The organism is Bacillus sp. EB106-06-01-XG163, assembly GCF_058791615.1.
In genome coordinates, this window is sequence record NZ_JBYTDS010000002.1 from 280,384 (window position 1) to 335,254 (window position 54,871).

Annotated in this window: 65 protein-coding genes and 1 other RNA gene (2 of these 66 running past the window's edge); 42 read left to right on the top strand and 24 right to left on the bottom strand. The window is 45.0% G+C overall.

The genetic code is table 11. From position 1 onward, the window contains the following. Positions 1-622, top strand: partial view of a germination protein YodN gene (gene yodN, locus AC3WTF_RS03480; protein ID WP_003153690.1) — the 3' portion only. It extends 59 nt beyond the left edge of the window; only the last 622 of its 681 coding nucleotides appear in the window; its start codon lies beyond the left edge, outside the window; its stop codon occupies positions 620-622. Here yodN and AC3WTF_RS03485 read toward each other — a convergent pair. Continuing rightward, entirely contained in the window at positions 619-762 is a 144-nt protein-coding gene (locus AC3WTF_RS03485) for a hypothetical protein (RefSeq protein ID WP_032866258.1), read from the bottom strand. The two genes, yodN and AC3WTF_RS03485, sit on opposite strands and share 4 nt — an antisense overlap. Before the next feature lie 117 nt (positions 763-879). Here AC3WTF_RS03485 and AC3WTF_RS03490 point away from each other — a divergent pair, with 117 nt between their 5' ends. The 3 genes from AC3WTF_RS03490 to yodL all read left to right on the top strand — a co-directional run bounded on the left by AC3WTF_RS03490 (position 880) and on the right by yodL (position 2,118). Then, on the top strand, positions 880-1,053 hold the full coding sequence (locus AC3WTF_RS03490) for a YozD family protein (protein WP_003153696.1): 174 nt from the start codon (positions 880-882) through the stop codon (positions 1,051-1,053). 73 nt (positions 1,054-1,126) lie between these two features. Next, complete coding sequence (locus tag AC3WTF_RS03495; RefSeq protein ID WP_032866257.1) at positions 1,127-1,738, top strand: phosphatase PAP2 family protein; 612 nt, start codon at positions 1,127-1,129, stop codon at positions 1,736-1,738. A 59-nt stretch (positions 1,739-1,797) separates the two neighbouring features. Continuing rightward, positions 1,798-2,118, top strand: a complete 321-nt coding sequence (gene yodL, locus AC3WTF_RS03500; RefSeq protein WP_047935820.1) for a shape determination protein YodL — start codon at positions 1,798-1,800, stop codon at positions 2,116-2,118. Between the two features lie 54 nt (positions 2,119-2,172). Here yodL and AC3WTF_RS03505 read toward each other — a convergent pair whose 3' ends face one another. Then, positions 2,173-2,298, bottom strand: coding sequence for a hypothetical protein (locus AC3WTF_RS03505; RefSeq protein WP_003153701.1), 126 nt, complete (start codon positions 2,296-2,298; stop codon positions 2,173-2,175). A 136-nt stretch (positions 2,299-2,434) separates the two neighbouring features. Here AC3WTF_RS03505 and deoD point away from each other — a divergent pair, with 136 nt between their 5' ends. Together deoD and AC3WTF_RS03515 are read left to right on the top strand one after the other, a co-directional pair. Next, positions 2,435-3,133: a purine-nucleoside phosphorylase gene (deoD, locus tag AC3WTF_RS03510; protein WP_003153702.1), complete on the top strand. Its 699-nt coding sequence runs from the start codon at positions 2,435-2,437 to the stop codon at positions 3,131-3,133. 83 nt (positions 3,134-3,216) lie between these two features. Then, complete coding sequence (locus tag AC3WTF_RS03515) at positions 3,217-4,035, top strand: M15 family metallopeptidase (protein WP_015417648.1); 819 nt, start codon at positions 3,217-3,219, stop codon at positions 4,033-4,035. Positions 4,036-4,078: 43 nt separating this feature from the next. On the opposite strand, the gene AC3WTF_RS03520 is transcribed toward AC3WTF_RS03515, so the two are convergent. Both AC3WTF_RS03520 and AC3WTF_RS03525 read right to left on the bottom strand, forming a co-directional pair. Continuing rightward, complete coding sequence (locus AC3WTF_RS03520) at positions 4,079-4,330, bottom strand: hypothetical protein (protein WP_007407946.1); 252 nt, start codon at positions 4,328-4,330, stop codon at positions 4,079-4,081. Positions 4,331-4,422: 92 nt separating this feature from the next. Further along, entirely contained in the window at positions 4,423-5,124 is a 702-nt protein-coding gene (locus tag AC3WTF_RS03525) for a class I SAM-dependent methyltransferase (protein WP_047935819.1), read from the bottom strand. Between the two features lie 146 nt (positions 5,125-5,270). Between AC3WTF_RS03525 and ctpA the strand changes: the two genes are divergently transcribed. Further along, the gene (gene ctpA, locus AC3WTF_RS03530; RefSeq protein WP_047935817.1) at positions 5,271-6,674 is read left to right on the top strand and encodes a carboxy-terminal processing protease CtpA; all 1,404 of its coding nucleotides are present in this window, start codon (positions 5,271-5,273) and stop codon (positions 6,672-6,674) included. A gap of 60 nt (positions 6,675-6,734) precedes the next feature. Here the strand turns inward: ctpA and AC3WTF_RS03535 are convergent, their stop codons facing one another. Then, positions 6,735-7,460, bottom strand: a complete 726-nt coding sequence (locus tag AC3WTF_RS03535; protein ID WP_007407949.1) for a GntR family transcriptional regulator — start codon at positions 7,458-7,460, stop codon at positions 6,735-6,737. A 249-nt stretch (positions 7,461-7,709) separates the two neighbouring features. Here AC3WTF_RS03535 and bglA point away from each other — a divergent pair, with 249 nt between their 5' ends. Next, a complete protein-coding gene (gene bglA / locus AC3WTF_RS03540) occupies positions 7,710-9,152 on the top strand; it encodes a 6-phospho-beta-glucosidase BglA (protein WP_047935815.1) in 1,443 nt (480 codons plus the stop codon). A gap of 147 nt (positions 9,153-9,299) precedes the next feature. After that, positions 9,300-10,778, top strand: a complete 1,479-nt coding sequence (locus AC3WTF_RS03545; protein ID WP_129003403.1) for a glycoside hydrolase family 30 protein — start codon at positions 9,300-9,302, stop codon at positions 10,776-10,778. A gap of 34 nt (positions 10,779-10,812) precedes the next feature. Here AC3WTF_RS03545 and AC3WTF_RS03550 read toward each other — a convergent pair whose 3' ends face one another. Further along, on the bottom strand, positions 10,813-12,303 hold the full coding sequence (locus AC3WTF_RS03550; protein WP_042635273.1) for a sodium:solute symporter family protein: 1,491 nt from the start codon (positions 12,301-12,303) through the stop codon (positions 10,813-10,815). Continuing rightward, entirely contained in the window at positions 12,303-12,503 is a 201-nt protein-coding gene (locus AC3WTF_RS03555) for a DUF3311 domain-containing protein (protein WP_003153716.1), read from the bottom strand. Before AC3WTF_RS03555 ends, AC3WTF_RS03550 begins: the two co-directional genes overlap by 1 nt. Before the next feature lie 185 nt (positions 12,504-12,688). Here AC3WTF_RS03555 and AC3WTF_RS03560 point away from each other — a divergent pair, with 185 nt between their 5' ends. Next, the gene (locus tag AC3WTF_RS03560; RefSeq protein ID WP_025284865.1) at positions 12,689-13,612 is read left to right on the top strand and encodes a ring-cleaving dioxygenase; all 924 of its coding nucleotides are present in this window, start codon (positions 12,689-12,691) and stop codon (positions 13,610-13,612) included. Positions 13,613-13,614: 2 nt separating this feature from the next. Then, the gene (locus AC3WTF_RS03565) at positions 13,615-14,217 is read left to right on the top strand and encodes an alpha/beta hydrolase (RefSeq protein WP_032865122.1); all 603 of its coding nucleotides are present in this window, start codon (positions 13,615-13,617) and stop codon (positions 14,215-14,217) included. Positions 14,218-14,260: 43 nt separating this feature from the next. Here AC3WTF_RS03565 and AC3WTF_RS03570 read toward each other — a convergent pair whose 3' ends face one another. Continuing rightward, positions 14,261-14,869 (bottom strand): nitroreductase family protein, encoded by a 609-nt coding sequence (locus AC3WTF_RS03570; protein ID WP_003153727.1) that lies wholly within the window; start codon positions 14,867-14,869, stop codon positions 14,261-14,263. A 129-nt stretch (positions 14,870-14,998) separates the two neighbouring features. Here AC3WTF_RS03570 and yodB point away from each other — a divergent pair, with 129 nt between their 5' ends. Next, positions 14,999-15,340, top strand: a complete 342-nt coding sequence (gene yodB, locus AC3WTF_RS03575; protein ID WP_012117759.1) for a transcriptional regulator YodB — start codon at positions 14,999-15,001, stop codon at positions 15,338-15,340. 39 nt (positions 15,341-15,379) lie between these two features. Here yodB and AC3WTF_RS03580 read toward each other — a convergent pair whose 3' ends face one another. Together AC3WTF_RS03580 and AC3WTF_RS03585 are read right to left on the bottom strand one after the other, a co-directional pair. Next, positions 15,380-15,748: a hypothetical protein gene (locus AC3WTF_RS03580; RefSeq protein WP_020954038.1), complete on the bottom strand. Its 369-nt coding sequence runs from the start codon at positions 15,746-15,748 to the stop codon at positions 15,380-15,382. Between the two features lie 52 nt (positions 15,749-15,800). Continuing rightward, positions 15,801-16,190, bottom strand: coding sequence for a tautomerase family protein (locus tag AC3WTF_RS03585; RefSeq protein WP_007407958.1), 390 nt, complete (start codon positions 16,188-16,190; stop codon positions 15,801-15,803). Positions 16,191-16,392: 202 nt separating this feature from the next. Here AC3WTF_RS03585 and AC3WTF_RS03590 point away from each other — a divergent pair, with 202 nt between their 5' ends. After that, a complete protein-coding gene (locus AC3WTF_RS03590; RefSeq protein WP_003153736.1) occupies positions 16,393-16,632 on the top strand; it encodes a hypothetical protein in 240 nt (79 codons plus the stop codon). Between the two features lie 34 nt (positions 16,633-16,666). Here AC3WTF_RS03590 and AC3WTF_RS03595 read toward each other — a convergent pair whose 3' ends face one another. Further along, complete coding sequence (locus AC3WTF_RS03595) at positions 16,667-17,131, bottom strand: hypothetical protein (protein ID WP_003153738.1); 465 nt, start codon at positions 17,129-17,131, stop codon at positions 16,667-16,669. A 97-nt stretch (positions 17,132-17,228) separates the two neighbouring features. Between AC3WTF_RS03595 and rarD the strand changes: the two genes are divergently transcribed. From rarD to bshB2, 4 genes are all read left to right on the top strand, one after another. Then, entirely contained in the window at positions 17,229-18,125 is an 897-nt protein-coding gene (rarD, locus tag AC3WTF_RS03600; protein ID WP_007407959.1) for an EamA family transporter RarD, read from the top strand. Positions 18,126-18,192: 67 nt separating this feature from the next. Then, positions 18,193-18,471, top strand: coding sequence for a protein YoyC (yoyC, locus tag AC3WTF_RS03605; RefSeq protein ID WP_003153742.1), 279 nt, complete (start codon positions 18,193-18,195; stop codon positions 18,469-18,471). After that, positions 18,468-18,818, top strand: a complete 351-nt coding sequence (locus tag AC3WTF_RS03610; RefSeq protein ID WP_007611980.1) for a YojF family protein — start codon at positions 18,468-18,470, stop codon at positions 18,816-18,818. The genes yoyC and AC3WTF_RS03610 overlap by 4 nt, the downstream gene beginning before the upstream one ends. 17 nt (positions 18,819-18,835) lie before the next feature. Then, positions 18,836-19,501 (top strand): bacillithiol biosynthesis deacetylase BshB2, encoded by a 666-nt coding sequence (gene bshB2 / locus AC3WTF_RS03615; protein WP_007407961.1) that lies wholly within the window; start codon positions 18,836-18,838, stop codon positions 19,499-19,501. Positions 19,502-19,528: 27 nt separating this feature from the next. Here bshB2 and AC3WTF_RS03620 read toward each other — a convergent pair whose 3' ends face one another. After that, complete coding sequence (locus tag AC3WTF_RS03620; protein ID WP_007407962.1) at positions 19,529-20,377, bottom strand: STAS domain-containing protein; 849 nt, start codon at positions 20,375-20,377, stop codon at positions 19,529-19,531. A gap of 13 nt (positions 20,378-20,390) precedes the next feature. Continuing rightward, complete coding sequence (locus AC3WTF_RS03625) at positions 20,391-21,752, bottom strand: MATE family efflux transporter (protein ID WP_020955938.1); 1,362 nt, start codon at positions 21,750-21,752, stop codon at positions 20,391-20,393. A gap of 275 nt (positions 21,753-22,027) precedes the next feature. Here AC3WTF_RS03625 and cdaS point away from each other — a divergent pair, with 275 nt between their 5' ends. From cdaS to AC3WTF_RS03670, 9 genes are all read left to right on the top strand, one after another. Next, entirely contained in the window at positions 22,028-22,654 is a 627-nt protein-coding gene (gene cdaS, locus AC3WTF_RS03630; RefSeq protein WP_007407964.1) for a sporulation-specific diadenylate cyclase CdaS, read from the top strand. 118 nt (positions 22,655-22,772) lie between these two features. After that, positions 22,773-23,984, top strand: a complete 1,212-nt coding sequence (locus tag AC3WTF_RS03635) for a macrolide family glycosyltransferase (protein ID WP_007407965.1) — start codon at positions 22,773-22,775, stop codon at positions 23,982-23,984. 320 nt (positions 23,985-24,304) lie between these two features. Continuing rightward, positions 24,305-25,546 carry a C40 family peptidase gene (locus tag AC3WTF_RS03640; RefSeq protein WP_007407967.1) on the top strand — a complete coding sequence of 414 codons (1,242 nt, stop codon included), beginning with the start codon at positions 24,305-24,307 and terminating at the stop codon, positions 25,544-25,546. Between the two features lie 81 nt (positions 25,547-25,627). Next, on the top strand, positions 25,628-26,218 hold the full coding sequence (locus AC3WTF_RS03645) for a superoxide dismutase family protein (protein ID WP_492314194.1): 591 nt from the start codon (positions 25,628-25,630) through the stop codon (positions 26,216-26,218). Between the two features lie 77 nt (positions 26,219-26,295). Then, entirely contained in the window at positions 26,296-27,186 is an 891-nt protein-coding gene (locus AC3WTF_RS03650) for an AAA family ATPase (protein ID WP_032869968.1), read from the top strand. 10 nt (positions 27,187-27,196) lie between these two features. Then, complete coding sequence (locus AC3WTF_RS03655) at positions 27,197-29,113, top strand: vWA domain-containing protein (protein ID WP_076851390.1); 1,917 nt, start codon at positions 27,197-27,199, stop codon at positions 29,111-29,113. Between the two features lie 227 nt (positions 29,114-29,340). Continuing rightward, complete coding sequence (gene sucA, locus AC3WTF_RS03660; RefSeq protein ID WP_022553224.1) at positions 29,341-32,175, top strand: 2-oxoglutarate dehydrogenase E1 component; 2,835 nt, start codon at positions 29,341-29,343, stop codon at positions 32,173-32,175. Positions 32,176-32,190: 15 nt separating this feature from the next. Beyond that, entirely contained in the window at positions 32,191-33,438 is a 1,248-nt protein-coding gene (gene odhB, locus AC3WTF_RS03665) for a 2-oxoglutarate dehydrogenase complex dihydrolipoyllysine-residue succinyltransferase (protein WP_007407972.1), read from the top strand. 73 nt (positions 33,439-33,511) lie between these two features. Further along, complete coding sequence (locus AC3WTF_RS03670; protein ID WP_007407973.1) at positions 33,512-34,258, top strand: MBL fold metallo-hydrolase; 747 nt, start codon at positions 33,512-33,514, stop codon at positions 34,256-34,258. Between the two features lie 32 nt (positions 34,259-34,290). Here AC3WTF_RS03670 and AC3WTF_RS03675 read toward each other — a convergent pair whose 3' ends face one another. After that, a complete protein-coding gene (locus tag AC3WTF_RS03675; protein WP_492314195.1) occupies positions 34,291-35,262 on the bottom strand; it encodes a bile acid:sodium symporter family transporter in 972 nt (323 codons plus the stop codon). Positions 35,263-35,461: 199 nt separating this feature from the next. Here AC3WTF_RS03675 and AC3WTF_RS03680 point away from each other — a divergent pair, with 199 nt between their 5' ends. Next, on the top strand, positions 35,462-36,799 hold the full coding sequence (locus AC3WTF_RS03680; protein ID WP_106080453.1) for a sodium-dependent transporter: 1,338 nt from the start codon (positions 35,462-35,464) through the stop codon (positions 36,797-36,799). Positions 36,800-36,838: 39 nt separating this feature from the next. Here the strand turns inward: AC3WTF_RS03680 and AC3WTF_RS03685 are convergent, their stop codons facing one another. The 3 genes from AC3WTF_RS03685 to AC3WTF_RS03695 all read right to left on the bottom strand — a co-directional run bounded on the left by AC3WTF_RS03685 (position 36,839) and on the right by AC3WTF_RS03695 (position 41,147). Then, the gene (locus AC3WTF_RS03685) at positions 36,839-37,684 is read right to left on the bottom strand and encodes a superoxide dismutase (RefSeq protein ID WP_007611962.1); all 846 of its coding nucleotides are present in this window, start codon (positions 37,682-37,684) and stop codon (positions 36,839-36,841) included. Next, positions 37,681-39,564 carry a terpene cyclase/mutase family protein gene (locus tag AC3WTF_RS03690; protein ID WP_047935803.1) on the bottom strand — a complete coding sequence of 628 codons (1,884 nt, stop codon included), beginning with the start codon at positions 39,562-39,564 and terminating at the stop codon, positions 37,681-37,683. Before AC3WTF_RS03690 ends, AC3WTF_RS03685 begins: the two co-directional genes overlap by 4 nt. Positions 39,565-39,659: 95 nt before the next feature. Continuing rightward, the gene (locus AC3WTF_RS03695; RefSeq protein WP_003153776.1) at positions 39,660-41,147 is read right to left on the bottom strand and encodes an aldehyde dehydrogenase family protein; all 1,488 of its coding nucleotides are present in this window, start codon (positions 41,145-41,147) and stop codon (positions 39,660-39,662) included. Positions 41,148-41,330: 183 nt separating this feature from the next. Between AC3WTF_RS03695 and AC3WTF_RS03700 the strand changes: the two genes are divergently transcribed. The 3 genes from AC3WTF_RS03700 to AC3WTF_RS03710 all read left to right on the top strand — a co-directional run bounded on the left by AC3WTF_RS03700 (position 41,331) and on the right by AC3WTF_RS03710 (position 42,378). Then, the gene (locus AC3WTF_RS03700; protein WP_007407979.1) at positions 41,331-41,534 is read left to right on the top strand and encodes a DUF6501 family protein; all 204 of its coding nucleotides are present in this window, start codon (positions 41,331-41,333) and stop codon (positions 41,532-41,534) included. 65 nt (positions 41,535-41,599) lie between these two features. Continuing rightward, positions 41,600-41,740 carry a DUF4025 domain-containing protein gene (locus AC3WTF_RS03705; RefSeq protein ID WP_003153781.1) on the top strand — a complete coding sequence of 47 codons (141 nt, stop codon included), beginning with the start codon at positions 41,600-41,602 and terminating at the stop codon, positions 41,738-41,740. 293 nt (positions 41,741-42,033) lie between these two features. Next, positions 42,034-42,378, top strand: coding sequence for a PH domain-containing protein (locus AC3WTF_RS03710; protein ID WP_003153783.1), 345 nt, complete (start codon positions 42,034-42,036; stop codon positions 42,376-42,378). A 44-nt stretch (positions 42,379-42,422) separates the two neighbouring features. Here AC3WTF_RS03710 and AC3WTF_RS03715 read toward each other — a convergent pair whose 3' ends face one another. Together AC3WTF_RS03715 and AC3WTF_RS03720 are read right to left on the bottom strand one after the other, a co-directional pair. After that, positions 42,423-42,656 carry a hypothetical protein gene (locus tag AC3WTF_RS03715; protein ID WP_003153785.1) on the bottom strand — a complete coding sequence of 78 codons (234 nt, stop codon included), beginning with the start codon at positions 42,654-42,656 and terminating at the stop codon, positions 42,423-42,425. After that, on the bottom strand, positions 42,653-42,925 hold the full coding sequence (locus AC3WTF_RS03720; protein WP_003153786.1) for a hypothetical protein: 273 nt from the start codon (positions 42,923-42,925) through the stop codon (positions 42,653-42,655). The genes AC3WTF_RS03715 and AC3WTF_RS03720 overlap by 4 nt, the downstream gene beginning before the upstream one ends. Positions 42,926-42,995: 70 nt before the next feature. Here AC3WTF_RS03720 and AC3WTF_RS03725 point away from each other — a divergent pair, with 70 nt between their 5' ends. After that, the gene (locus AC3WTF_RS03725; RefSeq protein ID WP_003153787.1) at positions 42,996-43,478 is read left to right on the top strand and encodes an Hsp20/alpha crystallin family protein; all 483 of its coding nucleotides are present in this window, start codon (positions 42,996-42,998) and stop codon (positions 43,476-43,478) included. Here the strand turns inward: AC3WTF_RS03725 and AC3WTF_RS03730 are convergent. Next, positions 43,465-43,698, bottom strand: a complete 234-nt coding sequence (locus AC3WTF_RS03730) for a hypothetical protein (protein ID WP_014418113.1) — start codon at positions 43,696-43,698, stop codon at positions 43,465-43,467. The two genes, AC3WTF_RS03725 and AC3WTF_RS03730, sit on opposite strands and share 14 nt — an antisense overlap. Positions 43,699-43,790: 92 nt before the next feature. Here AC3WTF_RS03730 and gerPC point away from each other — a divergent pair, with 92 nt between their 5' ends. The 7 genes from gerPC to AC3WTF_RS03765 all read left to right on the top strand — a co-directional run bounded on the left by gerPC (position 43,791) and on the right by AC3WTF_RS03765 (position 49,467). Beyond that, positions 43,791-44,171: a spore germination protein GerPC gene (gerPC, locus tag AC3WTF_RS03735; protein ID WP_047935802.1), complete on the top strand. Its 381-nt coding sequence runs from the start codon at positions 43,791-43,793 to the stop codon at positions 44,169-44,171. Between the two features lie 82 nt (positions 44,172-44,253). Then, positions 44,254-44,745: a TraR/DksA family transcriptional regulator gene (locus AC3WTF_RS03740; protein WP_047935801.1), complete on the top strand. Its 492-nt coding sequence runs from the start codon at positions 44,254-44,256 to the stop codon at positions 44,743-44,745. A 144-nt stretch (positions 44,746-44,889) separates the two neighbouring features. Next, the gene (locus AC3WTF_RS03745; RefSeq protein WP_003153791.1) at positions 44,890-45,516 is read left to right on the top strand and encodes an FMN-dependent NADH-azoreductase; all 627 of its coding nucleotides are present in this window, start codon (positions 44,890-44,892) and stop codon (positions 45,514-45,516) included. A 215-nt stretch (positions 45,517-45,731) separates the two neighbouring features. Then, positions 45,732-45,917: non-coding RNA, 6S RNA (ssrS, locus tag AC3WTF_RS03750), on the top strand. Positions 45,918-46,024: 107 nt separating this feature from the next. Continuing rightward, positions 46,025-47,803 (top strand): DNA helicase RecQ, encoded by a 1,779-nt coding sequence (gene recQ / locus AC3WTF_RS03755; protein ID WP_020955932.1) that lies wholly within the window; start codon positions 46,025-46,027, stop codon positions 47,801-47,803. Between the two features lie 235 nt (positions 47,804-48,038). Beyond that, complete coding sequence (locus tag AC3WTF_RS03760; protein ID WP_007407985.1) at positions 48,039-48,908, top strand: 3D domain-containing protein; 870 nt, start codon at positions 48,039-48,041, stop codon at positions 48,906-48,908. 166 nt (positions 48,909-49,074) lie between these two features. After that, positions 49,075-49,467 (top strand): hypothetical protein, encoded by a 393-nt coding sequence (locus AC3WTF_RS03765; RefSeq protein ID WP_041482445.1) that lies wholly within the window; start codon positions 49,075-49,077, stop codon positions 49,465-49,467. 31 nt (positions 49,468-49,498) lie between these two features. On the opposite strand, the gene AC3WTF_RS03770 is transcribed toward AC3WTF_RS03765, so the two are convergent. Both AC3WTF_RS03770 and AC3WTF_RS03775 read right to left on the bottom strand, forming a co-directional pair. After that, positions 49,499-50,476 carry a S66 family peptidase gene (locus tag AC3WTF_RS03770; protein ID WP_151296462.1) on the bottom strand — a complete coding sequence of 326 codons (978 nt, stop codon included), beginning with the start codon at positions 50,474-50,476 and terminating at the stop codon, positions 49,499-49,501. Between the two features lie 64 nt (positions 50,477-50,540). Then, entirely contained in the window at positions 50,541-51,044 is a 504-nt protein-coding gene (locus tag AC3WTF_RS03775; protein ID WP_014418107.1) for an N-acetyltransferase, read from the bottom strand. A gap of 187 nt (positions 51,045-51,231) precedes the next feature. Here AC3WTF_RS03775 and AC3WTF_RS03780 point away from each other — a divergent pair, with 187 nt between their 5' ends. Both AC3WTF_RS03780 and AC3WTF_RS03785 read left to right on the top strand, forming a co-directional pair. Beyond that, positions 51,232-52,017 carry a VLRF1 family aeRF1-type release factor gene (locus tag AC3WTF_RS03780; protein ID WP_007407989.1) on the top strand — a complete coding sequence of 262 codons (786 nt, stop codon included), beginning with the start codon at positions 51,232-51,234 and terminating at the stop codon, positions 52,015-52,017. Positions 52,018-52,161: 144 nt separating this feature from the next. Beyond that, positions 52,162-52,698: a DUF420 domain-containing protein gene (locus tag AC3WTF_RS03785; RefSeq protein ID WP_007407990.1), complete on the top strand. Its 537-nt coding sequence runs from the start codon at positions 52,162-52,164 to the stop codon at positions 52,696-52,698. A gap of 64 nt (positions 52,699-52,762) precedes the next feature. Here the strand turns inward: AC3WTF_RS03785 and AC3WTF_RS03790 are convergent, their stop codons facing one another. Then, positions 52,763-53,428, bottom strand: a complete 666-nt coding sequence (locus AC3WTF_RS03790) for a lysozyme family protein (protein WP_003153802.1) — start codon at positions 53,426-53,428, stop codon at positions 52,763-52,765. A gap of 191 nt (positions 53,429-53,619) precedes the next feature. Between AC3WTF_RS03790 and czrA the strand changes: the two genes are divergently transcribed. Then, positions 53,620-53,952, top strand: a complete 333-nt coding sequence (gene czrA / locus AC3WTF_RS03795) for a Zn(II)-responsive metalloregulatory transcriptional repressor CzrA (RefSeq protein WP_012117736.1) — start codon at positions 53,620-53,622, stop codon at positions 53,950-53,952. Positions 53,953-53,981: 29 nt separating this feature from the next. Here the strand turns inward: czrA and AC3WTF_RS03800 are convergent, their stop codons facing one another. After that, positions 53,982-54,503, bottom strand: a complete 522-nt coding sequence (locus tag AC3WTF_RS03800) for a CcdC protein domain-containing protein (RefSeq protein ID WP_015417617.1) — start codon at positions 54,501-54,503, stop codon at positions 53,982-53,984. 224 nt (positions 54,504-54,727) lie between these two features. Here AC3WTF_RS03800 and AC3WTF_RS03805 point away from each other — a divergent pair, with 224 nt between their 5' ends. After that, on the top strand, positions 54,728-54,871 hold the 5' end (the start) of the coding sequence (locus tag AC3WTF_RS03805) for an MBL fold metallo-hydrolase (RefSeq protein WP_061046690.1). 576 nt of this gene lie beyond the right edge of the window; the window shows 144 of its 720 coding nt (coding positions 1-144); it begins with the start codon at positions 54,728-54,730; its stop codon lies off the right edge, out of view.

A 54,871-nucleotide genomic window follows, 5' to 3' on the forward strand; every position in this document is an offset into this window, starting at 1 on the left:
AACCGTCGGCACCATTACGAAGGTTCATCAAATTGATAAACATTATCTTTACGAAGTCAATCATAATGAAGTGCTTTATTTTGAATCGTCCATCCAGCTTTATAAAGATTATGAGGGCGTGATCGTCGATATGGAAAAATTGGATATTGAATATGAATTTCTGATCGGCGACGTAGTATATGTAAAGGACTACGGAAAGGAATTATTCCGTGTCATCGGCCACAGAACTGAAATATGGAGATATTTAGAGGATGGCTGGGAGGATATTATTTATGAGCTGACTCGGCTGAAAGACGGAGAGTGGCTTGAAACGGAGGAAGAGGATCTCACGCTGGTTCTGAGAAAATATGAAATGGATCAGTTTGTGCATCAGCTGCTGTTTGTCCACTATGTTGGGGAAGCATCTCATGAGATCGGCGAGGATACCGTCGCGTCTGCTCTTCTTCAGTTTGAAGGCGATGCTGATGATCCCGATGCCCTGCATGTGCTGGCGGTATCGATTGTAGATGAGCTGCTTGATATTTATAACGATTATAAGATTCTTTATCATTTGTTCGGTGACGAAGAATATAAAGATATGATGAATTTTGTGCTGGAAAGCCTGCGGGAGCATTTCAGCTAGCCGGCAAAAAAACGGACGGTGACATATAAAAACCAGGGCAGACAGCCGGCAAAGATGACAAACGACATTCCTTTCAGCACTTTTTCCAATACGACATCAAATCCATCTCCGTCCAATAAAGCCATCATTTTCGTCATCATCTTTTCTCCCTCCGGGGCTTGTTTTTTAAAAGTATATGAGCGGACAAAACGTTTAGAACTTTCGGGTATAATTTGAACGGTTTTTTCATAAAACATAAAAAAGGAGGCGGTGTTTGCATGAAAGAAATAGATCTTGTGATTGACACAGAAGAAATAGCTGATTATTTTTACAGTCAGCTTGCTATGCGCGGGTACATACCGAGTGAAGAGGAAATCTTCGAAATAGCCGACATCACCTTTGATTATTTATTAGAAAAATGTATGATAGACGAAGAGCTTGATGAAGACTGAAACTGCGGAACCGGAGTGAAAAAGCTTCGGTTTTTTCAATCAGCTCGGGAGAATGAAACATGGGGGGAAAACGTTGTACAAGCCAGCAAGTCTTTTCGCATTGTTTATTCTGCTCGCAGCAGCGATCCGGATAGAAGCCGTCCGGGTTTTTGATGAGCGTGTCATAGAAGCGGCTGTCAGGATCAGGGCTGCCTGGCTGAATGAATTGATGTTATGGATAACGGAGCTCGGCACGACCGCGGTGCTTTTGCCGCTTCTTCTTTTGACAGGCGCGGCTCTGTATATGTACAAAAAAACGCCGGATGTTGTTTTTTTGCCGCTTCTCTTTCTCATTGAACGGATTGTAAACATAAAAATAAAAGAATTGATTGAAAGAGCCAGACCCGCTTTTGAACCGCTCGTCCATGAAACCTCATACAGTTTTCCGAGCGGCCACTCCATGAATTCGGCAGTGATGTATCCCGTCATCGCTTACTTTTTGATCAAGCATGTTCCGTTTTTCACGAAAAGAAAACGTGCCGTCACCGTCTTTACCGGGGTTCTCGTCATTCTGATCGGATTCAGCAGAATTTATTTGGGCGCGCATTTTCCGACGGATGTGCTTGCCGGATTCAGTCTCGGACTTTGCCTCGTTTCGCTTTTTGCGCTTCTTGACGAAAAGTATCATCCGTTTCGACAAAAATAGAGACAGGAAAAATGAGAAAAAACGCTAATACTATTAAGAAATAAGAGGGAGGGATCTTGATGCTGTTATCGCTGCCCGTGTTTAAAAAAAAGACTTGCGCCTATGATATGACGATTTTTCAAACACCCCGCTACGGCGAGAAAAAGGGATACAGGGTCGTCTATCGGACAGAGCTGGCCGCTGACAATCATCAAGACGCACTGGAAAGGGCATTTTCTGTTTTTAATGTGCCTGATACGGTCCCAAACGACTATCAAGCCAGATTCATAGCGACCGGAGATGTCATACTCATAGACGAAGGAAGAAAAGGAAAGACCTATTACAGGCTTAACCCTGCGGGATGGAGCAAAATTAACCGGCTGCTCGTCCAGCCGAGGTAAGACGGGGCCGGCTGAATCTTCAGCCGGCTTCCGTATTGTCTGGGAAAGACTGTGTTAAGGCTTCCGTTTAGCGGCGGAATGCTCTTTTCCATGCGCTTCATCAGCTGCAATGACGTCTGAAACGGGCACGTGATTGTTCTTTTTCTGGCCGGTCACCCGGTTGCGCTGTTTTTTGCCCATTATGTTCACTCCTTTTTCTTTAGGCTTGTCATCCCGCATATTCTGCCCAAGATCGCCCTGATCATGCTGATGATTGTCTCTTACCGTTATTCAGTGTACAATGGGTGGGAGTTTGAATAGGCAGGAGGAAAAGGAAATGAGTGTACATATAAACGCAGAAAAAGGTCAAATTGCGGATACAGTGCTTTTGCCGGGAGATCCGCTCCGAGCGAAATTTATTGCGGAAACTTATCTTGAAAATGTGGAATGCTATAATGAAGTCAGAGGAATGTACGGATTTACGGGTACATATAACGGCAAAAAAGTATCAGTCCAAGGCACCGGCATGGGTGTTCCGTCTATCTCTATTTATGTGAATGAACTGATTCAAAGCTATGATGTTCAAAACTTAATCAGAGTCGGCTCATGCGGAGCCATCCGTAATGACGTGAAGGTGCGTGACGTGATTTTGGCTATGACGTCTTCAACTGATTCACAGATGAACCGTGTCGCCTTCGGCAGTGTAGATTATGCTCCTTGCGCAGACTTCGAACTGCTTCATAAAGCGTACCAGGAAGCGCAAAAAAACAATCTTCCCGTAGCGGTCGGAAGCGTATTCACCGCCGATCAGTTTTACAATGAAGACTCCCAAATCGAAAAGCTTGCCAGATACGGCGTTCTCGGCGTAGAGATGGAAACGACTGCTTTATATACGCTTGCCGCTAAATACGGCAAAAAAGCGCTGTCTATCCTGACTGTAAGCGATCACGTATTAACGGGAGAAGAAACAACGGCAGAAGAGCGTCAAACGACTTTTCATGATATGATTAAACTGGCGTTGCATACTGTATCGTAAACTTGAGATGAGGGTTATGCTGATTAAAGCAGCCCTCTTCTTTATGCATCGCCCTGATTCAAAAAAAGAAAGGTAAGTGTAAAATGAAGAAATCCACTAAATGGTTCTCGCTCGCTGCCGCTCTCAGCGTAACCGCAATCGTGGGAACCGGCTGCAGCATTTCAGGCGGCGACAGCCACAAGGACACAAAAACAGCAGCTGAAACAAAACAATCAGATGACACATCAAGCAAAAAAACAACGAAGGCAGAAAACAGCGATTTTGTATTGGAGAGCAAATATTTTAATGATATTAAAGAAGTGAACGGGCTTGAGACCATTCAAAACCCGACAAATACACTTGCGCTCGTGAATAAGACATACACGCTGCCGGGAGATTATAAACCGAATGATCTCGTGATCCCGAAAGTCGAATTTTCTTTTACTGAGAAAATCGAGAAACGATATATCCGCAAACCTGCCGCCGATGCTTTGGCGAAACTATTCAGCGCCGGGAAAAAAGAAGGTTATGACCTGGTTGCCGTTTCAGGATACCGCTCTTATGACAGACAGAAAGTTATTTTCGATAATGAAGTCAGTCTGAAAGGTGAAAAAAAGGCGAAAGAAGCCGTCGCATATCCAGGGCAAAGCGAACACCAGACGGGGCTTGCCATGGACATTTCCAGCAAAAGCAACGGATATGAGCTGAATGAAGCGTTCGGAAACACGGCGGACGGCAAATGGGTGAAAGACCATGCGTATGAATACGGCTTTATCATCCGCTATCCTAAAGGCAAAGAAAATGTCACAAAGTATGAGTATGAACCATGGCATTTACGCTATGTAGGCAAAAAAGCGGCAAAAGCCATCCATGACCATCAATTAACGCTTGAAGAATATTTTAATGAAGTAAAGAAAGTGTAATAAGAAGAAGCCCGCTTGAAAAATAGAAAGCGGGCTTTCTTTATTACCAGAAGAGTAAACCTCCAAGCGCAAATCCGGTAATGAAACCAAGGCCGATACCGTAGGCTGCTCCCCAGCCTCCCCAGCCTCCCCAATAGCCGAACCCGTATCCTCTGTGACGGCCGCCGACAGGGGCGATATACACTTTGCTGTTAGTCACCCGTACGATTCTTCCGACGTGGACTCTGCCGTTTCGTTCTGTAATTCTTGCTACTTTTCCCTGGTGCTGCCGGCAAAGATGATAATAGTTTTGCATCTTTTCTCCTCCTATCCAACCTATCTTTCTATGTCAGCTTATGATAGAGTGCGGTAAAAAGGTTGGACGAAAACAGGAGGACAATCGCCGTTTTACTTGTAAGCGACAAAAGCGCAGTGTCCCATATATTCACGGTACGTTTGCATAAGCTCGTAATGAGCCGTCAGCGTATCGTAGTGAACCGGCTGAATAACGGGCGATAAATCCATTTCTGTAGTCGGCTCCTGCGCATTGTTTTCATAGACAGCGGGAATGAAATCCGCGTTCTGAAAGCCTTGCTGAAACAATCTCTGTTTCCATGCCGTTTCATCCTGCAATACGGTAAAACCGTAGAAGTCTTTTATCTGCGTGATGGCGTTTTCCGGCATGGGCTTTTGTAAAGCAGCTTCAATGCCGATCAGCATACCCCCGGGTTTAAGGACCCGCAGGATTTCAGACAGCGATGAATCAAGATTTGAAAAGGTGAGAACTGATTCGGAAAGAACGGCGGAAAATTGATTTTCAGCAAACGGAAGCCGCTCAAGCTCCGCCAAATAGCCCGGAATGGTTAAGCCTTCAGCGGCAAATCGTTTTGCTGCTTTTTCAAGCATAAGGGGATCCTTATCAACACAGGTGACGGGGTACAGCAGGTGGCCGAGATAAGCGGCCGTCTGTCCCGTTCCGCAGCCGGCGTCAAGAATCGGTTCGCCAGGAGGAGGAGCCGCTTTTGTGAGAACGGCTTTGGAAAAAGCGAGCCCGCCGGGGTGAGCCCCTCCGACTCCGAATAAGGACAGCATTTCTAAATATTTGCTCAAAGGCCGAATCCTCCTTTTTTCCTCAGCATATGTTGAGAGAAAAGCATAGGTTTGGGTAAACGGGAAAGAAGGGCGCCTCACGTTTGAAGTTGACGAATGAGCGTTCGTCTATGATAATAATGTAAGAATAAAAAGGTGGTGTTTTCTTGAAGCGGCAATTTAAACTGTTTTTTATTATATTGATCACTGCGGTCGCAGCCTCGGCGCTTACGCTGTTTATCACGGGCAATACGACCATTTTCGGACAAGGCTCGGCTGCTTTGACGAACAGCAAATTTGAGAAATTCAATAAAGCCTACGAGCAGATTAAAAGTGATTACTATCAAAAAACAGATGACAGCAAATTAGTAGACGGAGCGATAAAAGGCATGATCAGTTCCCTGGATGATCCATATTCTTCTTATATGGACCCGCAGGAAGGAAAGTCTTTTGAAGAAACCATTTCCGCTTCGTTTGAAGGCATCGGCGCACAAGTGGAAGAAAAGGACGGCAGTATCCTGATCGTATCGCCGATTAAAGGGTCACCCGCGGAAAAAGCGGGGGTTAAACCGAATGACCAGATCTTGAAGGTCAACGGCAAAAGCGTTAAAGGCCTTAATGTAAACGAAGCCGTCGCATTAATCCGCGGCAAAAAGGGAACAAACGTCAAGCTTGTGCTGCACAGAGCGGGTGTCGGCGATCTGAACCTGTCGATCAAACGTGACACCATCCCGGTTGAAACGGTGTACTCTGAAATGAAAAAAGGAGACATCGGCGAAATCCAAATCACATCCTTCTCCGAATCGACGGCAAAAGAGCTGAATTCAGCCATTGACAGCCTCGAAAAACAAGGAGCGAAAGGATACATTCTCGATTTAAGGGGCAACCCGGGCGGACTGATGGATGAAGCCATCAAAATGAGCAACATGTTTATCGATAAAGGGAAAAATATCATGCAGGTCGAATACAAAGACGGCACGAAAGAGGTCATGAAAGCGACGAAAGAGCGCAAAGTGACAAAACCGACAGTCGTCCTCGTCAATGACGGCACCGCGAGCGCCGCGGAAATCATGTCGGCTGCGCTGCATGAATCATCGGGCATTCCGCTGATCGGCGAGAAAACGTTCGGAAAAGGAACCGTGCAGACGGCAAAAGATTACAGCGACGGTTCTACCGTTAAACTGACAATCGCTAAATGGCTGACAGCGGACGGAGAGTGGATTCATAAAAAAGGCATCAAACCGCAATATCAGGTTAAGCTTCCTGAATATGCGAACCTGCCGTATTTAGATGCGAAAAAAACATACAAATACGGGGATTCCGGAACCACCGTCACCAATGCGCAAAAAATGCTGAAAGCGCTGGGGTACAGCGTGAAAGTAAACGGCACGTATGATAAAGCATTTGAACAAGCCGTTAAACAATTCCAAGCAAAAGAGAAACTGAAACAAACAGGCATTATAACGGGAGACACAACGGCAAAATTGATGACGGATCTGCAAAAACAGCTTGCGGACAACGATACACAAATGAAAAAAGCCGTTGAAACATTAAATAAGAATATAAAATAGTAAAAAACACCCGATGCGTCGCTCGCGCATTGGGTGTTTTCTGTTTGCGAAAAGCCCGTCTTATGTCGTTTCCTGTTCAAAAAGGTGGCTGTTCGCCTGAATGAAAAACTGTGATTGCTCATAGTGATAGGTGACTTTTGAGAAGTCAAACGGCTGGCCGTTGGTTAAATGAAAAATCGTTTCAACGCATAGCTTAGGCGCTCCTGTAAATAGACCTAAGTACTCCGCTTCTTCCTCATTTAACATCCCCGCGTACAGATATAAATCTGAAAAACCGCGCTTTAACCCGAGACCTTCTCGAATATAATCAAATATTGATTCTGCCACGATCTCTTTATTCAAATACGTAATAATCGATTTGTTGTAAAATGACTCTTCGATACACAATGTCAGCCCGTCAATATATCGGATTCGCTTGACATAATACACGTCGCCGTCAGGCGGCATATTCAGATTTTGGGCAGCCTCAGGCGTGGGTTTTCTCACTTCCAGCGCTAATAATTTGGAAGTGACATTAAAATCTTCAAGTGATTCTTTAAATCCCTGATTAGAAAGCAGACTGATATACCCTTTTCTTTTATTCCGTCTGACAAAAATGCCGCTTCCCCTCACTTGAAACACAATCCCCTTTTTTTCTAATAAATCTAAGGACTTGGTGATCGTGCTTTTGCTCACGTTAAACCGGCTCATTAAGGTTTGCAGCACAGGCAGTTTATCCCCTTGCTGCAGCTGATGTTCTTCTATGTATTTTTCAATATCTATCGCGATTTGCTGGTATTTTAACATATACATTCCTCATTCATTTATTGTCCCGCTTCTTTCAGAATTATAGCATAATCGTTTTTAAAAGCCATTTCGTAAATTAACTATAATTGTTTATGTATTGATAAATTATACCGGTACAATTATAATGAAAACGTATAATATGAAAATAAAGGCAGGCATTCTTCTGCACTTGCGAAGCGGATGCTTGAAGCGGCTGCAGTGCATTTATTCGGCATGCAAGCGGCAGTCAAATAAAGGAGGATATAAACGATGGGGACATTGCCAAAAGATTTTTTATGGGGAGGCGCTCTGGCCGCCCACCAATTTGAAGGGGGATGGAATAAAGGCGGCAAGGGACCGAGTGTAGTGGACGTCATGACGGCAGGCGCGCATGGTGTGCCCCGGAAAATAACAGATACAATTGAAGAGCGGGAATTTTATCCGAATCATGAAGCGATCGATTTTTATCATCGTTATAAAGAGGACATCGCATTATTCAGCGAGCTGGGTCTGAATTGTTTAAGAACGTCCATCGGCTGGAGCAGAATTTTTCCTAAAGGTGATGAAGCCGAGCCCAATGAGGAAGGATTGGCTTTTTACGACCGGGTGTTTGATGAATTGCTGAAACATGGGATTGAACCGGTAATCACGCTGTCACATTTTGAGATGCCGCTGCATTTGGCGAGAGAATACGGCGGTTTCAGAAACAGAAAAACAGTCGGATTTTTTGTAAAATTCGCTGAAGTGTGTTTTGAACGCTATAAACATAAGGTGAAGTATTGGATGACGTTTAACGAAATCAATAATAAGATGGATGTGAATAATCCGATCTTTTTATGGACGAACTCGGGCGTCGCCGTCAAAGAAAACGAAAACGCAAAAGAAGTCATGTATCAGGCCGGCCATCACGAACTGCTGGCAAGCGCATTGGCTGTTTCGAAGGGAAGAGACATCAATCCCGAGTTCAGGATCGGCGCGATGGTATCACATGTTCCGATTTACCCGTACTCATCTCACCCCGACGATGTGATGCTGGCTGAAGAAACGATGAGACAGCGTTTTTTCTTCCCGGACGTGCAGGTTCGCGGATATTATCCAAGCTATGCGTTAAAAGAATTTGAAAGAGAAGGTTATCAGATACACTTTGAAGACGGTGATGAAGAGATTTTGAAAAACGGCCGAGTGGACTACCTCGGATTCAGCTATTACATGTCTGCAACCGTAAAAAGTGATGTATCAAACGATAATACCGGGGATGTCGTAAACGGAGGATTGCCAAACAGCGTGGAAAATCCTTATATTACAGCGAGTGATTGGGGCTGGGCGATTGACCCGACCGGTTTACGGTACACATTAAACCGCTTATACGACCGCTACCAGATTCCATTATTTATCGTGGAAAACGGATTCGGCGCCATCGACACATTAGAAGAGGACGGTTCAATTCATGACACTTCAAGAATTGAATATTTATCGTCACATATAAATGCTTTGAAAAAAGCAATCACATATGATGGTGTGGATGTAATGGGCTATACACCATGGGGAATTATTGATATCGTGTCATTTACAACCGGAGAAATGAAAAAACGCTACGGCATGATTTATGTTGATCGGGATAATGAAGGCAACGGTTCAATGAGGCGGCTTAAGAAAGACTCATTTGAATGGTATAAAAAAGTGATTGAAACAAACGGTTCATATGTATCTTAAAGGTGTAAAAAGGGAAGGCTTCACCGTTGTGTGAAGCCGGCTTTTTATCAGTAATTTTGAAAGCGCATTCATTCAAGCGGGAAGGAGGTGACTGTCCGGCTATTCAATTAGAATCGCTTATAAAAATAAGGAAAGGGATGGTGGTTCATGTTTTTTAAAAAAGGTCTGCACATAACGCTGGTTTTTCTTATGTTTTTCTTTTTCATATCAAGCAGCATGGAAACCGAAGTGTATGCAGCTGATCGGAAGGCTTCAGACAAAAACAAAGTAAGGGTGTGGTTCAGTTCTGAAAAAGATCCGGCTTCCCGTACGTGGTATGACGGGCCGCTGGAAGTGAAATACGCCTTAGACGAACAAACACCGCTTACATTGACAAAAAAGAAGGCTTCTGACTCCGCCGCTGTGTATATTGATCCGTCGCGCCGCTATCAAAGTGTGTTAGGCGTAGGATCGTCCCTGGAAGAATCCACAATCCATAATTTATCAAAAATGACACCCGCAAAAAGAAAAGAAGTGCTGAAAAAACTCGTTGATCCCAAAGATGGTATCGGAATGGACGTTATGCGCATAACGATCGGGACATCTGATTTTACAGCACAGGAATTTTATACGTATGACGATATGCCTGAAGGCCAAACAGATCCTAAGCTCCGTCATTTCTCGATCCAAAAGGATATTGATTTACACATTACAGCAACCATCAAGGAAGCGCTGGCGATAAATCCGGAACTAAAAATCATTGCCTCACCGTGGAGCCCGCCGGCTTGGATGAAAACGAATGAAAACCTCAAGCGGGGAAAGCTGAAAGATAAATATATCGGCACACTGGCCGTTTACTTCCGCAAATTTATTGAGGCGTACGAAAAGCAAGGAATTCCGATTTATGCGCTGACCCTTCAAAATGAACCTTTGCTGGAAATCGACTATCCGAGCATGTATATGCCGCCGTCTCAGCAGCGCAAACTGGCACTGGCCTTAAAAAAAGAAATGAAAAAACACGTAATTGACACGAAAATTTGGATTTATGATCACAATGCGAGCGGGGCGTGGAACTATATTCCGCCGATTTTAGATGATAAAAAAGGAAACCGGGCGGCAGACGGCATCGCTTTTCACGATTATGACGGTGACCTTTCCGTCATGTCGGAAATCGGAAAGAGATATCCTGATCAATCTATTCACTTAACGGAGCGGTCTGTCTGGGGGACGGCAGGGGCGGACCGGATCGCGCAGTATTTCCGCAACGGCGCGTCGAGCTACAATGCGTGGGTGACGATGCTCGACAGTCAAATCAAGACGCATCATTGGATAGGCACCCCGGACCCGACGCTGTTTATTCAGGATGCCAAAAACCCTGACCGCTATTGGAATATCCCGATCTTTCATATGACAGGCAACTTTTCAAAATTTATCGACCGGGGAGCAAAGCGGATAGAAAGTAATTACGGCTCCAAAAACACAGTCTCGAATGTATCGTTCCTTAATCCTGATCAATCCATTGTGACAGTCATAATCAACCAGACATCCGCCGATCAAAAATTCCATGTCGTTTCAGAAAATCGGCAGTTTGAAGCCGTCATCCCGGCTAAAACCGTGGCTACCTACAAATGGAAGCGAAAAAAGTAAAAAACCGGCACATTTACGTGCCGGCTTCTTTCTGTTAAGCGCCTTTTTGGTTCAGTTTATCAGAAGGCGCTTTATTGAATAAACCGTCTTTGACGGCGTTTGAAGCCGCTTTTTTTACAAAAAACGGGTTAAGGATAATAACGGCTGCCATGTTAGCGGTCAAACCCCAAAACCCTTCATATATACCGTGGGCGGATTGGGTGATATTTACCGTGAATGTCACGATAAGACCGACGAGAAGACCGATAATTGTCGCTTCTTTCGTTTGATTCTTCCAAAACAGACTGACGGCGATAGCCGGAAAGATCTGAACCATGCCGGAAACACCGAGAAGCTGAAGGGTAACGAGCGCAGTCGGGAACAGCATGCCGAATAAAAGCGCGAGTCCGATGACGACAAATACCATTGAACGGGTGATCATCGTCAGCTTGCTTGGTGACACATTCGGGTGAATCAAATCCCGATATAAGTTATTCGCAAATAAGTTTGATGCTCCGATGGCCATGATAGAGCAGGGAATCAATGACGCAAGGGCAATCGTGGAGTAAGCAAAGCCCTGCGCGACTCCGCCGTAAGACGTTTGAATCAGCTTCAATAAAGCAAGCCGCGGATTGGTATCTTCCGGCAGGACAAGAAACGCGATAAAGCCGAGAAAAATAACAAGAATCAAAACAATATTATAAAGCGGCAGAAACATGCTGTTTTTGCGGACGGCATCTGCGCTTTTTGCCGTAAATACGCCGGTTGCCGCATGCGCCCACATAAAGAGCGCCAGCGCAGATACGATGGAAGCTGTGATAAACCAAGGAATTCCTTTCGGCCCCGAGTCCGGAATCGTCAGCATTTGCGGCGCTTTTTCAGCCAAAGTGTGAATCATCGGCGTCCAGCCGTGAAAATGGATCAGCGGGAGTGACACGACCATAAACAGCATAATCACCCACACGAGAATGTCTTTAATAATCGCCGTAAACGTCGGCCCTTTAATTCCGCTGAAAAAAGTATACAGCGCTACAAGAATAAAAGAGATGATGACGACCATATTGACATTAATGACACCCGTTCCGGCCACCTGAAGCGTATCTTGAATTCCGCTCAGCTGGAGACAAATATAAGGAATGAGCATAAGAACGCCGATAATGGCGACAAGACTGGCCAAAAGTTTACTGTCAAAACGCTCACGGGCATAATCGGCAAGCGTCGTTAATTTGTGTATTTTTGCCACTTTCCACAACTTCGGCAGAAAGAAATAAGCGATAAAATACGCCAAAACAGAATACGGAATGGCAAAAAAAGCAACGCTTCCCCCTGTGTAGGCAGTGCTTGTTAAGCCTAAAAACGTATAAGCCGTATAGAGATCCGCGCCGACTAAAAACCAGACGAGGAGCCCCCCGAACCGTCTGCCGCCGACAGACCATTCCTCAACAGAAGTGCGTGATGATTTGTCTCTCCCGGCTATAAAGCCGATACAGACAACGGTTAAAACGATGACGGCTGTAATGATCAATGCTGTTATATTTGCGGGCATCAGTCCAGTCCTCCTTGTTTCTTCTGCAGCCTATAAATAAGAAACGAACATAATGGAGTGACTGCGATCCATAAAAGCAGCCAGAAATGAAAAAAAGGCAGCCCGATAATGATCGGATGAACCCGATTAGCGACTGACAGCAGGGCCAGCTGGCTGAAAGGGATTAAGATGAGAACGAAAATTAGTGCTTTTCTGACCATTTACTTTCCTCCTGAAACTTGATAATGCTCCTTATCATAGCAGGTGTCAGATAAGATCACAAGATATTTTTCAGAAAAAAAAGAATTCTATTACTTTTTTAACCGAAACACTTTAGTTGCATCTTCATTCATATTAAATTAGAATAGTTAATATCTCGAAATCAAGATATTTAGGAGTGAATACATTGAATACACAGGGATTGCACCATGTTACCGCATTTGCAAAAGATCCTGCTGAAAATCTTCGGTTTTATACTGAAGTGCTGGGTTTGCGGCTCGTTAAAAAAACCGTTAATTTTGACGACCCGGCCACTTATCACTTTTATTTCGGCAACCAAAACGGAGAGCCGGGTACGATCATTACATTTTTTCCTTTTCAGGGAAGCCGCCCGGGAACCGTGGGAAAAGGGCAGGCCGGAAGAATTTATTTCTCCGTGCCGAAAGGAGCACTCGCGTTTTGGAAGCGCCGGCTTGAAGAAAACGGCTTGTCTGTAAAAGAACAGATCATGCTGTCTGAACAAGTGCTTCTCTTTAATGATACAGAAGACCTGCCGCTTGCCATAATGGAAGATGAAAGAAGCGGACAGAGTGAATGGACTCCTGCGGGCATTACTGAAAAAGAAGCGATCACAGGCATGAGAGGTGTTCTTCTGTACTCGTACCGTCCTGAAGCAACCATTCAATTTCTCATAGAACGCTTCGGTTATTCAAAGACAGGAGAAGAACATCAGATTGTCAGGCTGCAATCGGAGGCGCGGATCGGACATATTATAGATGTTGATCTCGCACCGAAAGAAGCAGGTATCGGCGGTTACGGGACGGTTCATCATGTCGCATTCCGCACTAGCGAAAAAGAGCAGGCGGAATGGAAGGATATTCTTGCTGATTCTCATCTTGCTTCATCTGACATTCTTGACAGGTCTTACTTTACTTCAATCTATTTCAGGGAAAGCGGCGGCATTTTATTTGAAATGGCAACCGATGAACCGGGCTTTATGACGGATGAATCCTTTGAAAATCTCGGAACAGAGCTGAAGCTTCCGGAATGGCTGGAAGAGCATCGCAGCCAGATTACAGCTGTTTTGCCCAAAATGGAGAAAGGAGAATGATGATGAAACATGTGTTTGAACAGGGAACGTCAGAAAATGTTCTGCTGCTTTTGCACGGAACGGGAGGAAATGAACATGATCTTCTGTCGCTCGGACGTTTTATCGATCCGAAAGCAAGTTTGCTCGGGGTCAGAGGATCAGTGTCGGAAAACGGCATGCCCCGTTTTTTTAAGCGGCTGAAAGAAGGCGTATTTGACGAGAAAGATTTAATTGAACGGACGGAAGAATTAAAGAATTTTATTGATGAAGCGGCGCAAATGTACGGATTCAGCAGAGAAAACGTGATTGCTGCCGGCTATTCAAACGGCGCCAATATTGCAGCAAGTCTTTTGTTTCATTATAAAGATGTACTGAAAGGAGCTGTTCTGCATCATCCGATGGTGCCGATACGCGGAGTGAAGCTGCCTGATATGGAAGGGCTGCCTGTGTTTATCGGTGCGGGAAAACGCGATCCCCTATGTACAAAAGAAGAATCGGAGGAGCTTTATCAGTATCTGACAGCTGCTCATGCATCCGTTTCTCTTGTTTGGCAGGAGGGCGGTCATCAGCTCACACAGCAGGAAGCAGAGCAGGCAAGAACCTGGTACAGTGAGCGATTCCTATAAAAAACCCTTAGTCTGCTTAAGCGGACTAAGGGTTTCTTTCATCTTACAGCCAAGTTGACACTTTAGATACAGGCAGCCGGTTGCTTTTATGCGCCGGCTTAACGGCTTTACCGATTGAAATCAGCATGACGGGCACGAAACGCTCGCTCACGTCGAATTCCTTAACGAATTGCTCTTTATTGAATCCGCCGATCGCGCAAGTGTCGTAGCCTTTTGCTTTAGCGGCAAGCATCAGCTGCATCGCTGCTAAAGAAGCGTTTAAAAATGCTGAATCACGGGCAAACTGATCATTTTGGTATGCACCGTTAATCTGGCCTAAAAGCGTTTGTTTAATCTCTTCTGTGATATTGCCTTGCTCAGCCAGTTCAGCATAAACGTCTTCACCATTTTCATTTGCTTTTAAATCGCCTAATACGGCAATAACTGCTGATGAATCAATAATCTGTTTTTGATTAAAAGCAACCGGAAGCAGGGCAGCTTTTGCTTCATCACTGTGAAAGACTTGAAAATGCCAATGCTGAAGGTTCCAGGCGGAAGGCGCTTGCGTTGTGATTTCAAGGAGTTCTGTTAATTCCTCTTTTGTAATGACCGCGTCTTTATCGTATTCTTTAACAGATGCGCGTTCCTTTAAAACGTCTAATACGGATGTCATCATGTTTCCTCCTTCGGATAAACGTGTTATCATAATAGAAAAGTTAGAAGCTTACTAAATGTAACTCGAAAACTAATTTTAATGGATCACAAAAAACTTGTCAATTCATAGATGAAGGGATGAACTCACGTGGGATATACAATGTGTCCTAAAATGGAATCCGCTTTTTCTCTTTTGGGAAAGCGCTGGAACGGCCTCATTATCCATGTACTGATGGACGGGCCGAAACGATTTAAAGATATGACCGAAACGATACCGACAATCAGCCAAAAAATGCTCGCGGAGCGGCTCAAAGAGCTGGAACAAAATGAAATCGTCGAGCGTCAGGTGCTGCCTGAAACACCTGTCAAAGTCATTTATAAACTGACTGATAAAGGCTTGGCCCTGCAAGCCGTTTTTCAGGAAATGCAAAAATGGGCAGACAGTTTTTGCGAGCCCGGGGGATCTGCCAACGACACATGTGATGAATAACAAAGGCTGCCCAAGGCAGCCTTTTCTTAATGATCATGTTTACTCTTCATAAAAACCATTAATATCAAAATTGTTCAGATTGAGGTTCAAGCCTTTTAATTGCTTTAATAAAGCATCGAATGTAAGGAAATGATCATTTTTACATTCCGCCGGGACATCATTTGGAGAAAATAGTTTCATTCCTCCCTCAATCCACTGTTTCCGGTATAACTGAAATGCCGCTTCAATTAAATGATCAGGCGTTACAATAAACCCTAAGCTTATTTCATGGTCCTCGCTGTAGCCGAATTCAAACCCGCAGCAGGGGCAAATATCAAATGTTTTTTGATATTCGCCGTTATAAACGGGACTTGTCTCTAATCCTTTAAATCCGCATATCAAACAAGGGTACAACTCACTAACCAACATACATCCCTCTTTTATTCAGTTTGCAATCATTCAGAACAAGCGGGGAGGCCTTTTACAGTTTCCCGGTTAAAAACTGAGCCTCACCAAGCCCGAAGCTCCAATCGGCGTTCCCGTTTTCTGTAATGGAAATCATGATGTCCTCGGGTGATATGCCGCATTCTGTTTTAAGCTGATCAGCCATCAGTTGATATAACGATTCTTTTTGATGTTCGGTGCGCGCTTTGCTGACAATGCTGATGATGACAAGATCTTTGCTTCTTTTGAAACCGAGCCCGGTATCTTCAATGATAAGCTCATGAGGCCGATGCTGGTGAACGATCTGATAACGGTCCGTTACAGGGACGTCAAAAGCTTTAACCATGGCGTAATGGGCGGTATCCAGTAATTTTTTTAATGCTGCGTCATCCCGGCCTTCAATAACGTCAAAACGAAGTAATGGCATATTTTATTCCCCCTGATGGTTTTTTATCATGTCGCAACTTGTAAAAAAGTATAACAGTTAATCAAAATGTAATCAAATTATAACCAAAATATTTATACATTAATGCAATATCACAGAGAGGCACATGTTGTTACAATCGCCCAATCAATTTCCTCATTTTATGAATACGCTTAAGAATAGGCAGACATAAAGGAGGAAAAACATGTACCCTCGTCATGCATTGTATCGCGGGAATTTCGGTCCTGCCGGATTTCCGGCGAGAAGTCCTTTTTTGTTCGGCGCTCCTTTATTCGGCGGATTTTTAGGCGGTCTTCTCGGAGGCGTGATTGCCACAGGCTTTACAAGACCCCGCTATCCGTACGGGTTCGCCGGTTACGGATACGGAGGCGTCCCATACGGCGGTTTCGGGCCGGGAGCCGGCGGTTATCCGCCATTTTATTAAAGAAAAAACGGCCTGCATCGCGCGGGCCGTTTTTTTATCTTAAAATCTCCACTTCCGATAGATTGTAGTCTTCCTGTTTTGAAAACATAACTTCAATCATCCCGTCTTTATAGACTGCTTTTGTTCCTTTCCGTTTGACGAGGCTCGGAAGGACGATTTCTTTTTTTCCTTCTCCCAGACTGCTGTTCTCTACAACGAGGCTGTGTGACGTATGCTTAATCCTGATACGGTCGAGTTCCTCTTGTTCTGCGGGAATTTTCGCAAAAACATGATCGGATGTTTCAAAAAGGTCAATTTCCGGCTTGGGCGGCTCCGCTTCGACCGGATCGGCCTTTTTGGACATTGGGTCGCGAAAAGGGAACTGTCCGGCATAACCGGCGCCGAATACGCTTTCCATCACTCGGTTGACATATGTCTCGACATCTTTCGGATCAGCATTTTTAAACGTTTCTTTAGAGAACTGATTTTGGAAGGGAAAATATCTGTTCCAATCAAACACGGCATCTCACCCTTTCTTAACGGACAACATAGTATATGCCCGCCGGAAGCTTCCCGTGATATAATATAATCTGTTTACAGAAAGGAAGGGGAAAGCCGTGCAAGGGAATAACGCAAGAAAAGGAATCATTTATACCGCTTGTTCTTTCGTCATGTGGGGGCTGTTTCCGGTCTATTGGAAACTTCTTGAACAAATACCCGCATTGGATATTTTAGCTCACCGGATTTTATGGTCATTTGTTTTCATGTGTGTGCTTTTAACTGTGCTTAAGAAGTGGAAAACCGGATGGCGTGAACTGCGTCTTTTGAAATCGGAAGGGGGCCTGCTGGCGCTTTTTTTCGCTTCCGTTTTAATTTCCGTTAATTGGTTTGTGTACATATGGGCCGTCAATCACGGCTTTTTGCTTGAAGCAAGTCTCGGGTACTACATTAATCCGCTCGTTTCCGTTCTTTTGGGCATCCTATTCTTAAAAGAAAAGCTTAACAAGATGCAAACAGCAGCCGTTTCTATTGCCGGGGCGGCCGTGATCATATCTGCGTTTCAATATGGCGCGGTTCCTTATATCGCATTGCTGCTTGCATTCAGCTTCGGCCTGTACGGCTTATGTAAAAAAAGAACCCGCATGTCCAGCACGATCGGACTGACGCTGGAGACGCTTTTGATTACCCCGGCTGCACTTATTTATTTAGGATATACAGCTGACGGGAGCACTTCCGGGTCCTTGGGGGCAGGAACATGGGCGCTCCTATTTTTCGCAGGCGTATTTACGGCCCTGCCGCTGTTGCTGTTTGCAGAGGGGGCAAAGCGTCTGCCGCTGTATCAAGTCGGCATTTTGCAATATATAGCGCCGACCATTACCCTTATGCTCGGCGTATTTGTGTATCATGAACCGTTTTCCGGGCAAAAAGCGTTTACCTTCATTTGTATATGGGCAGCATTGCTTTTGTTTACCTTTTCACAGATAAAATGGAAGCGGCCGATAAAAAGCCGCTAAGCCTTTCGCTTTCCAGCGATAGCTTAAATTATGTATAATCATTACGAGTATGTAAAGGAGCTGTACAATGGGCACTGATAAAGACATAGCAAAAGCCTATCAGGCACTGTGGAATAACCGCACTCTCCCGGCTTCAACTCTTGAAGAAGCGGAGAAGGCAATTGATCTTGAACTGCTTGATCAAAGAACACATCCGAGGCTCCGGAAGTCACCCGAGGAAAAGTTTGCTCTGGCGGTGCAGCGAATTGTAGATTCCCGGCTGCGGCCGATTGAGAAATATGAATTGGTTGAACTACATACGAAGCGTTTGCAATTTTTAAAAGAAGAAAGAGGGGAGCAGCTATGAAAGCGATCATAAAAGAAGATGTGCAAACTTCTTTAGAGCGATATGCCGATCGTCCTGTATATATCCATTTGGAAACAACGACCGGTTCTTATTCAGCGCATCTGAATGAGAAAAATATGACGGTTGTAGCTTATATACGCAATGCAAAAGTGACGTACCATCAGGCGAAAATCAAAGGAAACGGCCCGTACCGCGTCGGTTTGAAAACAGAAGAGGGCTGGATTTACGCAGAAGGTCTGACTGAATATACAGTAGATGACGAAGACCGTCTGTTAATGGCAGGGCATCTGCCGGGCGGAAAATTGGCGATTTCGCTTCAAATCAGCGAAAAGCCGTTTACAGTTTAAAGAAAAGGGTGAAAATCATGAAAGAACATGTACTCGTCATCCTGCCTCACCCTGATGATGAATCATACGGAGTGGCAGGGCTGATTGCTTTACACAGACAAAAAGATATTCCCGTTACGTATGCATGCGCAACGCTTGGCGAAATGGGGCGGAACATGGGAGATCCTTTTTTCGCGAACCGTGAAACACTGCCGCTGTTAAGAAAACAAGAGCTGATCGACGCATGCAAAGCAATGGACGTTACTGACCTGAGAATGCTCGGGCTTCGTGATAAAACACTTGAATTTGAAGATGACGAGTGGCTCGCTGATATGATGGAAGAGATTATCGACGATGTAAAACCGAGTCTGATTGTCACATTCTATCCGGAGCACGGCGTCCATCCGGATCATGATGCATGCGGCGAAGCGGTTATCAGAGCGCTTTACAGAAAGAAAAAAGAGGACCGCCCGCGCACGCTTTGCATGGCAATCACCCGCAACAGGGAGGAAGCCGTCGGCAAGCCTGATGTTATTCTTGATATTAAAGAGGTTGCCGATATTAAAATGAATGCCTTAAAAGCGCACCGCACCCAAACGGAAGGCATGCTGAGAGAGCTGGAAGAAAAAATAAAAAATAACGAGCCGGTTCTTCAGACATGGTTTGAAGAAGAAGTGTATTGGACATATCCGTGGAAAGACTGATAAAAAAAGGGATAAGGCTGAAATGCCTTATCCCTTTTTTTGTGTCAGATCGGAAGCGATCGCTTCTGCAAGCGAAGACCTTATTGATAAATTTGAAAAACTCAGTCCCAGCTGCACTGCGGTTTGGGCGATTTCAGGACGGATTCCGGATAATGTCGCTTTCACGCCGAGCATTCCGAGTGATTCAATTAAGGTGAAAAGCTGTTGGGCAACCATCGTATCAATCATGGCTACGCCCGATAAATCAATGTACAGCTGCGTGATGCGCTTCTCTGAACACTGGTGCAGCGTATTCTCCAAAATCATTTTGGCTCTTGCCGTGTCAATATCCCCGATCAGCGGCAGCAGTCCGACATTGTCAAAAAGCACAATTACCGGCGAGCTCAGCTCGGTGATCAATTCTTTTTGCGCTTCAAGCTGAATGTTTGTGTTTTTATACATTTCTTCTATGAAAATATGAATGACCACATCAAAAGATTTGATCAGCGTATGGAATATATCTTCGGCATCTTCTTCTGTCACGGTGTCTGAATGAAGTCTGGTAAACTGCTTGACATGGCCGACATACAAATCACGAACTCTGATAAACTCGCGAATAATATAATGGATGGGAGTTTTTAAATGTTCTTTATCCCGTGCGGCTTCAAACGCCCACTTTTCCAATGCCGCTGTATATACTTCCTTCTCTTCAGAAAAAATCCGATTGAGTTGATAATTAAACGCCAGATTTTGTTTTTTCAGATTTGTGAGTACAGCCGGGTCAGTAGAAGCATAAACAGAATCAGGATCCGTTTCATGAAGCGTATCAAACCATGTCTGACTGATGTCCTCCGCCCGTTCAGTTAAATAATCGTACAGCAGTTTATGTTTTGGCATTGCTGCTCCTCCTTTATAAAATCGTCATTTTTTTCACATAATGCTTTTGCAGTTTCATCAGTCTGAAGAATAAACCGAGAGCTCCTGCGGCAAGTCCCGCAATTAACCCGATCCAGTAGCCGTATGCCCCGAGGCCCGTATAAGTGCCGACTGCGTAACCGACCGGAAGCCCGATAATCCAATACGACACAAAAGCCGCGCCGAGTGTATAATTGACATCCTTATATCCTCTCAGAGCGCCTTGTATCGGAGCTGCTACGGCATCAGAAAGCTGGAAAAACAGCGCATAGATTAAAAAGTGCTGCGTCAACATGAGCACCGCTGGATCTGATGTATACATTCCGGCGATTTGCGGTCTGAACAGCAAAATGAAAGCCGCCGTGCATAAAGAAAAACAAAGGGCCATCACAATGCCGATATAGCTGTATGACCGGGCATCCCTGTAGCGCTTTGCGCCTGCTTCAAATCCGACTAAAATGGTCATGGCCATGGATACGCTGAGCGGCAGCATATACAAGAGGGAAGCAAAATTCATTGCCGCTTGGTGGGCTGCAATCGTCACCGTCTGAAAATGGCTCATAAGCAGTGTGACAGCCGCAAAAATGCTCGTTTCAAAAAATACCGCAAAACCGATAGGCAATCCGATTTTCAAAAGCTTCCTGCATTCAGACGGAGAAAAACGGTACAGTTTCCGAAATACAGAGTACCCGGCAAACGGCTCAAATCTGCAGACGATAAAAAAGCTGATGGCGCAAATACACCAGTAAGTCAGGGCGGAAGCGAGCCCCGCCCCGACTCCTCCCAATGCCGGCATGTTGAATTTCCCGAAAATAAATACATAATTTAAAACAAAATTAATAGGCAATGAGCAAAGCGTAATAAGCATTGTGACTCGCGTTTTGCCGAGTGCGTCAATAAACGAGCGCAAAACGGTGTACACAAACAAAGGAAAAATACCGAGGGATAAAAATCCTAAAAAGTGTTTTGCGATCGTCCGGACACGAGGTTCCAGGCCCAAATGTCCCAAGATCATATCAACGGTGAAAAAGCCGATCAGGATAACCGCCGCACTGAGAACGGCCGCTACATAAACGGCCTGGATGACGGAAAACGGCACTTCCTTTTGTCTGCCGGCTCCAAACAGCTGCGAAACAACGGGCGTAACGGCCATTAATATTCCTGCAAGGCCCGTATAAACCGGCGTCCACAGGCTTGAACCAATTGCAACCCCGGCTAAATCGGCAGCGCTCACTTTCCCTGACATCACCGTATCCAAAAAGGTGATCAGGGAAAGGCCCGCCTGTGTGATTAAAATCGGAATGAAGATATGTAACAGCTGTCTGACCTTTTGGCCGATCGTGTTCGTTTCTCTCAAGTTAGGTTCCCCGTTTCTTTATTAACGAGAGAAATTATAACATTTTATGTATAAAAAGCAATGAAAGCCGGCCTACTCTTTTTTGTCCGGTTTCGGCTTTTTAAACATCTTGGCATAAATGAATGAAAGTGAAATGACCCCTAAAAAGGTGCAGATATATTGCATCAGCCGTGCGAATTCCATATGATGTGCGCCTCCTTTCATGATTATGGTGCACACAGCGGCGCATATCCATGCGCGCGATGCAGAAAATAAGGGAAAGGAGCTGATGTGACATGCGCCACACTCAAATGACGGAAAGCGCGTTTACCGCTGCCGTTCAAACGTATTTGAAACAAATTACGGAGGATGCCGGAATGATACTGCGGACATTGGATGAAAAAGACCAATGCCTTCTTTGCGAATTAGATGAACTGGGACATACGTTTCAGGAAATGCAGGCTGTCGCTTCGTCGTTTTACCTGCAGTCATATATCGAACACTTTACGCCTTCCTATACAGAGCTGGCGAGGGCCGTGCAGCATCTGGCGGAAGAAAAACACGGAGCGCTGATTGTGATTGAACGTGCAGATCCGCTGGACGGAATGATACAAAAAGGGACCAGCCTGCATGCCGAGATCAGTGCAGCTTTAATTGAGAGTATTTTTTATCCCGGCAATCCGCTTCATGACGGAGCCGTATTGGTCAGAGAAAACCGGGTTGTATCAGCAGCCAATGTGCTCCCGCTCACAACAAAACATGTCGATCTCAAATACGGGACGCGCCACAGGGCCGCGATGGGACTTTCGGCCGTGACTGATGCACTCGTGCTCGTTGTTTCAGAAGAAACGGGAAAAATGTCCTTTGCTAAAGACGGCGGACTGTATCCGCTTGTTTCGCCGCGGGCGCTTCATACGAAATAATAAGAAAATGGGAATATTGTACCCATTTAATATTAATAAGGTGAACATCTTTACCTTTTTCTGTATTGATGTTATCGTTTAAATATACATAAAATTTAAAAGAATAGGGAGTGGAAAGATGGCAAATGTATTGATGATCGGCTTTCCGGGAGAAGGCCATATCAATCCGTCTTTAGGCGTCGTAAAAGAACTGAAGGCAAAAGGGGAACATGTCGTATATTACGGCGTGAAGGAATATGAGAACAAAATCGCGTCAAGCGGAGCGGAATTCCGTGAATATGAAGATTTCCGAAAAGATGAATTCGGAAAAAATGCAACGGGTGATGAACAGCGGGACGCTACCGAGTTTTTGCTATTAATGATTGAGACTTCCAAAAAAGCCGCACTCCGTATTCTTGAGGAAGTAAAAGATGAATCCTACGACTACATCCTGTATGATCATCATTTTCTGGCAGGAAGGCTCGTGAGAAACCAGCTGAAACTGCCGGCATATTCACTTTGTACGACATTTGCAATGAATGAAGCATTTATTAAAGAAGTGTTTTCAAATACAAACCTTGTATCAGAGGAATCATCTCATTATCCGGCTTATACCGAAGCGGTCAGCCGGCTCAATGAAGAATTCAGCGCAGACATTAAAACGCCGTATGATATTTTCTCAAATGACGGCAGAAAAACCATCGTATTTACTTCAAGAGCGTTTCAGCCGAAAGAAGAAGAGTTTGGCGATTCTTATCTCTTTGTCGGTCCGTCCATAACCGAAAGGGCGGCGGCTCAAGATTTCCCGTTTGAACAGCTTGAAGGAGAAAAAGTCCTGTTTATTTCCATGGGTACGATTTTTAACAATCAGAAGGAATTGTTTAATAAATGCTTAAAAGCGGTCAGAAACTTTAACGGAAAAGCCGTCATGTCAATCGGCAAACATCTTGATCCGGCGGAGCTTGATGAAATTCCTGAGAATGTCATTGTCAAGCCTTATGTTCCGCAGCTTGAGATCCTGAAGAGAGCAGACTTATTTATCACTCACGGCGGGATGAACAGTACGAGCGAAGGGCTTTACTACAAAACCCCGATGATTGTCATTCCGATGGGCGCAGATCAGTTCGCCGTCGGAAGCCAAGTGGAAAACACGGGCGCGGGCAAAATGTTTAAAAAAGAAGATGTAACAGCGGAACTGCTCACTGAAGCAATAAAAGAATTGAGCGAAAATCCTGAATATCAGACAAAAGCTTCTGAAATCGGAGAATCCCTGAAAGCGGCCGGCGGAGCACAGCGTGCAGCGGAATTGATAGCAGAAGACGTGAAAACTGCCGAGACCCGGGTTCTGTAATCAGCCGTCACCCGCTTCCTTTAAAGGAAGCGGGCTTTTTTTGATTGTTTTTCGGGAGGATTTTTCACGCCGTAAAGAGAATTGTATGAAAAACAGACAAGAAAGGTGGAATGTCGCGGAAAAAAGCCATGTTATGAAAATGATTCCAAAGTCTTTTGTGAAATGTTCTCAATTTATGTAAAATGTGTGGCATTGGTGATGATCTAAGGCCAAATGAATCGGAATTAATGTCGACTTCTGAATGAATCCTGCATAACAGGCGGCGTCCAAAGAAAAGGAACGTCCCTTTCAGCAATGATAAATAGGAGGTTTTTCGTTATATGAAGAAAAAAATCGCAGCCGGACTGGCTGTATCTGCAGTAATGACTTCAACCTTCGCCGTGCATCCCGCTGAAGCAAAAACCATTCAAGTAAAAAGCGGCGACTCTCTTTGGAAGCTTTCCCGGCAATATCATACAAGTATTTCAGCCCTGCAGGCGGAAAATAAACTGAAATCAACGATACTCCACCCAGGACAGCGGCTGCACATTCCCGGCGGCAGCGGCACACATAAAACGGGGCAAAAGGGAAAACGAAGCACGGGTGCCTACACAGTTACATACGGAGACTCGTTATGGGTGATCGCAAAAAAATACAAAATGAGCGTTTCTGAGCTGAGAAGCCTGAACCGTTTGAGTTCAGATGTCATCTATCCGGGCCAGAAACTGAAAATTAAAGGGTCTGCCGGCGGCACGGACGGAGGCGGCAGACAGACAAAGCCTGATAAAGGCGCATCAGGGACTTACACTGTGAAGCCGGGTGACTCGCTGTGGAAAATCGCCAATCAAACCGGCATCACCATCGCCGAACTGAAAAAGCTGAATCAATTAACATCAGACATGCTGTATCCGAATCAAGTGTTAAAGATCAAAGGTTCTTCACATAACGGAAACAGCGGCACAACACCGCCATCTCATTCAAATCCTTCTGAGAAGCCATCCACTTACAAAGTAAAAGCAGGCGATTCCCTCTGGAAAATTGCTAATCGGTTCGGCATCACCGCTCAGCTCATCAGAGAAAAAAATAAATTGACAACTGATGTGCTTCAAATCGGACAAGTTCTGGTGATTAACGGAAAGGGAAAAACAGAAGATCCTGTGCGGCAGCCGGATAACAAACCGGCAAAACCAAACAAGCCGAATACTCCCGAACCTCCGGTGACAGGGTCAAAGATTGACAGAATGATAGGCGAGGCGAAAAAACATGTCGGCGTGCCTTACCGCTGGGGAGGCAATACGCCTGCGGGCTTCGATTGCAGCGGTTACATCTATTACCTTTTAAATAAGGTAAGCTCTGTTTCCCGTCTGAGCACGGCCGGATATTGGAATACGATGAAACATATCAGCCAGCCGTCAGCAGGCGACTTTGTCTTCTTTACGACATATAAAGCGGGCCCTTCTCATATGGGAATGTATTTAGGCGGAGGAGATTTTATTCACGCAAGCTCCTCCGGGGTTGAAGTTTCAAACTTAAGCAATCCGTATTGGAAAAAAGCTTATTTAGGAGCGCGCAGTTATTTTTAAAAAAAGCCTTTCGGGGCTTTTTTTGTTTACCATTTTTACGTTTTGACAAGACTGATGGGTAAAAAATAAGGGGGAGGAAGCATGAATCGTCTCTTGCTTTTTCTCATGCTCGCATCAATTACGCTTTGCGGCTGCGGGGGGAGACCCGCTCCTGTTCCGCCCAAAAAACATGGGGAAAGCCGCGCATTGGAAGCATCTGCATACCGTGAGCATGCCGGACTCATCAATCAAAACGGAAAAACGATCGGATATATCGAAGTGAGGGAATCTGATGATGAAGGGTCAGACATTCATATATCAGCGGGGCATCTGCCGCCCGGCACTTCTCTCGGGTTTCATATTTATGAAAAAGGGACATGTCAGGCACCTGATTTCGAATCAGCCGGCGGTCCGTTCAACCCTTTGAACAAAGAACACGGCTTCAACAATCCGATGGGTCATCACGCCGGGGATCTCCCCAATCTTGAAGTGGGGGCTGACGGTAAAGTGGATGTCATTATGAACGCGCCGCAAACTTCATTAAAAGAAGGGAGCAGACTCAGCCTGCTCGACCGGGACGGAAGCGCGTTCGTCATTCATGAACATACGGACGATTATTTGACAAACCCGAGCGGAAATTCCGGAGCCAGAATCGCCTGCGGTCCCCTGACAAAAAGCGCCCGCAGGGAATGAGCCCTTTTGTATTGAGTATACAAGGGCTTTTTTAGTATACTCGGTTATGGAATACAAATGGAAAGGAAACATCACCTATGACTTCAGAATTACAGCACCTATCACTTCCGGAAGATATACAAAACAAACTGCAGGCTTATCAAAATCATCCCGTTTCCCAAGAATTCCGGGATTTAATCGGATCATCAGGCTATGAGGCCGAAGATAAAGCGATTGTATTCGATGCCGTCATTGCTTTGACAATGGGAAAAAATATCTTATTAAAAGGACCGACGGGTTCAGGGAAAACAAAATTGGCGGAAACGCTTTCGAACTATTTTCATAAACCGATGCACAGCGTCAACTGCTCCGTAGACCTCGATGCAGAAGCGCTTGTCGGCTATAAAACGATTGAAAATGAACAGGGACAGGCGACAATTGAATTCGTTCCCGGACCTGTAACAACCGCAATGAACAAGGGACATTTTTTATACATTGACGAAATCAATATGGCAAAGCCTGAAACCCTTCCGATTCTAAACGGCGTGCTAGATTACAGAAAAATGATGACAAATCCCTTTACAGGAGAAGTGATTAAGGCAAGCGAAGGATTCGGTGTTATCGCCGCGATTAATGAAGGCTACGTCGGCACCGTTCCGCTGAACGAAGCCCTTAAAAACCGTTTTGTCATCATTGATGTTCCGTATATTAAAGGAAGCCTCCTGAAACAGGTGCTGACCTCTCAGTCTGTCTTAAAAGATGAGAAATTAATTGAGCGTTTTATGACGCTGTCTTCTGATTTAATCGCACAAGCGCATAACGGACAAGTGTCAGAAGAAGCGGCGTCCATCAGGGCTCTCATTGATACGTGCGACTTGGCTGCGTACATCCCGCCGAAACGGGCGATTGAAAGAGGCATCGTAGAAAAACTTGACGATGACAGGGAAAAAGCCGCTGTCAGAAATATTGCAGAAACGCTGTTCGAATGAGGGATATACAATGAAGTTTATCAAATTTAACGACAGCACGATTGATTCGTTTTTGTTCATGATGCTGACTGACCTGGCCAAAACACTGACCAGAAGCAGTGAAGTTGAAGTGGAATACGGCGTGCAGTCTTACTACAATCCCTTTGAAAAGAAAATTTACATGAGCCACTTTTGGAAAGACCGATCAGCCGGGGATATGGAAGCCGGCCTGAAAAGCGATGTCTATTTGCGCGCTGTCGGAACACGCAGCAGCTCATTTCGGGAATTTGCGGGGTTTTTAAATGACGTTCACCGGCATTTCACCCGCCAAAGCTTTGCCAAGCAGCTGTTTATGCTGCTTGAGGATATCAGAATTGAAGAGCTGACCAAAAAAGAACGGCCGGGAACGAAACGTGTTTTTCAGAAGCGGAGGGAGATGTACAGGAAATATTTCACGACGCAGCTGACATTGAATTTAGAACGGAGCATTTTCACCGACGCTTTGTATTGCGCGATGTTTGTCAAGCTGACGGCTGAGTCTCCGCTTGAAGGCATTCCTTCCATGCATGAACATATTGATATGATGATACCGTATATTGAACGTCAGCTCATCCGGGTGTATGAGGCGGATTCTACGGAACAAATCGCAAGAATAACGGAAGACCTCATGGAAGGCCTTGATGAAGTGCTTGAGAAAGATATGCTGAACACGTACTTTTTTCTGCCGGAACTTGATTACGAAAAAGCGGCTGAAGAGCCTTTATTCGAAAGTGTAAAAAAAGCGCCTTCGTTAAGTGACGATCTCACGCTACCTGAGTCTTCCGACGGAGATGAAGAAATCTTTGAAGAGAAAATGAATACGTGGCACCGGGAAACCGAAGCGCCGGCAAAAAGTTTCCTTCAATTTGATATTGAGCACGGCGCGAAATCGGATCTTGGGAAAGACGCGGCCAGAGAAGGCGATGACGGTGACCAGGCGCTCGGCTCCGTTCAAGGTTCCGCACGTCAGACGAAAAGAGAGGATTACTCCAAACTGGAAGCGCTTGAATCCATTCAGGATGAACATGAGGGCGCGGGGCTGGCTGACGGAAAAGAAAACAAATTTGCCTTCCCGGTTTATCAAACGCCTCATAAAGCGTCTCCTGAAGAGGAGCAGTCTTATAAAGAACAGGCAAAAACGATAGAATCATATCAAAAACGCCTGAAGCAGATGATACAAAAAACACTTGAGCACAAAAAAACGCTCCCGCGGACCGACCTTCACGCAGGCCGGCTGAATCGCAAACTGATCCGCTATTTTACGGAGCGGAACCCGCGCCTTTTCTTTAAAAAGCAGGACCCGTCTTCAGACATTGACGCCGTTTTTACATTGCTTGTCGATTGTTCGGCCAGCATGTTCGACAAAATGGATGAAACAAAAAGAGGGATCGTTCTTTTTCATGAAGCCTTGAAATCAGTGTCCGTACCGCACCAGATCGTCGGATTTTGGGAGGATACAAACGAAGCGACCGAAACGAGCCAGCCGAATTTCTTCAATACCGTCATTTCGTTTGAAGAGTCGCTGCTGCAGGCGGCGGGTCCGCTGATCATGCAGCTTGCGCCTGAAGAAGATAACAGAGACGGATACGCCATCAGACAAATGACGAAACAGCTGATACGGCGGAGTGAGTTGCAAAAATTTTTAATCGTGTTTTCAGACGGAGAGCCGGCAGCATTCGGATACGAACAAAACGGCATCGTCGATACGAGCGAGGCTGTCATCGAAGCGAGAAAAAAAGGGATAGAAGTCATAAATGTTTTTCTGTCCAATACTGCGATAGAGGAATCACAGATGAAAACCATTCAGGATATGTACGGAAAGTACAGTATTTTTGTTCCGGATGTCGATCAGCTGCCCGATGTGCTGTATCCGCTCTTGAAAAAACTGCTTCATAAAAGCATAGGATAGGCTTTTTCCTATGCTTTTTCGCTTTTTATTTTAAAATGATTTAATTTTTTCGGTATTGATCTGTTTTTTTTACTATTTTGTGAACAATCAAGGTAGAATCCAAACGCAATCAGTGGTAAAATATCCTTGGAAGCGTTTTTATTACATAATTTTGGGCACAGCGTTCAAAAGTTATTTCAAGATAGTGAATTGATCACTTGATTATCTAGGTTGGGGGTAATATTCAAATGTTTCAAAATAATATGAAACAAAGAATGAATTGGGAAGATTTTTACGGACCGAACCTCGGCTACGCACTGGAGCTGTACGACCAATATGCTGAAGATCCAGACAGCATTGATCCGGATCTGAAAGACATGTTTGACGAACTCGGCGCTCCGCCAAGCCAAATAAAAGAGGCATCGGGAACAAAGGAACAGGGACGCGTCACCGCAGATCTGATTCAAAAGATCGCAGCAGCAGTTAAACTTGCAGAAGATATTCGAACCTATGGCCATCTGAACGCTTCCGTCAATCCGCTCAGAAAGGATCCGAAAAAGAGCGAGCTCTTTCCGTTATCCGAGTACGGGCTTACAGAAGAAGAAATGAAAGCAATACCCGCGTCTGTCATCTGTAAGGACGCACCTGCCAATATAACAAACGGCTTAGAAGCCATCCAGCATTTACGCAATACCTATAAAAGAACCATCTCCTTCGAGTTTGACCATGTGCATGATTTCGAAGAGCGTGCATGGATTACAAAAATGGTCGAATCCGGAGAACTGTTCCGGAAAAATTCACCGGAAAAACTGTCAGCCGTTTTAGAAAGACTGACGGAAGTAGAAGGATTTGAACAATTTTTACACCGGACATTCGTCGGTCAGAAGCGTTTCTCAATTGAGGGATTAGACGCGCTTGTGCCGGTCCTTGACGACATTATCGCCCAGTCTGTGAAAGCGGGCACAACCAATGTCAATATCGGGATGGCGCACAGAGGCCGTTTAAATGTGCTTGCGCATGTGCTCGGCAAACCGTATGAGATTATTTTCTCAGAATTCCAGCACGCGCCGAATAAAGACCTTGTGCCGTCTGAAGGATCGACCGGCATCAGCTACGGCTGGACGGGCGATGTAAAATACCACCTCGGTGCAGACAGACAGCTTCAGGATGCTGAAACCAAAAGCGCGCGGATTACGCTTGCAAATAACCCGAGCCATTTGGAATTCATCAATCCGATTGTTGAAGGAAGCACGCGGGCGGCACAGGAAACAAGAACGCAAAAGGGGTACCCGGTTCAAGACGAAACAAAATCGCTCGCCATTTTAATTCACGGTGACGCAGCGTTTCCGGGAGAAGGCATTGTCGCCGAGACGCTGAACTTAAGCTCTCTGAAAGGCTATCAGGTCGGCGGGGCCATTCATATCATCGCCAATAATATGATCGGCTTTACAACTGAAAGCGATGAATCACGATCCACGAAATATGCCAGTGATTTGGCGAAGGGCTATGAAATCCCGATCGTTCACGTCAACGCGGATGATCCGGAAGCATGCCTGTCAGCCGTTAAATTTGCGGTTGAATACCGGAAGCGGTTCAATAAAGATTTCTTAATCGATTTAATCGGGTACAGACGGTATGGCCACAATGAAATGGATGAGCCGTCAACGACACAGCCGATGCTGTATGACGCCGTCAGAAAACACCCGACTGTCAAGCGGATCTTTGCGGAAAAACTCGTAAGTGAAGGACTGATCAGCGAGGAAAAAGCGCAAAACATCGAAACGGCAGTGACAAAACGAATTGAAGACGCCTATAAAAAGGTGCCCGCCAAAAAAGAAGACGCCGTACGGGAAATTGAATTGCCGGAGCCGGTGTCCAACGGTTTTCCAGACGTTGACACAGCCATTGATTTTGATGTTCTCCGCAAGCTGAACGGCGAACTTATCAACTGGCCGGAATCTTTTAACGTGTTCGGCAAGCTGAAAAGAATCCTGGAAAGACGTGCAAAAGCGTTTGATGATGACCGTAAAGTTGAATGGTCATTGGCTGAATCGCTTGCGTTTGCTTCCATTTTGAAAGACGGCACGCCGATCCGGCTGACCGGACAGGATTCAGAGCGCGGAACGTTCGCTCAAAGAAACCTTGTGCTGCATGACAGCGAAACAGGAGAAGAATTTGTTGCCCTCCATCACTTAGACGACTGCGCTGCTTCATTTACGGTGCATAACAGCCCGCTCTCTGAAGGATCGGTTCTCGGCTTTGAATATGGATACAACGTGTATTCGCCTGAAACGCTTGTGATGTGGGAGGCGCAGTACGGGGACTTTGCCAATGCGGCTCAAGTCTATTTTGATCAATTCATATCTGCAGGACGGGCAAAATGGGGACAAAAATCAGGACTGGTCATGCTGCTGCCTCACGGTTACGAAGGGCAGGGCCCTGAACACTCCAGCGGCCGCGTCGAGCGGTTCCTGCAGCTGGCGGCGGAAAACAACTGGACGGTGGCCAACCTGACAAGTGCGGCTCAGTATTTCCATATTTTAAGAAGACAAGCGAAAATGCTGCTTCGTGAGGAAATCCGCCCGCTTGTGATCATGACGCCGAAGAGCCTGCTGCGCAACCCGAATACGGTATCTGAAGTGCAGGAACTGAGCGAAAGCCGATTCAAGCCTGTCTATGAGCAGTCCGGTCTTTCCCATGCTTACGAAAAAGTGACTCGCGTCGTATTATCAAGCGGAAAAGTGTCAATTGATATCAGCGATCACTTCAACAAAATGGAAGGCGATAAGGATTGGCTTCATATTGCCAGAATCGAACAGCTGTATCCGTTCCCGGCAAAAGATACGAAGGAGCTTTTCGCCAAACTGCCGAACCTGCAAGAGATCGTTTGGGTTCAGGAAGAGCCGCAGAACATGGGGGCATGGAGTTATATCAGCCCGTATCTGACGGAAATCGCCCCAAAAGGAGTAAATGTCCAATACATCGGCCGAAGAAGACGATCCAGTCCCGCAGAAGGAGATCCGACAGTCCACAAAAAAGAACAGGAACGCATTGTATCTGATAGCTTGACTCGCAAAAACTAAGGGGGAAATGAAAAAATGGCGGAAATTAAGGTACCTGAATTAGCAGAATCAATCTCAGAAGGAACGATAGCCCAATGGTTAAAGCAGCCCGGTGATTATGTAGAACAGGGTGAGTACTTGCTTGAACTGGAGACGGACAAAGTAAATGTTGAATTGACAGCAGAAGAATCGGGTGTTCTAAAAGAGGTATTGAAAGATTCGGGTGATACCGTCCAAGTAGGAGAAATTATCGGTACCATTACAGAAGGCGCTGGCGAAAGTTCTGCACCCGCCCCTTCAGAAAGTGCTCCAGCCAATGAACAAACGAAAGAGGAAGCAAAAGCTGAACCTGCTGCACAAGAAGTCAGCCAGGAAGCACAATCAGAAGCGAAATCCAGAACGGTAGCGTCTCCGGCTGCACGCAAGCTGGCAAGGGAAAAAGGAATTGATCTATCACAAATTCCGACGGGAGACCCGCTCGGCCGCGTGCGCAAACAAGATGTGGAAGCTTATGAAAAACCGGCTTCAAAACCTGCGGCACAGCCGAAACAGCAGGCTCCAAAAACACAGCAAAGCTTTGACAAACCTGTCGAAGTGCAAAAAATGTCCCGCCGCAGACAGACGATCGCGAAACGATTGGTTGAAGTGCAGCAGACTTCTGCGATGCTGACTACATTTAACGAAGTTGATATGACGGCCGTTATGAATCTAAGAAAACGCCGTAAAGACCAATTCCTTGAGCAAAACGAAGTAAAACTCGGTTTCATGTCGTTCTTTACAAAAGCCGTCGTGGCTGCATTGAAAAAATTCCCGCTCCTTAACGCTGAAATTCAAGGCGATGAGCTGATCGTGAAAAAATTCTATGACATCGGTATTGCTGTCGCGGCTGAAGAAGGGCTTGTCGTCCCAGTCGTGCGTGACGCTGACCGCCTGACGTTTGCCGGCATTGAAAGAGAGATCGGCGAACTTGCGAAGAAAGCGCGAAACAATAAATTAACATTAGGTGAGCTGCAAGGAGGCTCCTTCACGATCACAAACGGAGGTACATTCGGATCGCTTATGTCAACACCGATCCTAAACAGCCCTCAGGTTGGGATCTTAGGTATGCACAAAATTCAGCTGCGCCCAGTAGCGATTGATGCGGAGCGCTCTGAAAACCGTCCGATGATGTACATCGCTTTATCATACGATCACAGAATTGTAGATGGTAAAGAAGCGGTCGGATTCCTTGTCACCATTAAAAACCTGCTTGAAGATCCGGAACAGCTGTTGCTGGAAGGATAATTTGAGACAGACAAAAAGTACACTGCCCTTACAAGCAGTGTACTTTTTTTATTGAGAGAAGGGGAGAATTTATATGAAAAGCTGTTATCCGCTTGAGATCGAATTTGAATATAATGAAGAATTGCATTCTATCACTCCGGTTCTTCTGCAAGACGAACATGACACGATATTAATAGACTGCGGATATCCCGGTTTTACAAACCATCTTCAACATGCCGCTGCCCGGCATGGAATGTCGCTTCATTCATTGACAAAAATCATTGTAACGCATCACGACATAGACCATATCGGCTCACTCGCTGCATTATACCGTTTACATCCGGATGTCAGCGTGACAGTACATGAGCGTGAAGCGCCGTATATTGACGGCTCTAAAAAATCTTTACGGCTTGAGCAGGCTGAATCAACGTTTTGTTCATTGCCAGAGGATGCAAAGCCTTATGCAAAACAGTTCATCCGCTCGCTTCAATCAGTCGAATCGGCTCCAGTTCACCGGACAGTTACTGACGGCGAGCTGCTGCCTTGGTGCGGAGGCATTCGCGTTGTAGCCACGCCGGGTCATACACCCGGCCATATCAGTCTTTATCTGCCTGCCGAAAAAACAATGGTCACAGGTGATGCGGTCGTCATTGAAGACGGAAAGCTGAACCTTGCTAATCCCGGCTATACGTTACATATGGATGATGCGGTCCGTTCTGTGCAGCGGCTGCTCGATTACGATATCCGCCAATTGATTTGTTATCATGGAGGTTTATTTCAGGGGGATGTAAAAAAAGCGCTTTTGCGTCTGTTTCGTGATCTGCAGAATAAACAAGGATAGGAGCGGCAGCAGCCTATCCTATCCTTGTTCAGTTATGAAAACGGAATCTTTGCCGTTTCTTCTTCTTCGGCGCTGTTTTTCTCTTTTTTCTTAGACCAGTAGGTGGCAAGAACAGACCCCGACAGATTGTGCCATATGCTGAAAATTGCGCTCGGCACGGCTGACAAAGGGGAGAAATGCGCTGTCGCAAGCGCTGCGCCCAGTCCGGAGTTTTGCATCCCGACTTCGATCGCAATCGCTTTTTGTGAAGCATAATCCATTTTGAACAGCTTTGCAGTCAGGAATCCTAACAAATATCCGATTCCGTTATGTAAGATGACGACAGACACAATCAGCAGTCCTGATTGAAGCAGATGCTCACGATTTACGCTGACGACAGAGGATACAATCGCTACGATGCCGATTACCGACACGAGAGGAAGCGCGTGCACGGCTTGTCCGACCTGTTTTTTGAAGAACAGCTTCACAATCACCCCGAGGACGATCGGCAAAAGCACGGCTTGCATAATGGAAACAAACAGTGAGCCGAAAGAAACGGGGAGCCACTCTTTCGCAAACAGCATAATAAGTGCCGGCGTTACAATAGGAGCAAGCAATGTTGAGATCGTGGTGACCGCAACAGAAAGCGCCGTATTGCCTTTCGCCAAAAACGTCATGACGTTTGATGCCGTACCGCCCGGACAGCATCCGACCAGAATGACGCCCGCGGCGATTTCTGCGGGGAGGCGGAGCCCGATTGATAAACAGAAAGCCGTAAGCGGCATAATCGTAAACTGGGCAGCGACTCCGATCACGACATGCCAAGGCTTTCTGATTAATTCTTTAAAATCGTCTTCTTGAAGAGTAAGCCCCATCCCAAACATAATAATACCAAGGAAAATCGTCATATAAGAACTGATCCAAGAAAACAAATCAGGGCAGGCGAATCCTAAACCGGCAAAGACGATAACCCACAAGCCAAAGGTTTGGCCCGCAAACCCGCTTATTTTTTTCAGCCATTCCATAAACACAGCTCCTTTTACATTAAATCAGTCAGAAAATATGACTGACTTTTCTGTATTCCATTATAAATAATTTTCTGAATAATTCAATATTAAATATAAGTTTTCAATAAAATTATTATGTAAACTAACATCTTCTTGACTATTCAGACATATATTCTTACAATTGATTTTTATACTGAAATGAATTGGGAGTGCTGAAGTGAAAGAAGCTAATCAATGGTCATCTAAGCTGGGATTTATTTTAGCTACGGCCGGCTCTGCAATCGGGCTCGGCGCAATATGGAAGTTCCCTTACGTAGCGGGAACCAGCGGAGGCGGCGCTTTTCTGCTTGTTTTTATTTTATTTACTGTTTTAATCGGACTGCCGCTTTTGCTTGCTGAATTTATTATCGGCAGAAAAACACAAAAAAACGCCGTTGAATCCTATAAGGCGCTCGCGCCGGGGAAAAAGTGGCACTGGATCGGATATCTCGGAATCATTACGTGTTTTATTCTATTATCCTTCTACAGCGTAGTGGGGGGATGGATATTAATCTACATTATAAAAGGCTTTACAGGCGGCTTATCGCTTTCTTCGGGATTTGATACGTTATTTATCGATACCATTTCAAATCCTTATGCAGCCGTTTTCGGCCAACTGCTGTTTATCGTGCTGACGATTTTAGTTGTGGCAAAAGGGGTGAGCAGCGGCATTGAAAAAGTGAGCCAGGTGCTGATGCCGGCTCTGTTTATTCTGTTTATTCTCTTAATGATCCGCTCCGTTACGCTGCATGATGCAGCAAAAGGATTAAAATTCTTTTTTATGCCTGATTTTGGCGCGATGGATGCCAATACCATTTTATATGCGATGGGACAATCATTTTTTTCGTTAAGCGTCGGAGTGTCCGTAATGGTTACATACAGCGCATATTTAGAAAAAGAAGAAAATATTGTTCAATCCGCCGTATCGGTGACGGTATTAAATGTCCTTGTTGCTGTGATGGCAGGAGTGGCGATTTTTCCGGCGGTGTTTGCATTCGGCCTCAAGCCGGATCAAGGCCCGCAGCTTTTATTTAACGTGCTGCCGACCGTCTTTAACCAAATGCCGTTGGGCATCGTGTTTTTACTCGCCTTTTTGCTGCTGTTTTTATTTGCGACGCTGACATCGGCTTTTTCAATGCTTGAAATTTTAGTTGCTGTTTTGTCAAAAGGCGATTCGGCAAAACGGAAGCGGTATGCGTGGATCGGGGGACTTGCTATATTTATTGTCGGGGTCCCTTCGGCGCTGTCGTACGGAATCTTGAGTGATGTTTCTATTTTTCACCGCAGTATTTTTGACGCTGCGGATTTTCTGGTCAGCAATGTCTTAATGCCGCTGGGCGCGCTTTTAATTGCCGTTTTCGTACCGCTGAAAATCCCGAAACAGCTGCTGTTTGACGAACTGAAAAGCGGTTCCGGTATAAAACGAAAATGGTTTGCAGTCTGGCTCCTATTAATCCGTTATGTGGCTCCTGTAGCCATTATTATCGTTTTTCTGCACGTGCTTGGTATTTTTTAAACCAAAAGAAGCAGGCCCCCGTTCAAGACGGGGGCTTTTTTAATAAAGCGGCCATATCACGCGGTGCGCTTGCTCGAACCGTTTCTCCGCCTCCCGCCAATCAACGACATTCCACCATTGATCCACGTAAGCCGCTCGGTCGTTTTTATATTGTAAGTAATAAGCGTGTTCCCACACATCCAGCGGAAGCAAAGGAATGACGTCCCACTGGCTGTAGAGCTGATGCTTCTCAGCGGCCAAAATCTCCAGCCGCCCGGCGCGCGGCGCCCAGACTAGGATAGCCCAGCCGACTCCTTCGACTTTTTTCGCCGCTTGAGAAAATTGCTCTTTAAAAGCGGAGTAGCTTCCGAATGACACATCAATCATTTGAAAGAGTGCACCCGTCGGCCGTCTTTTTCCGTTTGGATTCATCGAAAACCAGAAAATACTGTGCAAATAATGGCCCGCGCCGTGAAACGCCAATTGCCGCTCCCAATGCGCCACTAAGTCGTACTGTTTCGTCTGTCTCGCTTTTTTGAGCTCCAGTTCTGCTTTATTCAGACCGTCAACATAGCTCTGATGGTGTTTTGTATGGTGGAGTTTCATAATCTCTCTTGAAATATACGGTTCCAGTGCAGAATAACTGTAAGGCAGTTTAGGGAGGACATGCTTGCCGATCGGCACATAAGCTCTGCGCTCATCCGGCTCTTCGGGTTCAGTAATGTCCCGGTAAAGTGCTGATGCCTGTTCGTACCATTCGGCCTCCGTTAATCCATCATCCTGAAGGGTGTGAAAAATCCGGTCGATTTGTGCCGCGAAGCGATCGAACCGACCTTGCTGAATAACTTGTTCCTTCAAGGTTTCACACCAATTCAGCATCTCGGTTTGATAAGCGTGCCGTTTCATTTTTCTTCCTCCTTTTCACTCATTTTCATAAAAGTGCTGAGCGCAAGCAAAGAAAACACATACGGGTAGCTGTGATACCTGATGTAAAACTGCTTCGGCAGGCCGATTCCGGTCGGATAGCTGAAAGCGGCTCCTTCGTAATGCCGGTTTTCAATAAGAAAAGATATGCCTTTTGTGACGGCTTGATGATGAGTTTTTTCGTATTGCAGCAAAGCTTCGGCCGCCCAAGCCGTCTGTACAAGCGTCCCGTAAGAAAGCGGAACATAGGTTTTCTCTTCTGCACTTATACAGGATTCCCCCCAGCTTCCGTCCTCGTTTTGAATGGACTTCAGCCAGCGGATCGCTTTTTTCACGGCCGGGTGGTTTTGGCTCACGCCGCAAGCCTTCATCCCTGTCAGCGCCGCCCATGTGCCGTAAATATAGCAGACACCCCACCTGCCGTACCACGATCCGTCCTCTTCTTGATGGCGGATCAGCCATTGGACGGCCTTTTCAATCTGAGGGTGATCAGAAGAAAGCCCCGCTTCTCCTAAACAGTGCAGCACCCGCCCGGTTAAGTCGCTTGTTGAGGGATCGATGGCAGCTTCCTCAGCCGATTCCAGCGGCAGCAGGCGGACCAGCGGATGATTGACATTTTTCTCAAAAGCAGAGAAGCCGCCGTCACTGTTTTGCATGGACAAAAGCCAGCTCAGTCCGCGTTCCCATGAGGCGGGATAAAGTTTTCGCGGAATGGCTTTGAGCACTGCGGCTGTGTCATCACAATCAGGATTATTTGTATTGATGTTTGAAAAACCCCATCCTCCCGGTTCAGCATGCGGGTTGTGAACGGCCCAATCAGCGACTTTCGTCTGCTGCCGTTCACGCAGAAACCGGGCGGCGCTGGTTATCATCTGATCGTTATCTGAGATCCCGCTTTTCATAAGCGCATAGTTGAGAAGCGCCGTATCCCAAACGGTCGACGTTGAATTTTCCAGGTACGGTATATCGCCGCAAGACGTGAGCAAAGCTTTCGTGCCGGCAAGTGCTTTTCTGATAACGGGGGAGTGGCGCGATACACCGAGAGCGAGCAGGCCGTACACCATAAAAATAGTGGCGCTCGCATAGCTGTATAATGTGCCGTCTTCTTCAATCCGGTCAAGCATATACGTTTTGGCCGTACGCAGACCGAGCTGGTGAAAAGCGGCAGGAATCTGCAAAAGCCGCTTCCAGTGCGCGAAAAGAGAAGAGAGGTCTCTGTTCTCATCCTGATCGGAACGAAGCCATGTAAACGGATTTTTAGTCATATGCCGATCTAAATGCGCGAGAGACGGAACGTTGGGATTTTTCAGCGAAAATCTTTTGTTAAGCGTCACGGCCATCGGTACAAAATGAATACGGGCGTATGTACTGAACTGGTAAAAATGCAGCGGGAAGGATGGGGGAATGACTAAGAAAGATAATGGCAGATGCAGCGCGGGCCATGGATAAAGGCCGTTTGCCGCAAGCATCCACTTTGTCATGAAGTGTACGTTGCGCAAGCCGCCATTTGAGATGATAAAGCGTTCGGCCTGAATCATATGCGCCTCAGAACGGCTATATAAACCGGAAGCCAGCAAGCCGGCATAGCCCTGTACAGTGGCGGTCACATTTCCTTTCCGGTCATCAGGATAGTTGGCAAAAGTTCCGTCCGGGCGCTGTTTAGCGCGAATGCCTTCTGCAAGCTCAGCGATCAGTTCTTTATCATTGTCTCCAAGAGAAGTGAGGAGGAGGATCAGAAAGGCGTTTGTCAAAATCGGTCCTTCAAAACAAAATGACCATGAGCCGTCCGCATTTTGCGTTTCTCTTAATAGGGAGATGGTTTTCTTTTGGCGGCTTCTGACGTTTTCATGAATTGTGCTCACACTCGCTCAACTCCTTCAGAAGCATATATATTCATATGTAAAAGGCGGCATGACAAAAGAAAGAAACTGCTGACAGGCAGCAGTTTCTTGTTTGATTAATCTTCCAGATTGATCCAGACGCTTTTCACTTCTGTATAATTATTCAGCGCGTAAGAGCCCATTTCCCGCCCGAGGCCGGATTGCTTATAGCCGCCGAAAGGAGATGCCGCATCGAAAACATTGTAGCAGTTGACCCAAACGGTGCCGGCTTGGAGACGGTCAGCAATGTAATGGGCGTTTTTCACATTCTCAGTCCAAAGTCCGGCTGCAAGGCCGTATTCCGAGCGGTTCGCCCGCTCAATGACTTCATCTACCGTATCATACGGAATGGCGGCTAAAACAGGGCCGAAAATTTCTTCTTTTGCGATGGTCATGCTGTCATCCACATCCGCAAATACAGTCGGGGAGACAAAATACCCTTCTTCAAACGGGCAGCTGCCGCCCGCGACAGCTTTGGCTCCTTCCGCTTTTCCTTTTTCAATATATGAAAGCACGCGCTCATGCTGTTCCTGACTGACGAGCGGGCCGATTTGTGTATCTTGGTGAAGGCCGGCGCCTTGCTGAAGCGATTTCGCATATGAAACCATTTCGCTGACGACCTCATCATATTTGTCTTTGTGAATGAAGACACGGGAGCCTGCGCAGCATACCTGCCCCTGATTAAACATGACCCCGTTTAAAGCGCCGGGAATGGCTTTCTTCAAATTGGCGTCAGGCAAAATGATGTTAGGTGACTTTCCGCCAAGCTCCAGTGTCACGCGTTTAATTTTTTTTGCGGCTTTTTCCATGATTTTTTTGCCGATTTCTGTAGAGCCGGTAAAAGCGAGTTTATCGACATCGTCATGGTTGGTCAGCGCTTCCCCGGCCGTCTCGCCGAACCCTGGGACAATATTGATGACGCCGTCAGGGAAGCCCGCCTGATCTATTAATTCCGCTAAATAGAGGGCGGTCAGCGGTGTCTGTTCCGCCGGTTTCAAAACGATTGTGCAGCCTGTGGCAAGGGCGGCGCCCATTTTCCACATCGCCATAAGGAGCGGGAAGTTCCAAGGGATGATCTGCCCCACGACGCCGACAGGCTCATGGCGGGTGTAATTAAAATATGAGCCGGCGACCGGAATCGTTTGTCCGGTTATCTTTGTAGACCATCCGGCATAATAACGCATATGCTCAATTGCAAGCGGGATATCCCCATTCGTCGTTTCATTAATCGGTTTTCCGTTATCAAGTGTTTCAAGCTGCGCGAGTTCCGTTTTGTGCTCTTCCATTAAATCGGCAAGCTTATACATCAGCCTGCTTCTGGAAGCGGCCGGCATAGTGCGCCATTCGCCGTGATCAAAGGCTTTGCGTGCCGCTTTCACTGCACTGTCAATGTCTTCTGTCTGTGCCTCGTAAAGCGTCATCAGCGTTTCTCCGGTTGCCGGATTCGGTGTGACAAATGTTGATCCTGAAGCGCTCGGAACAAATTTTCCGTCAATATAAAGTTTCTTCGTGCCCTGTAAAAATGTTTCCAGCCTTTTTGTGATCTGCATCGTTAAAGAACTCATTCGTAACAAACCTCCCGAAATTTTTTTATGGTCTGTTTTGAGCATCTTGATGTCCGCGCAAAGTAAGCGCATACAGTCATTCTATAATAACAGCCCCGGTAAAATCAATTGATAACCGTTATTGCAATTCACAAGAAAAAACGGCTACAATAAGCTTATCGATTAAGAAAAGGAGTTTTATAAATGATTCATAATAATTGGCAGACAAAAGAAAGCGTCAAAAAGGTCAAATGCGTACATACAGATGCGAAAAAATACATTGTCAAAAATGTGCTGACGCCGGGTAAAGAGTATGAAGTCAAAAATGAAACAGAAGAATTCATTTTTGTTGTAGACAATACAAACAAAGTCGGAGGCTTCTACAAAGAGTATTTTGAAGAAGTTTAAAGCTGAATGAATTCATTTTGCCTGAGCCATACTAAAAAAGACTACATATAAAGGGTGGCTGCAAAATGAAAAAAACAGAGCAAGACAAACAAAATAAAACATCAGATCAGCTTCAGCAAGTGCAACCAGAAGAAGGCACCGACACGACGATGGAACAAATTTCAGATACCTATAAAGAAGGAACAATTGAAGATACGGATCGTTGATGTTTTGTTGAAACCGCGGCATTGGAGAAGCCGCGGTTTTTTATGGCGAAGATAAAAAACTGACTTTTCGAAAAAAATACCGTTTTCTTGAAACCTTTTCTTTCGCTGAACCGTACTACTTCATAACAGCGGCACCTTTCGCGAAGGGCTTTTTTGATGAACGTTCTAAAAATGTAATCTGTTCGTAATGGTTTAAATGCCGTCTATGTCGTATTCTTATATAGGGATAAAGAACTTATTTTTTTATGATTGTAATAAAACAATAGTATAGAAGCAGAAAGTGGGGTTCTTCATTGGGAATTTTTTCTGTCAGCAGATCAACCGACACAAAAAAGCTGGAGGCTTTGCTCGTTGAGGGAGAACGGATCGAAACGATTTATAAACTGCGGGTTGACCAAATATGCTTTACGAATAAACGAGTGATTTTCTTTGATAATAAAATGTTCTCCAAAAAGAAAGTGCGCGTATTTCTTCCATATAAAACAATTGAAAGCTTCGCCATTCAAGAAGCGGGGATGTTTGATCCAGATACCGGGCTTGTATTAATGACAAGGGGAAAAACTTTCGAATTGGAATTTGCAAAAGAAACGGACTTGACTGAGGTTCAAGCCATCTTAACAAAATACTTATGCAGTTAAATATCACATAAAAGCCATCCGAATGCATGCGGATGGCCTTTTTATTATATAATGCTTGTTTTTCCGGAGTTCGAATCAATGAGATCCGGATCAGCAATAGAACTGATGGGGATATAAATCGGCGCCAAATCACCATTTTCTTCACCGAATCCGTAGTTGATCTTATTGGATAAAAAATAATCGATTTGCTGATACGGGCCGATCGTAATGGAAGAACCGCGGTCGACTGCATTTACTTTAAAGCCTCCTACATTTACCAAAACCGGCGAAAACATCATAATGGGCCTCCTTTTCCGGCAGGGATTTTATCGCATGCAGACTCAAAGGTAGATGGAGAATCAATTTGATCCCGGTCATCCACTTTGCCGTTCGTGCCGATGAACCCGCTTGCATCTCCGAAGTTCTGTCCGTATCCCTGATTCTTTTTATCAGAATTCTGCCATTCCGCCAGTAAATTTTGTCCGACATTCACCGCTGAAGCATTTTCAAAGGAATTAATTTTCAACATGAAAATATTAATATTGATATATGGAGTTGGTTGAACCACAGGCAAACCTCCTTTAATACAGGTGTATGCCGGCTGTTATGACCGTATGCTTAGACAGGGGGCGATAAAAATGGATTTCGATAAGATGAAGCAATGGATGGAAATGGCGCAAAACATGTCCGGCGGCGACTTTTGGAAAAACGTTTTTGATGATGAACAACTGAAATCATTTCAAAACGGCCATTCTCATTTTCCCTTTCAACAGGGAGATGGGCAAATGAGAAGAAATGAGGATGCTTTTCCTCTTATAGATATTGTGGAAACCCATGATGAGCTCCAATTTTTACTGTATCTGCCCGGCTACCGGAAACAAGATGTTCAGCTGCTGTCCTACGGAGAATATATCGTCGTAAAAGGCACGAGAAAATCCTTTTTTAATGAACAGGATTTTAAACAGAAGACCGGAAAATACGGCGATTTTGAAAAAAAACTCGACCTTCCGCATTCCGCTCAGGGAACAAAGGGAATGCAGGCGGTATTCAAAGACGGGATTTTATATATATCGATTGCTAAACATCTGGGGGATGCAAGCCAGATCATTATCGAAGGCTGATCTTGTTTGCTGTGCCATCTATCAGATCTGAATCATCGATACTCATGATAGGGATGACGACAACGGTGCAATCACCGTTTTGTTCACCGTACCCTTCATTTCTTTTATTGGCTGCTGTGTTTCTCACCATAACGGAAGAGCCGGTGTTAAAAGCTGCTCCGCCGCTGATTCCGTTCATTTTTATATACTCAAAATTGATAACGGATGGAAAAAACATCATGATTCGCCTCCTTTTTGTATATCATGTTTATATATTCGCAATGCGGGACGCATAGAACTTTCCAAGAGTGACGGGGAAAGAAGTGATTTTCTTTGAAAAAAATAATGAAAGAGATTTTCAAAAAAGTGTGTGAAGAAGAATTAGACCGGCTTAAGAAAGTGGAACAACAGCTTGATGAGCTTCAGGATAAGTGTCATTTTGAGCCGCAGACGGTGGAAGGGGAAAAAACATATGTCCATATTGAGCACGTCAAAGTGGACAAGGTTGAATACAATATTGATTTTGAAAAGCTGAGTATAGAAGAGCTGAGCGGTATGCTGAATATCGGCGCCACTTACCATACACCGGCGCACAGGCTCAAACAAGCCTGCGCTGAAGAATTTCGGGACGACCCGCAAAATGATGCTGCGAAAGAAAAAAGACAGACAAAGCAGCAGACACCCAATGTCACCATCAGGGGGAGAAAGCATTGACCCCGTTGTTTCAGCCTCCTTTTTCGAGGGTATGTATTAACAGATGCAGCGAAGAATACAGACGAAAAAGGAGATGATGAATATGTCATTATCAAAAGAACAGCAGGACAGCCTTTATCATAAATTAATCGATTTAAAGGAAAGTCTTCAGGGAGGATCAAAAGAAAATCATTCAATGAGTGAAGACACAGGAGAACTGTCGAACGGAGTAGATAACCACTTAGCTGATCACGGAAGCATTTATTTGGACAGGGTCACGAATCAGACGCTGGACGGTGTCGATCAGAATCTTTTAGATGAGGTGCACGCCGCGCTTGAACGAATGGAAAAAGGAACATACGGGATTTGCGAGAAAACGGGAAAAGAAATTCCTTATGAAAGACTTGAAGCCGTGCCGTACGCCAGAATGACCGTCGAAGCGCAGCGAGAAACAGAAGGGGATGTGAAAACAGACGCTCCGTCATATGAAAGGGAATTTCACGAGCAGGTGAAAGACCTCTCAAATAAAGAAACCGTTGATCAAAAAAGCTCACAAACTTACGAAATCCTGGATCGCGAGCAGGATTCACAATAATAGCAGCAGGTACATTCATATGTACCTGTTTTTTTATTCCATAAAAAATCTCAAAATCGAAATAAAATCATTGACTTTATATAAAAAAGAAAGTAACATACTATTTGTAAGTAAATATTAAAAGATTACCGGGAGGAATTTAGAATGTCTCAAGTATTATTTGTAAAATCAAGTGACCGTACGGCTGAAGAAGGCGTATCCGTAAAATTATACGAAGCGTTTCTGGCTGCTTATAAAGAAAACAATCCGAATGATGAAGTGATCGAACTTGATCTTCATAAAGAAAACCTTCCTTACCTCGGAAGAGATATGATTAACGGAACATTCAAAGCTTCAAAAGGAATTGAAATGACAGACGAAGAGAAAAAACAAGCGTCAACTGCTGACATTTACTTAAATCAATTTGTCAAAGCTGACAAAGTCGTGTTTGCATTCCCGCTTTGGAACTTCACAGTGCCTGCTGTGCTTCATACTTATGTTGATTACCTGTCTCGTGCAGGAGTTACTTTCACATACACGCCTGAAGGCCCTAAAGGTCTGATGGGAGATAAAAAAGTAGCGCTCTTAAACGCACGCGGCGGCGTATATTCTGAAGGACCGATGGCTTCTCTTGAAATGTCATTAAACTTCATGAAAACCGTTCTCGGTTTCTGGGGTGTCCAAGATCTTCACACTGTTGTCGTTGAAGGCCATAATGCTGCACCGGATAACGCTCAAGCGATCATTGAAAAAGGACTGCAAGAAGCGAAAGATCTGGCTGCAAAATTCTAATTTTCATTAACTCTTGCGCCCCTACAGGGTGTGAGAGTTTTTTCTATTATAGAAGAAACTGGCGGAAGCTTTCGATCTGATCTTATATTGATATATTGATATCTTGTCGAAAAAACAATTTTTATGTAGAATAAAGCATTTTTCACAAAGAAAAAAGGTTTTCTGTAAAAGAATTAACCCTCTTGCCAAAATACGACTGATGGTGTAGGATATAAGAGAAGCTACATTGTTCGTATTGTTAATTAAGTTTTAACCTTTAAGCTGTAATAGGGAGTTTTATATCGAAGCCGGAATGTCATGCCTCCATTGCAGAGGACGACAGGAACGCTTCTGCAAACACCCACTTTGAGGAGTGGTGGTTTAAAACTTTCTTACTTGCGTACGGCATACGTAGCGAAAGCCATTTCCCTTGCGGAGATGGCTTTTTATTTTGAATTGCCCTTGAGCAGCGTACTTTATCAGTATGATAAAATAAAAGAATCAAAGACAAAGTGAGGTTTTACAACATATGCTGGAGAAAGCCCAATCCCTTCTGGCGCATTATTTTGGCTACGACAGTCTTCGCGCGGGCCAAAAGCAGGCGATACAATCAGTTGCAGAGGAGAGAAAAAACACGGTCTGCATTATGCCGACGGGGGGCGGAAAATCAATCTGCTATCAGATTCCCGCACTGCTGTTTGAAGGAACCACAATCGTTATTTCCCCTCTTATTTCCTTAATGAAAGATCAAGTCGACGCGCTTGAAGAAGCGGGTATCGCGGCAGCTTATATTAACAGTACCCAGACAAGCCGTGACATTCATGAGCGCCTGACCGGTTTGAAGCAAGGGGCTTACCGGCTCTTTTACATCACACCGGAGCGTTTGACTTCTTCTGAATTCATTCACATCCTGCAGAATATTACGGTTCCTCTTGTCGCCATTGACGAAGCTCACTGTATATCGCAATGGGGACATGATTTCAGGCCGAGTTACCGGAATATCGAAATCCTTTTTAATGAACTAAAAGAACCGCCCGTCATCATCGCATTAACGGCGACGGCTACGCCTGAGGTTCATGATGACATCTGTAAGCAGCTTCATATTAAGAAAGAACAAACTGTATATACCGGTTTTGCCAGAGAGAATTTAACGTTTAAAGTAGTAAAGGGCGAAAACAAAGACCGGTTTATCGAGCGGTATCTGGAAAAAAATAAACACGAAGCCGGCATTATATATACAGCGACAAGAAAAGAAACCGACCGTTTATATGAGAAATTAAAACGCAGCGGCATCAATGCCGGCCGTTATCACGGCGGATTGGCGGATGATGACAGAAAAGACCAGCAGGAGCGGTTTCTTAACGATCAGATACAAGTGATGGTAGCTACGTCCGCTTTCGGAATGGGAATCGATAAGAGCAACATCAGGTTCGTTTTACACGCGCAGATTCCGAAAGATATGGAGAGCTATTACCAGGAAGCCGGACGGGCCGGGCGCGACGGTCTTAACAGCGAGTGTGTGCTCTTATTTTCGCCGCAGGATATTATGGTGCAGCGTTTTTTAATAGACCAATCGGCCGCCGGAGAAGAAAAACAAAAGCAGGATCTCAAAAAACTGAGACAGATGGTGGATTACTGCCATACGGAAGATTGCCTGCAGCGGTTTATTCTGAAGTATTTCGGCGAGAATGAGGCGGAAGCTTGCGGAGCATGCGGCAATTGCACTGATACAAGGACCGCCCATGACGTCACAAAAGAAGCGCAGATGGTATTGTCATGCATCATCAGAATGAATGAGCGCTTCGGAAAAACGATGGTGGCGCAGGTGCTTAGCGGGTCTAAAAATAAAAAAGTGCTGGAAAACGGCTTCAGCAGCCTGTCCACTTACGGCATTATGAAGCATCAATCCGCAGCGGAAATCAGTGATTTTATCGAATTCCTTATTTCAGATGAATATATCAGAATGGCGGACGGCACATTTCCGACGCTTATGGTCACCCAAAAAGGCAGGGACGTTCTGCTTGGAAAAAGCGCAGTCTCGAGAAAAGAAGCCTTACAGGCCGCCGCCGTTACCGAGAATGATGAATTATTTGAGCTTCTCCGGCGTCTCCGCAAAGAGATTGCAGCTGAACAGGGTGTGCCTCCATTTGTCGTATTCTCAGATCAGACGTTAAAAGAAATGTCGGCGAAACTTCCGAAAACGGATCAGGATCTTCTTTCCGTAAAAGGGGTCGGGGAACAAAAAAGATTGAAATACGGAGCAGTTTTTTTAGAAGAAATCCGAAATTATGTAAGAGAAACAGAGTGAAAAAAAGTTTTTTTAGAAATTTGCACATTGTGTTTTTCATTCGCGCCGGAAAAATCAGAAGCTTGAAAACCCTTGCTGTATCAGGGTTTCAGCAAGACTTACCAAGCGAGAGAAATGTTTCATGTAAAGGAACTGTAATCTAATTCAAATCGTTTTGTTATTGAACTGACATTTTCATATGTTACGATATCACCTGTTAGCCGCCAATAAAAAGCTAACAAGGGAGGATTTACTTATGAAGAAGACGATTATGTCCTTTGTCGCAGTTGCAGCAATTTCAACAACTGCATTTGGAGCTCACGCTTCTGCTAAAGAAATCACGGTGCAAAAGGGTGACACGCTCTGGGGGATCTCGCAAAAAAACGGAGTGAACCTAAAGGACTTAAAAGAATGGAATCAGTTATCTTCTGATTTAATCATTGAAGGAGAGAAACTGACTATTTCTTCAGTAGAAACAACCACATCTGGGCAGTACACAGTGAAGCAGGGCGACAGCCTCTGGAAAATTGCTCAGAAATTCGGAACATCAGTCGGCAATCTGAAAAGCTTGAATAACTTGCAATCAGATATAATTTACGCAGGCACAACGTTAAATGTGAAAGGTCAGGCTCAGGCTGCACAGCCGGCTCAAGAAGCCAGCCAGCCGCAAACTGAACAAAAACCAGCTGCCGAGACAGAACAGCCGAAACAAGAAGCTGTCAAAAACGAGCAGCCTAAACAAGAACCTGTTCAAGAACAACAACCTAAACAAGAAGCGAAGGCTGTCGAAGCAAAACAGCAGCCTGTTCAATCAAATACAAACCAACAAGAGCCTAAAAAGCAGCTGACAATGACTGCAACTGCTTACTCTGCTAACGACGGCGGCATTTCCGGTGTAACGGCAACCGGTGTTGACTTAAACAAAAACCCTGATGCAAAAGTCATCGCGGTAGACCCTAGTGTCATTCCGCTTGGCTCTAAGGTTTATGTTGAAGGTTACGGAGTGGCAACAGCAGCAGATACAGGCGGCGCAATTAAAGGAAATAAAATTGACGTATTTGTTGCAAAGAAAAGTGACGCTAACAACTGGGGCGTCAGAACAGTAAATGTTAAAGTATTAGACTAGTTTCATATAGAGATGAAGAACACAAGGCGAAATGCTTTGTGTTCTTTTTTTCTTCCCTTTTTTGACTGTATATAATCGTTATATGCGGAAAAAGAAAAAGCGTTTCTCTAATATTGTATAGAAGGAATGGATGTGAAAACGGAATCTGAAGGGATGTATGAATCTAATGGAGCCGGAATTTATATGTTTATGGAATGCCTTCACAGAATCACCGGTGTTTCAAGCAGTTATATGCACCGCTTTCGCCATTGTGCTCGTTATCGGACTGTCTATGCCTGCTGTCAGGCTGTTTCAGGCGCTTGACAGAGGGAGAGGAAGGCCAGCCGTTATTGAAAAGGTGAGACGTACTGGCGTGATGAAGAATGGCAGGCACGAGCTTGTGCTTATTTTAAACGTAAAAAACCAAGACGGAACGCATGATAAACGTGAACTGACACATGCCGTATATAATGAAGAGATCAGCCGTTTTTATGAAGGAGCTTCCGTATGGGTAACGGCAGCGGCTGGCGGACGAATTATGATCGCTCCGCGCACGCCGCGGCATAAGGCGTCAAAATAAAAAGACGGGGCGGTTTTCCCGTCTTTATGTATTAATGCCGATCGATCCATATCCGTCCGCCTTCTGAGCCGGCTTCTATCCTGCATGTTCCTCCGATCGGGAATGTCATCAAAGGGGAGGTATGGCCGAAATCAGCATTTGCGATAACAGGCATGGATGACAGTTCTTCTTTTGTACGGATGACGGCGCGCAGAGCCTCCTCAGACACATTTGAAGCATGCTGGAAACGTCCGATGACAATTCCCTTCACGGCTGAAAAAGCGGGAAGGTGGATGAGTGACTGCAAATCCCGGTCAAACATATGAATGTCCGACATATGATCATCTTCTATAAACAGAATCACTTGCTCCATCTCCGGAAAGTATTCGGTGCCCTGCAGAAGATTCAGCGTGCATAGATTTCCTCCGATCAGTGTTCCTTCCGCATATCCGGGTTGAATAACGAGCGGTCCCGGATTCCGATAAAAACGTCTGTCCTCCTGGTTCAAATACCATTTATCATCACTCCACTCAGATGAAGGCTTTACCTCATACGGGTTGTCAGAAGCACAGCAGGCCAAGAAAGAGTCAATCGTATAGTCCAGCCCTTTTTTCATGGCAAATGAAGAAAAATGGGGACCGGAATATGTAATAAGGCCGGTTTTTTGATATATGGCATGGCCGAGAGCGGTAATATCTGAATAGCCGCAAAGGATTTTCGGATGCCGCTTGATGTTTTCATAATCAAGATAGCGGAGCAGCTGATTTGATTGGAACCCGCCGAGTGTCGTCAAAATCGCTTTGATGTCAGGGTCAGCGAAAGCCTCGTGCAGATCCCGTACACGCGATTCAATGGATGATGAATCAAATTCATTTATTTCTTTCGCATTCTCTGAAAAAGAGACACAAAAGCCCAGCTCCTCCAATTTTGTCTTCGCGGCATTTATATTTTCATCTGACATAACGGACATGCTTGTGGCCGGAGACACAATACGAATGCCGTCACCTTTTTTCAATTTTTCCGGATACAAAAAAACCCTCCTTATATGGTTTAATCTATTACACCATATAAAAGAGGGTTTCTCTATTATTTTTTTACAAGTCGACCCATTTAATGCCGCCTGATTGCGTATCATTGTCAATCCAGACATCAAAGTGATGCTTTTCATAAAAATGAACGAGCCTGTCGACATGATCCCAATCACGCTTAGCGATGTCGCCCGTCACTTTCGGGATATTCTGCTCTCTGGCGATATGTTTTAAAAATTTCATGCAGATCGAGCCGTAGCCATGGTTCGGCGGGCCTTTAATGTCCCCGATATGAATGGCATTGTCATAATAAGAGGCGATCAGTGAAAAACAGCCTCTTCCCCGGTAGGCTGATTCACAATCAGTCAGCATAATCTTACATGTTTGGCCATCATCAATCGAGGAAACAATGATCCAATCGTCATTGTTCGATTGATCAATACCAAGCACTCGCGCGTCTTTTGATACATCTATCAGATTTTCCCGCATTCTGAAAATCTGAAATTCAAGTTTATGAAGCTCTTTTTCCAGCTCTTTCTGATCTCTTTCTTCTGCAGTAAACAAAATCATACTCCTTTCACAGCGTAAAAGTCTTAGTTAAACACAAGTATCCATTGTAGTAAATGATGTCTTGGTTTGTAAATGGGTTTTGCAAAACTTTTTTAGAAAAGTCTGCCGTTTATATGTGGATTGACGTTTTTAAGGCGGTGCGGATAGGGAAAGGAACAGTGAGCAGCGGAAAAAGGAGGAATCTATAATGGCAATTGACTCACTCATCGGCAAATTGAAGTACGTAATGACGGAATCTCCTGATAAAATGCTTTCCTTATATGTCAATACGGATATGAGAAATCCGGATCAGCAGGGGGGAGAGTGGAAAATCGCCTTGAAAACCGGTTTTCGGAGATTAAAAGAGTATCTGTCTGCCAGTGATCCGGAAGAAGAAAAATCTCTCGTCCGCATCATGGAACGTGTCTATCAATATATCGATGAGCTTGGTAAAGAGATGCCGCGAAGTCTCGTATTTTTTGCGTCGGGAGAAGGCGGTATTTGGGAGACGATTGAATTGCAGGTGCCTGTTGAAACACGATTTTATTGGGAAGAGACGGCTGTCCTTGATCAATTAGAACTTCTTCGTGAACAATTTCCGAGCACGGCTTTTATTCTCACCCAGCAGAATGAAGTGAAGATCATAGAAACCGTACTCGGAAAAATTGAAGGAGTGGAGCATTATCATTACGACGTCATCAATGAATCGTGGAAACCGCAGGATGTAAGCGGAAGCCTCTCCGCGTCGATGGACGAAGACGCTGCCAAAGCCCACGTCGAAGAAAACCAAAACAGGCTGTATAAACGATTGGCTTCAAACCTTGATCAAAAGGCCGCTTCACACCAATGGGAGCGTCTCGTAATCGCAGGGGACAAAGAAACAGCCGATATTCTCGATCAGCACATGAATAAACCGATTGATCGGATCATTCCAAAAAATCTGTTGAATGAAAACGAACATAAGGTGATAGAAGAACTGTTGAAGGAAGCATGATATGACGAAAGGCCGGGTCTCAAACACCCGGTCTTTTTAGGGCTTAAGTTTGTCTAATTTCTGACGAAGCGGGCGAAACCGTTGACATCAAAGCTGAATTCTCATACCATTTGGATAGTCAGTAAAATTGAGAGAGGTCATAAGATGAATCAGACAGAAAACAAACCTAAAAGTTATACCGGTATCGTGCTGACATTGACCGTTCTGATCAACGGGTTAATTGCGGTGCTGTTTTTTATGCCGAAATCGGGACAGGTCAGCATTGCCAATATTCATATTCTGCCGATGTTAAATGCCATTTTTAACAGCTTTACTTTTATCTTTTTGCTGGCAGCGCTCTTTATGATTAAGCAAAAAAATATTCAAGCGCATAAACGTTTTATTTTGGCGGCGTTTACGACGACTCTGCTGTTTTTGATCTGCTATGTCGTATACCACTCTGTGGCTGAAAATACTTTATTCGGCGGCCACGGCATCATTCGGGGGATTTATTTCTTTATTTTAATTACGCACATCTGTCTTTCCGCCGTTATCGTGCCGCTTGCGCTGTTTACGCTGATCAGAGGATTCAGCATGCAAGTGGAGCGCCACAAAAAAATCGCGAGATGGACGATGCCGCTCTGGCTGTATGTCAGTCTGACGGGTGTCATTGTATACTTAATGATCTCACCGTATTATTAAAAAAAGCCGTGCTCTGCGCGGCTTTTTTCTATTGATTGAAAAAGGCGCCTCATCAGGGCGCCTTTTACTCTTCAAGCGTTTCAAGTGTTGTTACATTTAAGGATTGTTCAACGGTTTTTGTTTTTGCTTTTACTTTTTCTGCGTACGTGTAATCACCATAGCAGTAGGGATAACGGAAATTGTCTTTGTTCCCTCCGCAAGTGTAAAGTTTCGGATTCTTTTTGACCTGCTGCTCGGAGTATTGTTTTGCCAGTTCCTCAGTATGCGATCCTCCATGTTCAGCCACAAAATCAATATAGCCGGCTCCCATGTTGTAGCTTTGTATAATCGTATCCAAGTCTACGCCTTTTTTCTTGCCTGTTTGGTACATGAGAGTGAATTGTTTGATTCCCTGTTTGATACTGGTTTGAGGGTTTTTAATCTCATTTCGCTTTAAACCCAGAGATTCTGAAGACTGCATGGGATCATTTCCTCTTCCTTTTGACTCCTGATATATCATGCCGAGTACAAGCGATGTATATTTGGTGAGTCCTTTTTCATCCAGCTCGTCTTCAACAAGCGGTTTGTAATCTGTCAGCCGTTCAAGAACGATCGGCTTGACATCAAACGGAAGACTTTTGAGCCATTCATTATTTGAAAATAACAGAATGAGGAAGAAGGAAACCATGACAAAAACACATATCATCATAAGACCCGCGGCAGCGAAACAGCCTTTTTTCTTTTTCTCCACTGTGTTTCACCCTCAATTTCAGGAGCATTATGACTTTTTCATTATGACACAGATGAATGCGCGAAACCAAGCGGAAACCCGTATTTGAAACATAAATTTAAAATAACGGTTCTTTTGTCAGGCGCAGGATGTATCTGCATCAATTGACATTTGGTATAATTGGGCTACTTGAGAAAAGAAGGGTGAGGTATATGACTGAATTTCACGAATCCGGAAACAAAAATGACCCCGCTGTCGATTTAGATGAGGAAACTTTATTTTTGGTTGCCCAGACTTTTAAGGCGCTGTCTGATCCGACCAGAATCAGAATTCTCCATTTGCTGTCACAGGGTGAGCACGCGGTAAATGATATCGCAGAAAAGCTGAATTTGCTGCAGTCTACCGTTTCTCATCAGCTGCGTTTTCTTAAAAATCTGCGCCTCGTCAAATCACGCAGAGAAGGAACATCCATCTATTATTCTCCTGAGGATGAACATGTGTTAGATGTGCTTCAGCAAATGATTCACCATACGCGGCACGATTAAAAAACATCCCTGCTTTTGAGACAGGGATGTCAGCCGTACTGACTGTTATTGGTTTGGTCTCTGCTCGTTTTTAAAACATAAAAAGAGAAGCCGCTGTAATACACTGCGATGAAATAAAAGATACTGATGGTCAGCGGATCGGCCCCGACCGTTTGGCTGTATGCCTCCGGATGGGTAAAGTCCGCTGTGATCCGGTAAATTTCAATAACGCGATAAACAAATCTCGATAGGAATAACGTTAATAGAATAAGTTCAATCCACAGGTGAGTGCGAAAATACATTTTTCCGCGGCGTTCTTCAAAAGAAATGTTCCGTTTAGCAAACAGGACCAGAAGCCAGCCGCAAAAAGTGCCGAATATAAGATGGCCGTATAAAGCCGGGTGTGTGATGCTGAAAAACGCCAGAGCTGCGGCCAGCAATGAAAACAAAATCATTCTTGTATAAAGCCAGCGGGGTTTCAAAGGCTGAAAGCCGACGGACCGTTTCACCTTTTTATACAAAAAAAAGGCAATCATTAAGACAGGGCAGATGCTTTGAAGTGTGATATGCATGGTGTGGAACTCCCCCTCCGTTGAGTAGTGTATGCTTATCCGGCTGGTTTTAGTAGTCTGATTTATTCGCAGGCTGAAAGCATCTTTTATCACAGTATGCGCGTTTCTTTTTTTTGCATAATAGAAGCGCCCGCGCCTTTTTCAGGATTTAAACAGAAAACTCTTGATAAACTAACGGTATTAGTTATAATAAAACTAACAATATTAGTTTTAGGGGGATGTTGATGAGAATCTTACAATACGGAACCGTTTGGCAGCTGACTTTTTTTCCCGCGCTCTTCCCGGTGAATTGTTATTTGGTTGAAGAAGAAGAAGGAGTAACCCTGATTGACGCCGGACTGCCTAACAGTCATAAAGGAATCAAACAA

Excerpts from the sequence above, each read along its gene's own strand:
- bshB2 (WP_007407961.1), top strand. The coding sequence starts at position 18,836 with ATGAAAGAACATGTACTCGTCATCCTGCCTCACCCTGATGATGAATCA.
- AC3WTF_RS03645 (WP_492314194.1), top strand. The coding sequence starts at position 25,628 with ATGAATCGTCTCTTGCTTTTTCTCATGCTCGCATCAATTACGCTTTGC.
- AC3WTF_RS03725 (WP_003153787.1), top strand. The coding sequence starts at position 42,996 with ATGGATTTCGATAAGATGAAGCAATGGATGGAAATGGCGCAAAACATG.
- AC3WTF_RS03655 (WP_076851390.1), top strand. The coding sequence starts at position 27,197 with ATGAAGTTTATCAAATTTAACGACAGCACGATTGATTCGTTTTTGTTC.
- AC3WTF_RS03785 (WP_007407990.1), top strand. The coding sequence starts at position 52,162 with ATGAATCAGACAGAAAACAAACCTAAAAGTTATACCGGTATCGTGCTG.
- AC3WTF_RS03545 (WP_129003403.1), top strand. The coding sequence starts at position 9,300 with ATGTTTTTTAAAAAAGGTCTGCACATAACGCTGGTTTTTCTTATGTTT.
- AC3WTF_RS03490 (WP_003153696.1), top strand. The coding sequence starts at position 880 with ATGAAAGAAATAGATCTTGTGATTGACACAGAAGAAATAGCTGATTAT.
- AC3WTF_RS03555 (WP_003153716.1), bottom strand. The coding sequence starts at position 12,503 with ATGGTCAGAAAAGCACTAATTTTCGTTCTCATCTTAATCCCTTTCAGC.
- AC3WTF_RS03640 (WP_007407967.1), top strand. The coding sequence starts at position 24,305 with ATGAAGAAAAAAATCGCAGCCGGACTGGCTGTATCTGCAGTAATGACT.
- AC3WTF_RS03585 (WP_007407958.1), bottom strand. The coding sequence starts at position 16,190 with ATGCCATTACTTCGTTTTGACGTTATTGAAGGCCGGGATGACGCAGCA.
- AC3WTF_RS03740 (WP_047935801.1), top strand. The coding sequence starts at position 44,254 with ATGTCATTATCAAAAGAACAGCAGGACAGCCTTTATCATAAATTAATC.
- AC3WTF_RS03765 (WP_041482445.1), top strand. The coding sequence starts at position 49,075 with ATGGAGCCGGAATTTATATGTTTATGGAATGCCTTCACAGAATCACCG.
- AC3WTF_RS03715 (WP_003153785.1), bottom strand. The coding sequence starts at position 42,656 with ATGATGTTTTCGCCGGTTTTGGTAAATGTAGGAGGCTTTAAAGTAAAT.
- AC3WTF_RS03775 (WP_014418107.1), bottom strand. The coding sequence starts at position 51,044 with ATGATTTTGTTTACTGCAGAAGAAAGAGATCAGAAAGAGCTGGAAAAA.
- AC3WTF_RS03695 (WP_003153776.1), bottom strand. The coding sequence starts at position 41,147 with ATGAGTTCTTTAACGATGCAGATCACAAAAAGGCTGGAAACATTTTTA.
- yoyC (WP_003153742.1), top strand. The coding sequence starts at position 18,193 with ATGGGCACTGATAAAGACATAGCAAAAGCCTATCAGGCACTGTGGAAT.
- AC3WTF_RS03590 (WP_003153736.1), top strand. The coding sequence starts at position 16,393 with ATGTACCCTCGTCATGCATTGTATCGCGGGAATTTCGGTCCTGCCGGA.
- AC3WTF_RS03505 (WP_003153701.1), bottom strand. The coding sequence starts at position 2,298 with ATGGGCAAAAAACAGCGCAACCGGGTGACCGGCCAGAAAAAGAACAAT.
- sucA (WP_022553224.1), top strand. The coding sequence starts at position 29,341 with ATGTTTCAAAATAATATGAAACAAAGAATGAATTGGGAAGATTTTTAC.
- AC3WTF_RS03610 (WP_007611980.1), top strand. The coding sequence starts at position 18,468 with ATGAAAGCGATCATAAAAGAAGATGTGCAAACTTCTTTAGAGCGATAT.
- AC3WTF_RS03620 (WP_007407962.1), bottom strand. The coding sequence starts at position 20,377 with ATGCCAAAACATAAACTGCTGTACGATTATTTAACTGAACGGGCGGAG.
- AC3WTF_RS03570 (WP_003153727.1), bottom strand. The coding sequence starts at position 14,869 with ATGACATCCGTATTAGACGTTTTAAAGGAACGCGCATCTGTTAAAGAA.
- AC3WTF_RS03515 (WP_015417648.1), top strand. The coding sequence starts at position 3,217 with ATGAAGAAATCCACTAAATGGTTCTCGCTCGCTGCCGCTCTCAGCGTA.
- yodL (WP_047935820.1), top strand. The coding sequence starts at position 1,798 with ATGCTGTTATCGCTGCCCGTGTTTAAAAAAAAGACTTGCGCCTATGAT.
- odhB (WP_007407972.1), top strand. The coding sequence starts at position 32,191 with ATGGCGGAAATTAAGGTACCTGAATTAGCAGAATCAATCTCAGAAGGA.
- AC3WTF_RS03745 (WP_003153791.1), top strand. The coding sequence starts at position 44,890 with ATGTCTCAAGTATTATTTGTAAAATCAAGTGACCGTACGGCTGAAGAA.
- AC3WTF_RS03675 (WP_492314195.1), bottom strand. The coding sequence starts at position 35,262 with ATGGAATGGCTGAAAAAAATAAGCGGGTTTGCGGGCCAAACCTTTGGC.
- AC3WTF_RS03800 (WP_015417617.1), bottom strand. The coding sequence starts at position 54,503 with ATGCATATCACACTTCAAAGCATCTGCCCTGTCTTAATGATTGCCTTT.
- recQ (WP_020955932.1), top strand. The coding sequence starts at position 46,025 with ATGCTGGAGAAAGCCCAATCCCTTCTGGCGCATTATTTTGGCTACGAC.
- AC3WTF_RS03700 (WP_007407979.1), top strand. The coding sequence starts at position 41,331 with ATGATTCATAATAATTGGCAGACAAAAGAAAGCGTCAAAAAGGTCAAA.
- AC3WTF_RS03565 (WP_032865122.1), top strand. The coding sequence starts at position 13,615 with ATGAAACATGTGTTTGAACAGGGAACGTCAGAAAATGTTCTGCTGCTT.
- AC3WTF_RS03650 (WP_032869968.1), top strand. The coding sequence starts at position 26,296 with ATGACTTCAGAATTACAGCACCTATCACTTCCGGAAGATATACAAAAC.
- AC3WTF_RS03780 (WP_007407989.1), top strand. The coding sequence starts at position 51,232 with ATGGCAATTGACTCACTCATCGGCAAATTGAAGTACGTAATGACGGAA.
- deoD (WP_003153702.1), top strand. The coding sequence starts at position 2,435 with ATGAGTGTACATATAAACGCAGAAAAAGGTCAAATTGCGGATACAGTG.
- AC3WTF_RS03580 (WP_020954038.1), bottom strand. The coding sequence starts at position 15,748 with ATGTTGGTTAGTGAGTTGTACCCTTGTTTGATATGCGGATTTAAAGGA.
- AC3WTF_RS03635 (WP_007407965.1), top strand. The coding sequence starts at position 22,773 with ATGGCAAATGTATTGATGATCGGCTTTCCGGGAGAAGGCCATATCAAT.
- AC3WTF_RS03760 (WP_007407985.1), top strand. The coding sequence starts at position 48,039 with ATGAAGAAGACGATTATGTCCTTTGTCGCAGTTGCAGCAATTTCAACA.
- AC3WTF_RS03705 (WP_003153781.1), top strand. The coding sequence starts at position 41,600 with ATGAAAAAAACAGAGCAAGACAAACAAAATAAAACATCAGATCAGCTT.
- czrA (WP_012117736.1), top strand. The coding sequence starts at position 53,620 with ATGACTGAATTTCACGAATCCGGAAACAAAAATGACCCCGCTGTCGAT.
- AC3WTF_RS03730 (WP_014418113.1), bottom strand. The coding sequence starts at position 43,698 with ATGATGTTTTTTCCATCCGTTATCAATTTTGAGTATATAAAAATGAAC.
- AC3WTF_RS03685 (WP_007611962.1), bottom strand. The coding sequence starts at position 37,684 with ATGAAACGGCACGCTTATCAAACCGAGATGCTGAATTGGTGTGAAACC.
- AC3WTF_RS03520 (WP_007407946.1), bottom strand. The coding sequence starts at position 4,330 with ATGCAAAACTATTATCATCTTTGCCGGCAGCACCAGGGAAAAGTAGCA.
- AC3WTF_RS03485 (WP_032866258.1), bottom strand. The coding sequence starts at position 762 with ATGATGACGAAAATGATGGCTTTATTGGACGGAGATGGATTTGATGTC.
- bglA (WP_047935815.1), top strand. The coding sequence starts at position 7,710 with ATGGGGACATTGCCAAAAGATTTTTTATGGGGAGGCGCTCTGGCCGCC.
- AC3WTF_RS03535 (WP_007407949.1), bottom strand. The coding sequence starts at position 7,460 with ATGTTAAAATACCAGCAAATCGCGATAGATATTGAAAAATACATAGAA.
- cdaS (WP_007407964.1), top strand. The coding sequence starts at position 22,028 with ATGCGCCACACTCAAATGACGGAAAGCGCGTTTACCGCTGCCGTTCAA.
- AC3WTF_RS03550 (WP_042635273.1), bottom strand. The coding sequence starts at position 12,303 with ATGCCCGCAAATATAACAGCATTGATCATTACAGCCGTCATCGTTTTA.
- AC3WTF_RS03670 (WP_007407973.1), top strand. The coding sequence starts at position 33,512 with ATGAAAAGCTGTTATCCGCTTGAGATCGAATTTGAATATAATGAAGAA.